Genomic DNA, 57671 nt, shown 5'->3' with positions numbered 1-57671 from the left:
TAAAAGCATGATAGAGGCGGATGATTTGCACGAAAATGCTATTCAATATGGAAAATCCATGGTTGAGGAATTGACGAAATGGCAGCAGGTCGCACCTCGGTATGAAACAAAGAGATACTTATTGTTCACTTATAAGATAAATCAAAGTGAGCTCACTGCTGATAGTAAAGAAGAATTGGAAGAAAAGACGGTAGATAAAGCCTTTTCGGAACTTTATAGAAGATTTAATACAGCAAAAAGCCAGCTCCGGAAGGCAAGAATGAATGTCCAACTTTTAACCAACGAAGGGATTTGCGAGGTTCTATATCATACTTTCAACAGAAGAAAAGCTATAAAGAACAGATTTAAAGACTTCGGAGTAAATGAAATGCTTTCTCTTTATGTAACAGCGGATCAAGATGATGCAAGAATAGAAGCCGTCAAGGAGGGATATGACAATGAAACTTCTAAAAAAGAAACAGACGATAAAGCAAGTTAAAGAACAAGACGATAATATTTCAAATCAAAATGAAGAACAGGCCAAGACTCAATTAGACACTAAACCATCTATGTGGGATGTGATGGCACCAGATGGTATAACGATAAATTCAGAAGATCACGGGATTATGAAACAATCACTTGGTACTAAGACTTACTTTCGACCTTTTTACATACCAAGAGATGGCTATCCAAGAAAAATGCAAACTAACTGGTTATACTCAATCACTTCAAGTGGTGAATCGGATGTGCTCGTAGATGTTCATAAAGTAGGGAAAACAGACGCTATCCGTACACTTCAAAGACAGTTAACAATGCTACAGTCTAACCTTTCGTTTCAGAGAAAGCGCGGTAATATCGATCAGATTAATGAATTAGAAACCAAAATATTCGACACTGAACAACTAATGAATGAAATCCAGTTTTCCGAAAATGATACGTATTCTGTTTCTACACAGGGATTACTCTTTGGTCAAAGCGAAAAGGAATTGAACGCTTATAGTGAAGCGGTTGAAGATGAAATGTCTGGACAATTCTTTAAGTTGGCTACCACATGGAGCCGTGTAAAGAAAGGGCTCAAAAGTGCAATTCCGATTGGTAAAAATGAAATATCAGATTCATTAAGAAACATGGATCGAAGAGCGCTCTCTACGTTTTCTCCTTTTATTAGTGGTAGTGGTAAATATATAGGTGGTGTACCGTTAGGAATCAACAAAATTACAGGACAATTAGAATTCATCAATAGTTTTGGAAATGAAGAAGTACGTCCTCAAAACTACAACATGGGTATAACGGGTATCCCTGGTTCTGGTAAATCCCTAGCCATGAAATTAAAAATAGCAAGAGAGAAAAGTGGAGCAAATGTATGGGCATCCATCATTGACCCCGAGGGGGAATTTGTTTCGCTTACTAAGCGTTTAGGCGGTATTAACTTAAACATTAGTGAAGAGGAAGCTATCTGTATAAATCCATGTGCAGTAAGTGCTACAGATCTACCCATTGAAAATGAGGATGAAGAGCTGGAATGGCTTGAAGAAAACGATGATAAAGAAGTAGTCACAAAAGATGGAAAAACTTATGTGCGATTTGTTCCGCTTCGTGAAAAGCAGAATGAGATTCTAAGTTTCTTTGACATTGTTATACGAGGAAAAAATAGTGAAGAGGAAGGCTTGACGGTCTTTGAACGTAATTACCTGGAAGAAGCCGTTAAATATGTATTTGAAGAACAGTTGGGGTTCACTTCGCACCCATCTTCTCTTTATGAAAATAAAGTAGCAGAAGTGGATGGCCAACTTATACAGTCTCAGGTTAGGAAACCTGAACCAACTATTAGTGATATCTACAGCTATATAACAGGTCAATTTAGTAAAGAAAAAAGAGCTGCTCGATTAATAGCAGCTATTCGCCCTTTCTTGAAAGATGGAAGTAAACCTATTTTTGATGGACAGACCTATCTGGGGAAAGGGATTACTCAATCATTAAATAGTGCAAGGTTAATCAACTTTAATATCAGTCAAATGGAAGAAGGTTTTCTAAGACCAATCGCTTATCACGTTATCTTGAATTACCTTTGGGAATATTTTGCTAAGAACAGTGACAATGCAACAAAGAAAAAATATATATACGCTGATGAATTATGGCAATTCATAGATAACGAGCAAACAGTGAGTTTCTTTGAGAAGGTGGCCAGACGTGCCAGAAAAAGAAACTGTGGGTTGTGCTGGGCAACACAGGACTTTGTTCGAATCCTTGAAAGTCCTAAAGCACGAGGTATTTTATCATCTACTTTCACTATTTTATTTATGCAGCAAAACAAGATTGATTTAAAGAAAGTACAGGAGAATTTTGATTTAAGCGATGGGGAAATTGATATCTTATTCGGTAACCCAGATAAGGGGGAAGGGATACTCCGTATTGGAAAGAGTTCAGTATGGCTTCAGACTAATCCTAGTGAAGATGAATTAACGTTCATCGAATCAAACCAAGCTGTACTTGAGCAAATGTTACAAAGGAAAAGACTTAATCAATAAGCAAGGAGGTGAATGACATTGTTCGGAAATATAGCTGATAAGTTATCAGAGATTTTCCAGGGGTTAATGGGTACCTTCTATGGATGGCTCGTTAAACCTTTTATGGAATTACGCACCTTTAAGGGACTTATCTTCGGTAAGGAAGAAGACAGTGAGCTTGCCTACGGAATTTTTACCCTGGATGAATTACAAAACATTTACCAACCTGGAATGAACATTTTTGTTGCCTTAGCAGTTACAGGGATGTTAGTTGGTATTGTAATGGCTGGTATGAAGATAAGCTCTACAGGGATTAATCCTTCTAATAGAACCTATGTATTTGAGTTCTTAAAGGATCTAGCAATAGTGGCTATAGTTTTCTTTAACTTATCCACTTTGTACACCTTAATATTCGGGTTAAATTACACCATTATAAATGCCTTCGGAGCTTCTTACGAAACAGATCTTATTGAATTAAAAGAAAGTGTTGATGGTGGAGACGATATTCTAGGAGATATCATTATAGGACTCTGTTTATTAGGATTATCTGTGTGGGCTAATTTCTATTACATGATGAGAAAACTCACATTAATCATCTTTATGATAATGGGTCCTTTGATGGTTGCTCTATATCTTATACCACAAACTAAAGGGCTCACAATGGGATGGCTAAAAGAGTTTATCGGAACAGTATTTATCCAATCCATTCATGCCGCGTTGTATTGGATTGTTGCACTTATGGCCACTTCTACAAGTGGTTTGGAATCTATCATTTTGTATGTAATCTTCATTCCAACATCAGAAGCATTACGCTCTCTTTTTGGACTAGGTGGTCAAACCCATAATGCACTTAGTAAATCAGGCGCTATGTTCGGTATGTCTGCCTTAGCGGGTATGTACGGAAGCATAAAAGGAGCAAAGGGAGACAAATCAGTTGCAGGTGCTTTAAGAGGTGCATATACAGGAACCAAGGACCGTTTAAGTGGAAAGAAAGGCGAAAATGCTGAAGGTGTGAAATCTACTGTAGGTGGTAATACAGGAACAGATTCTGGTACTACCACTAAAGCCGAAAAAATGCTAAAAGCAGGGCAAATCACAAGTAAAATGGGTAAAGCTACTTTCGGAATGGCGGGAGCTATTGCAGGTGCCCCAATGGGTCCAATGGGAAGTATGGCCGGATCTACAGCTGGTTTTGTTGCTGGTGGTGTTGCCGGGGGACTCGCCGGACGGGCGGGTGTTGCTGGAGGTGCTCTTGCATTAGGTGGTGCAAAACGATTAGGAAAAGGTATAAAGTCTGGGTATCAAAGCGGAAAAGACTCACTCAATGCCGATAAACTAGCAGATAAAAAGGTTGCCAGTCAAATGGCAGATAGTGAGACTTCCAAATGGGCAAGCGAAAATAAAGATAGCTTTATGAAAGATATGAAGAAGAAATTCCCTGACGCTCACGATAGTTCGCTTAATGGGATGTGGAACAAAGAAGTAGACAAAAAACGAAATGAAAACCTTGAAAAAGCACGTGAGTCCGTCGGACAAGTAAGAAATAATGACGGTAAATATGCAAATGCCCAAGCCCTTGCTAATAAAACAGCAGATACATTAACTAATAACTGGGCGAATGATAATAGAGAAAAATTTATGGAAGACTTTGATAAACGTAATCCTCTTAAAAGTGATATGACAGAAGGCGAGGTCCTTACTCGTAATCAGAAAAAAGGACAAGAATGGGATAATGCGGTTGCTGGTAAAAGAAAACAGTACACTCAAATATCAAATGACACTGCTTCAAAAATGAGCAATGGACTAGATACGGATAAATCGTATATCAATAAAGGCGATTTCGCTAATGCAGTGGGTGAAAAAACATTCAATGCAGAGAAGAACGATTTTAAATCAAATTACCTTGCTTCTAACCCAAATGCAACCGATGAAGAGATACAAGTAGAATTTGAAAAGCAAAACGGCGGTCAACGAGTATTCATGCAAAATGCCCGAAGAGCGGGTGAAAAGATTAAGTCCGGACAGCTTTATAGTGGTAATGATGTTAATACGGATTATCTTGCTTCCCAATTAGCTACTGTAAAAACCAATCAAGCTAAAGGGGCATTTTTAAAAGCACAAGAAAGTAAAGGTGTAGATCCACAGGTAGCATCACATCAATGGGATGCTAAGGAAACCAATGAATATAAATCTAACTTAAAGACAGTTGCTAATCAGATACCCAAGCAAATTCCACTTGATAAAGGCGTTTACTCCAACAAGGTAGCACAAGGAGCAGCTGCAATAGGCTCTGGTGTACTCAGTACCGTTTCTACGACAGTTGGTGCCAAGGAAATTGGTGCCTTTGGAAAAGATACCAAGGTAGGAAAAATTGCAACCGCGGGAGCTATCGGATATTCTACTGGCTTTAAAAAGTCGCTTGAAAATGGGCAAACTTTAAACCCTACAATCAGTAATGCAATCAACCCAGTTGCTAGTGGAATATCATGGGCAACAAAGGAAATGAAAACAGCTATTACAACACCGCATGTAGCTCAAAATGTAGAAGGTAAACAAGCTAACTTTAGGGATTCTATATCTTATGTTTCAGGAGTTGTAGGCGGTACAAGAGGTTATCAAGTTGGGAGCAGAATGGGCATGAAAATAAACCCATATAACAATGCTGTTAACCAAAAAGTAGCTGAAGTTTCTGACATAGAACATCTTGCACAGCAAGTAGATGATGGAAAAGGAAATAAGGAAATCGCACGAGGGGCAGTGCAACTCGTTACAACAGGAAATCAATCTTATGTACAAGTAAGAGACAAAACCGGTCAAACACAAGTTGTTTCACGATACGGTACAGGAGATAGTTCCCTTAAAAAAGGCGGAGTTGTATATCAAGACCTTAGCGTGAAAAATGGTTCTCTTATACAAGATTCCGCTCCTTACAAAATTGATAGTACAGGAGGAAAAATCGAGACGGGACAACCAATTAATGTTAATCCTAGTCAACTTCTTGCTAATCGTAATACTCCTAAAAATCCAAGGGTATTACAAGAGGTACAAGCTATGAACCAACAGGTTGATGGTGGGCAGTTCACTTCGGATCAAGTAATCAAAAGCACTAAAAACATACGCATGGTTATCACAAAGGATAGGAGTTACATGGTTGGACAAGACCAGACGGGGAAAGAATATCGCGTTTCTCCATATGGAACAGGAGATGCTCGATTGGAAGATAATCAAGTTAGACAGGTAAAGTATTCAGTTAGAAATAGAAAATTACATCAGGAAAATGTTTTAGACCAAAACCAACAACCGGTAGATTATCATACTTCCGTTGAACCAAAGGACTTAATTCCACCTCAAACAAATAAGCGGCTATCGAGAAGGGAAGAGTTTGAAGGGATGCGACATAAAAGCTTAGGAGGTACCTTATAAAATGGGTATTCCTCAACCTAATAACGAGAATCCAAACAAAAAGTCCGAAGTCAGGAAGATAGCCGAACACAAAATTAAACAACAAGCTCAGAAAAAAGGAAAAAAGCTGGCTAAAAAGGCACTCAAAAAGGGGGCCAAGCTAGCTTTAAAAGCGGCAGTCAAATTTGGCGCAATGCTTATAAAGCTATTGGTTGCTTTAGTGAGTGCAATTGGACTGCCTACTATTTTAATAGCTGCTGGTGTGGTTGTATTAGTTATTATCATATCTCTAGTCGTGTCCTTCATGTTTGGCTCTGGAGAAGGGTTAGAAGGGGACGATCAAGAATTATATAATTATATTGTTGAACAAGCAGATAGTACAGTAAATATGTCTGACCCCGTCCAAGTACGCTACAGAGTTCCGGAAGAATTGATTGCTTCAGTAATTCAGCTAGAAGCTATGACAAAAGAAGACGAAAAGAAAGTAATTGAAAATATGGCCGATTCCCTGGCTCCTGAGTTTACTTATAACGATTATAACGAATGGAAGGAAACCAAAACTCAAGTATGTACGGATGGGGAATGCAAACCTTGGAGTGATATTGAGAGGGAAGATAACTGGGTTAGTAAACTAAAAGATGTGAACTTCTGGAATGGATACACGGTATTTAATTATACACCTTATACTACTGAATGGGAGACAAACGTTACTATTCAAACAAAAGAAAAAGAATACGTAGAATACGAGAAAGTATCTCGAAAAGTAACCAGGGAGATCCCTTACACAGAATATGAATATGTACCTTATACAGAAAAAAAGACCATTACAAAGAAGTATGTAATACCAGTACCCCCGTATTTTGTATTTGTGGACACTGAGATAGAAGTAGAAAAGTGTTGCAAGAAAAGAGAGGTTACTAAATATAGAACAGAAACTGATATTATAGTTGACACTGTTCCTGTGGAAAAAACTAAAGAGATTGAAATTAAGACGATCACCAAAACTAGGTATCAGCGATTTAATACTGACAGTAATACGACAGAAGATTATTCTACATTTGATCAGATTTTAAATTCTTATGAGTTAGGTATGAATGATAAAAGGTTAATTGAAGCTAACTACATGTTTTCAAATGGAGAAATCGGGTATACAGACTGGCTAAAAGGTAATGGTGGTTTCGGTTATGTTGGTGGCGGGTTTAATGGCACAATCATTCCTGGAGCAGGTATTCCCGCTCAATTTATGCCATATTACCGTGCTGCTGAGAAAAAATATGGTGTTGATTGGTTTACTCTTGCTGCTGTCCACTTTGTAGAAACAGGTTTCAGCACACACCCAACTATGGTATCAAGTGTTGGAGCAATCGGACATCTTCAATTTATGCCGGCGACTTGGGCTGGATGGAAATATAACATTGGAGGAGGTCTTGTAAGTTCATCAACCGATATTACCAATTTAGATGTAATTAGAAGAGGCGGTGGTTATGGGGTAGATGGAGATGGGGATGGCAAGGCAGATCCTTGGAACGTAGTTGACAGTATATTTACTGCTGCTAATTATTTGGCTAAAAGCGGATATGCAACGGATCAAAGAAAAGCCATATACAATTATAATCGAGCTTCCTGGTATGTAGATAAAGTCATGGCCAATGCTCAAAAATATAGGACACAAGCAGTTTATCAACCGGCCGAAGGAGATATACCACCAATTACAAATGGTGCTTTTATGAGGCCAACGACTGGAAATATAACTTCTGGTTATGGTCCTAGATGGGGTTCCTTCCACCAAGGTGTTGATATTGGATCAGGCGGAAGGTCTAATGTACCTATTGTCGCGGCAGCTGATGGTGTAGTAGTTAAATCCTATAGATCAGGCTCCTATGGTGAAGCAGTAATTATAAGACACGTAATCGACGGGAAACAGTTTGAAACGTTATATGCCCATATGAAAAATCGAGCAGTTAGAACTGGACAACAAGTAACCAAGGGACAATTTTTAGGATATATGGGGGAAACAGGAAATGTTACTGGAGTACATTTACACTTTGAACTCCATTCTCCAGCTTGGAACTTCAGTAAGAGTGGAAGCTTAAACCCTATTGACTATGTACCGTTTTAAATTGTTAACTAGATTTAGTTCTTACAAAGTATAATAGGGCTTGATCCAATTCATAGAGGGAGGGAGGACAATACATGAAAGAAAAACAGAAAATAATCGTTTCAATAACCCTTTTATCCGCATTTGTTTATTTTTTAGTTTGGTTACAAATAAATAAAAATGACACCGAGATTTTGAACATAGATAATGCACAAAAAGATATTATAAATGACATCACGAAAGTACAAGCACTTGAACAAGAGGTGTATAAATGGGTAAATATGGAGGAAATGGATGCTGGTATATTAGAAGCACAGGATAATGAGTTACTTCAAAGATATCGAGAAAAACAAGGGGTTGTTGAATTTCTATTTGCTTCTATCTTAATGGATAATCCGGATCTCTTTATCCAATCTTTTGAACCAGAAGTAATTTCCAAAGACTTATTTAAAATAGACACCTTTAATAAATCGGAAGTCGCAGAAATGTTTATAAGTAAAATATCACGGAATGGAAAGTTAGAACAGGTAGGCTATGAAAACAGTAAAGGAATACTTGGAGCTAAATCCGATAAAGCTGAGGTAAGATTGAGGTATTCAGACGGTATAGAAGTTACCCTTTCACTTACTTTTGAAAAAAGCGGTTCAATTCACCAGGACGGAGGGGAAATTTATTCAATTTCCACTTCTGTATGGGAAATAATAGACAGTATAAATAAAGCATCTGGTAAGTAATTATTCTTACTGGATGCTTTTTAAAACTTCTACTTTAGCTTTCTTCCACTTACCAAACACCCTTAAATAAGCAGCTGTCGTTGGTAACGAATGCTCTTTTGCATATTCATTCCACGCATTCATACTGGCGGGAGCAAAAACCTCGTAATGTCTTTTAGCTACACTGATAAGTTTATCTCTTGAATACTTAAATGTTCTGTTTACATTAGAAAACCCCAAGATTTCTTCCCAAGAAAAGTGTTTTCGCAATGTCTTATAGGTCGGTAACCCTTTTTCTTTTGCGTATTCATCCCATTGGGCTCTATTTTGAAGGTTTTTCCCATGTTCCCTTAGTACAGATTCAATATCTTTCTTAGTATAATTAGGTAATCGTACAGGCTCTGTGTGTGCCAACCCTAATAGGTCTTTAACTTTATTCCAACTTCCAAACTCTTTTATGTAAGTGGCTTGTGAGGGTAAACCATTTTTTTTTGCATATTCATTCCAATTCCTTTTACTTGTGAAATGTTCGGTATGTTCTTTCGCTATGTCGAGAAGGTGCTCATGACTTATTTGATTACGAATGTTTTTCTTCACACCTAATTTATCTTTAAGATTATTCCAAGAGCCAAATTGATAAATAAGTGTTACGGAAGGGGGGAGAGCATGTTCTTTAGCATAGCTATCCCAACTCCTTACTGTAGTAATAAACCTCTTGTGAGGCTCTAATTCACTCAAGAGTCCATCTTTACTAACTTCTTTATTTTCACTCATTTAAATAAATCATCCCTTTAGATTGATTCTTTATAATTATTTCCTTCCCAAATATACCGAACGATATCTTCATTTGCTACATTATAGTCCTTTAGTTTACGAACCGCACCGTCAAATTCTTCTTTTGAAATATCCTCTTTTTTTAATTCATTCATTAATCTATCTTTACTATTAAAATAATGCGATTGAACCATATAAACATAAAGGGAATAAGGTTTAGCTGTAGCAAAACCCTTCAACGCAACAATAAGGTCCTCTGAATGTTTTGGATCAATAATAAACTCATAATCGGAAAGAGAGGTCGGCAGCACATCCATTTCTTTTGGATTCCAGTCAGTTCGTATGAATCTACACACAAGAGAAATTGGTTCTCTTTCCAACTGTCCAATCGGTTTATCCGTCAAATGATTATACTTTTTCACTCTAACTTTTTCTGCAAGTATATATCCGCTGTACATTGATGTTTTTATATCTAATGGACGAGGGAAAAGCATGTATATTTCTCGGTCGTAAGTAACTCCTATAAGAAAGAAGTGATCTCCTTCTGTTGGCAACCTATTAAGACGCTGATAAGCTTCTTTATGGTCTAAGATGTTACTTTTGCCTTCTTCGCAACCTTCATACTTCATAATTTCTATAACATCCCTGTTCTTTTCCAACCGTTTTACTTCGGCGTAGCCATGTGGATCTTCTTTTTTCCACTTCTTATCTTTCATATGCAGATACAATCTACCTAGCCCTATAACGATAAGTACAGGAGAAAAGATGAGATATAGAGAAATCTTTAAAATTTTATGAGCAGTCTTATTTTGTGAAATGGCAAAAATAGCAGCATAAACCGCTAATAAAACTGCTCCGACTATTATTAATATAAGATACAAAGCTAGGAATGCGATTAAAATACGGTATGCTGTCATAGCTGGGGCGTCTTCATAAATTAATCCCATCCTATCTAACAGCGAAACGATTCCCAACATTTCAAAGACAGGTTGGATTAAATCCCAAAACGCAACAACTAAAAATGCAATAACGATTCCCATAAGTCCCCATAATCCCGTCTGTTTACCACGATGATATTGTAGAGCAGAGTCAGCCAAGTGTAGCAATGTATTCATACGGTTCACCGCCAATCAGTTAAATTATAATAATATTATAACACAATATACCACTAATTACACTGATAATTATATAGAATTAAATTTACTCTTTTTGTCTCCTATTCAATCAAATAATGAATAATACGATAGCACTTATTAGCGAAAATTATCATTTCAAAAGATAAAACACTACACTTAAGTGTTATAATTCCCTTATGCTTTCTCGCCAACTTGTATAAAAGGAAAGTGGTGATTGATTTGCTTACTTATAAAGAAATAGAAAACATCAAAGACTTTGTGGAAAGACACGATTCCTTCAAGCTAACGGATATATGTGAATTTTTGATAAAAAATGGGTCAAGTAAAGATACATATTCATCTGGAAAATTAAAGTTATATCCGTTGGTTGGAGTTTATATAAAAGAACACGTTCCTGGATCATTATTGGAAATGGAACACATCGAGAATAACGTGCAATATTCTAAGCTGGAGGAAATATCTATAGATGACGAAGAGGGAAAAGAGGGAGGTTTAAAAGATAATAGAGAACTTAAACAATGCCGCGGTCAACTTAGTTTATTCTAAAGGCATAGTTGGCTGGCATTAATTATAGTAATTGGCAAATAGTTACGTATATTAATAGTTTAGTTCGGTGATATATTAAGAGGAAGAGGAGGGTGTGATATGAAACTTGAGGACATCGTAACAGTTAAAGTAGGAAGAAATCTTTCCAGGGGAAATGAGATACATAATCAATCTTTAAATGCTTATACATACGAGGATTTAACGAATGATCTGGATGGCTTATTCCTCGATTCAAAAGCCAGTATTTCTAATGGAAATACCAGTGACAAAGACATCCATTTGAGTAGAATCGGGGAAGTTGTTTTCAGCTTTGTTAGTTCCAAAGCTGCGATAGTGAATGGTGTAAACGAAGAAGAAAAAATTATAAATCAAAACTTTTCTAAACTTATTATAGAACACAAACAATTGGATCATAGCTATCTCTGTTATGCGTTGAATGAATCACACTCTATGAAGAAGCAAATGGCGATTTCGATGCAAGGAAGCACTGTACGAAAATTAACGCCAGCCATTCCTAAATCTTTGGAAATGAAGTATGGAGAAACAACAAACGATAGGAAAAGCTTATCTGAATTTAAAGAAACGCCAAGCTTTAACAAAGAAACAAGCAGAGCTTGAAGAGCAACTATATTTAGAAGTATTGAAGAAATTAGACCAATAATAGGAAAAGCGAGGAACACAACATGTCTGAATTAAATTCAAAGTTATTTAGTGCTGCAGATAGCTTACGCAGTAAAATGGATGCATCCGAATACAAAGATTACTTACTGGGATTAATTTTCTACAAGTACTTATCGGATAAGTTATTAGTGAAAGTTGTTGAAATTGCAGATGAATCACCAGAAAAATACAACACTCAAGAAAAACAAACCCAATTATATCGGGATTTATTAGCTGATGAAGAAGTAAAAGATGACTTGATTGAAACATTAGTCGATACGTTAGGACATCATATGGAACCGGATTATTTATTTAATGTATTGGCTGAGCAAGCAAAACAAAATACGTTTCAATTGAATGATTTAAATAAAGCTTTTATTGATTTGTCCACGAAATACGATCAATTTAGTGGATTATTTGATGATGTAGACTTGACTTCCAAAAAACTCGGTTCAGACGATCAACAACGAAACATTACCATTTCCGATGTCTTGAAGAAATTAAGTGAGGTTGATGTCATGGGACATGACGGTGATGTCATCGGGGATGCTTATGAATTCTTGATTGGTGAATTTGCTTCAGAGGCTGGAAAGAAAGCTGGAGAATTTTATACACCTTCTAAAGTATCGGACATGATGGCTCAGATTGTCGCAATAGGGCAAGAGGATAGAAAATTGTTTAGTGTCTATGATCCAACGATGGGATCAGGTTCTTTGATGCTAAATGTACGAAACTATATTAATCATCCAGAAAGTGTAAAGTATCACGGACAGGAACTAAATACAACAACGTATAATTTAGCGAAGATGAACTTAATTTTGCATGGCGTACGAAAGGAAGATATGCGCCTACGTAATGGGGATACATTGAACAAAGATTGGCCAACAGACGAGCCTTATACTTTTGATTCCGTCTTGATGAATCCACCCTACTCAGCAAAATGGTCATCAGATAAAACGTTTTTAGATGATTCTCGTTTCAATCGTTACGGGAAGTTAGCCCCAAAATCAAAAGCAGATTTTGCCTTTCTTTTACACGGTTACTATCATTTGAAAGATTCAGGAACAATGGCAATCGTCTTACCACATGGTGTATTGTTCCGCGGGGCTGCAGAAGGTGTAATTCGTAAGAAATTACTGGAAGATGGAAGTATTGATGCGATCATAGGGATGCCAGCTAACTTGTTCTTCGGGACATCCATTCCAACAACAGTTATCATTTTAAAGAAGAACCGCAACAACCGTGATGTATTATTTATTGATGCAAGTAAAGAATTTGAAAAAGGAAAAAACCAAAATAAACTTACGAAAGAAAATATCGATAAGATTGTCGAAACGTATAAAAAACGAGAAGGCGTGGAGAAATATGCTCACTTAGCTTCTTTTAAGGAAATCAAAGAGAATGATTACAATTTGAATATTCCTCGTTACGTTGATACGTTTGAAGAGGAAGAACCCGTGGATATGGCTGTGCTTGGTTCATCCATTCAAGACATTCGAAAAGAAAAAGCGGAACTAGAATCTAGCTTGTATGAAACAATTTCTTCGCTACAATTTGATAAAGAAAACGAAGAATGGATTAAGGGTGCATTAGAGGTGTTTAATCGTGGAAAATAAACAGGCACCAGAAATTCGCATTCCGGGATTTACCATAGAATGGGAACAGCGAAAGTTAGGAAATCACGCAGAAATATTGACAGGCGGAACACCAAAGACTCAAATAAAAGAATATTGGGAGCCCAAAGAAATTCCTTGGATGTCATCTGGTGAGATTAATAAAAAACGTCTTTCATCAACGGATAACATGATTTCCAAACTAGGATTCGAAAAGTCAAGTGCTCGTTGGGTAAGAGGAAAATCTGTATTAATTGCGTTAGCAGGGCAAGGTAAAACTCGGGGAACAGTAGCTGTTAATGAGATTCCATTAACAACAAATCAATCCATAGCAGCGATAGTTCCAGAAAGCGAACTATACTACGAGTTTATTTTTCAGAATCTAGAAAAACGGTATGAGGAGTTACGTTTGATTTCATCCGGTGATGGGACTCGTGGGGGGCTTAATAAACAACTAGTTTCTGATGTGGAAATAATGTCACCATCTGTTAAGGAACAAACCAAAATAGGAAACTTTTTCAAACAACTCGACGACATGATTGCTCTTCATCAGCAAGAACTAGACACTCTCAAACAAACAAAACAGGGATTCTTACAAAAAATGTTTCCAAAAGAAGGAGAGTCCGTACCTGAGATTCGTTTTCCAGGGTTTACTGGAGAGTGGGAAGGGCTAAAGTTGGATTCAATAGTGGATAGATTGAAGTCATATTCTTTATCTCGAGATGTAGAGACGAGTGAATATACAGGATACAAGTATATACATTATGGTGACATTCATACGAAAGTTGCGGATGTAATAGATGAATCAAGTAATCTGCCGAATATAAAAGCAGGAAATTATGAACTTCTTGAAAAGGGAGATTTAGTATTAGCTGATGCTTCGGAAGATTATCAAGGAATAGCAACCCCTGCTGTTATTACAATAGATATGCCATACAAGCTGGTTTCTGGACTCCATACAATAGCTTTGAGACCAAAACCAAAACAAGCAGATTCTTTGTTTCTTTACTATTTGTTTTATTCACCAATTTTTAGGAGGTTTGGTTATAGGACAGGTACGGGGATGAAGGTATTTGGAATTAGTGTTACGAACCTTCTAACATTTGAAGGTGCATTCCCTTCCTTAGAAGAGCAAACCAAAATTGGGAATTTATTTAAACAACTTGATGAGACTATCACTCTTCATCAACGTGAATTAGATACCCTGAAAGAAACGAAAAAAGCATTTCTACAAAAGATGTTTGTCTAGGAATAAGAAGAGAGGGAAGAAATATGACTAAGATACCACATAATGATGAAGATGAAGTGGAACGTCGCCTGATTGAAGTGTTAGGGGAAGGACACAATCAGTGGAATTATCGCCCTGATTTAAAATCTGAAGATGACCTATGGAATAACTTGCGTAAAAAAATCACACAAAATAACTTATCTGAAATCGGGGAGCATCCCATTACGGATAAAGAATTCGATACGATAAAAACAGAACTGTTATTAAAAACAAAAACCCCTTTTGATGCTGCAAGATGGCTCAAAGGGGAGAATGGAATTGCTCGTATTACGATTGAACGGGAAAATACTTCTTTAGGTCCGATATCATTAGTATTGTATTCCAATCAAGACATTGGTGGTGGAATCTCTACATATGAAGTCGTTCACCAAATTGCTAAACAAAAAATTAATGTGGATGACCGTGATCGTCGTTTTGATGTAACTCTCTTAATCAATGGTCTACCAATTGTTCAAATAGAATTAAAACAGGCTAGTGCCAAAGACGGTGTGTTCCAAGCGTTTAATCAGGTTAAGAAGTATGCAGGGGAAGGCATGTTTAGAGGGAATATCTTTTCCACGCTACAATTATTTGTTGTTTCCAATGAACAAACAACGCGTTATTTTGCAAATGCGATGCCAAAAGATATGCATAAGAAATTTCTATTTAGTTGGCGAACGACGGACAATCAAAGAGTAGAAAATCTCTATGAATTTGTGAAACAAGTTTTAAATATTCCAGATGCACATCGATTAATTGCTCATTACACGATTGTTAGTGAGGACCATGACAACAAGACTCTAATGGTTTTACACCCTTACCAAGTTCATGCAATAGAAGCTTTATTTAAATCTGCGATGAAACATAAATCAGGATTTGTTTGGCATGCGACTGGCTCAGGAAAAACATTAACAAGTTTTGTTTCTACAAAGTTATTAGCTCGTAAACCAGGTGTAGACCGTACCATTATGCTGATTGACCGTAAAGACTTGGATAACCAAACGACTTCTGAATTCACTAAATTCGCTTCTGAATTTAATACTGGCATTTCTTCTGGTAATACGAATTCTAACAGCTTAATTGTCGGAACTGGCAGCGCAAAAGAACTAAGTAGTACATTACTATCTGACGCTAATTCAAATACAATAATTATCACTACTCGTCAAAAGCTAGAATCAGCTTTACGTCATGCACAAAAGGTAGAAGAGAAAAAAGGTACGCAACGCTTTAAGAAACTACTAGGGCAACACATCGTCTTTATCGTGGATGAATGTCATCGCGCATTAAGTGCAGAAGGAATGGAAAGTATGAAAGAATTCTTTCCAAATTCCACCTGGTTCGGCTTAACAGGTACACCAATTTTTAATGTCAATAAAAAGCAGGCGAAAGGTCAATTAGCATGCACGACTCGTGATCAATATGGAGAAGTCCTACATACCTATACGATTAAAAACGCATTAGAAGATGGTGCTGTTTTAGGGTTTCAATTAGAACATGAAGATACGATTGAACCAACATCACTAAATAATTATATTTTTGACCAACTTCGTCAAAATGCAAAATATGCTGATTATACTAATGATGAAATAAATGATTTGATTGATCAAATGGATGGCATAGAAAAGGAAACATATATTGAACCCTCTTCTTTTGAAAGGGATGAACATATTCAAAAGGTCATTCATAAGATTTTCAGACCAGATAACGCTTATACGAAATTTGATTTCCAAAATGGGCGCCCGCAAAAATCCGCCATATTAACAACAAGTTCGATTGATATGGCGAAACGTTATTATCATGCAATCAAAAAAATGACTAAAAATCCAGAGTGGTTAACGAAAGAATTTCCTGAAAACCCAATACGAAAAGGACGTACGATTGAAGACTCGGACTTTCCTCGGATTGCCATTACCTATTCGTTACAAGAAAACGAAGAGAATACGACACAAAACCAAGATGAAATGAAAGAAATCATTCAGGACTATAATGATTATTACGATACAGCATGGTCCATAGAAGGTATGGAGCGATATAATGGCGATATTAATAATCGTTTGGCTCGTAAGAAAGCAGAATTTAAAGAGTTTGGAAAACAAATTGACCTTGTCATTGTTGTAGATCGTTTATTAACTGGTTTTGATGCACCAACCGTTCAAACGTTATTTGTCGATCGAAATTTAAGTTACGCCAATTTGATTCAAGCGTTTTCTCGAACCAATCGAACGTACCCAGAAAAAACAAAGGGATTAATAGTAACCTTTCGAAAACCGTATACGATGGAACAAAATGTACAAAAAGCGACGAAGTTATATTCTAAGGAACAAGAGGAGTCTACACTTGTTTATCCAACGTATGGTGAGTCAAAGAAACGCTTTAAAAAGGCTCATAAAACATTAAAATCTGTTGTCCAAAATCCAAACGATATTAATGAACACTCACCTATGGATACTCGGATTGAATTTGTAAAGGCATTTCAAGAGCTAAATAATTCCTACGAAGCGTTAGTAACGTATAATGACTATAACGATGATATGGAACAATCAAAAGCCCTTCAAAATCAAGTCATGACGATAGAAGAATATATAGGGGTATATAACACAATAAAAGGTTCGCTAGTCGAGGAACAGGACACCGATGGACCAGGAGCAGATTTCTCTGATATTGAATTCTACGGAGAAAATGCGACTAAGATTTATGATATTGACTCAACCTACATTGATAAGTTATTAGAAACATACTCAGCCAATAATAAGAATATCCGAGACGATATTGAAAAAGCTCTTCAAAAACTAGAGAAAGCAGAAATTGTTAAAAATGTATACCGTGCGATTTTAAATGCTATTGATGCCGAAGAAGTAGATACAGATGAAGATATTTTTATAGTAAAACGGGGATTTTTTACTGAAGCACGCAATAAATCGATTGAAGAATTTGCAAATACGTGGTTTGTGGAAGAAAATGAACTGCATTTATCTGCAATCCAATACTTAATAGGAATTGACCCTATTCCGAATATTGGCGGCATCATCAACAGTAAGCAATTTGACAAGTATAAATCCGTACATCCAGATGCAAAACCGTTGAAATATGGACCAGAAATGAAGCGTCAATGGAGAAAAACATTAGATGAAGTCATTGTGCCTTTGAATGACGAGTTGAGATAAACCGCTTTGGAATAAATAAACAAAATCTATATAGTTATAGGCCAAGTGCAATGCTGTAGTTGGCCTATACTGTATCCGAAAAAAGATAAGGCAGAAATTGAAACAACAAACGAAAACATCTTTTCGTATGTTGTTCAACATTCGTTCGATGCGATCATAAATAACTTTATCTTTTCCAGTTGCCCCGGCATGCTATCTTTTCTTTCCACCTATGAACTTTACTTGTTGTTTTACAATTTCTCAACCATCCATGAAAGTAGTGTTAACACTACTTGGAAACTAATTGCCCCACTCCCCCCAAGCTCTTTATATTTCCTTGTATCAAGGATTGGCATGTTTAAGACAGCAATATCAATCTCTTCTTTAATAAGCTCTTCCTATTCTTCTTTTATTTCCTTTTTGTTGGAAATATTGATGAGGAAAACACTATACATTCCCTGTTTGAGTTATCGAAGTTATTTATGGATCAACATGAAACTCTGCAAGAAATTGAAAAAGAGAAATTAGATAACATAGTGGTTAGAAGAAGAATTGATATCAAGTATAAAAGTAGATGTACCAAACACCGCCTATGGAAAAACAAGTCTTATTACGATTAGGAGTAATGCCCGGAACAGAAGATAGAGTATTGTGTAAAGAGACACGCTTCTTAAATGAAGGTGATGTAGAAAGTGGTTCCTCGCAAATATTTCTTATCAATCCAAAAGAGGTGTTACCATTATTAGAAATGAAAAAAAACATTTTATGTAATATGTTTAGAAAAGGTTTTAAATCTAGTTTATAATTGTTATAATTTTAGTAACAAATTAAATCCTAAGTTTTGTATGGAAGTGGAAAACTTAGGTGCATCATTAGAGGTTGAGAGATGGAGAAAAAGGGTGTTGTAAAAGGACCAGAAAGTCTAAACTCCTTGAAGATTGGACAGGAAAGTATAAACTGTTTTTGAAGCTTCTCAATTAAGATATGATTTTAATTTGATTTGATAATAGTCAGAGGAAAACAGTTTAGAGATTCTTGTATAAGTAGTTTAGAGTTTTATGGCCTTGTACAGGTATCTTAACAATGGGAGATACTCTTTTATATTAGCTTTATAAAATTCGCGTTAAATACGAGTTTAGCGAACACTCCGCAACGGGAACGCAGGTTTGTTATAATTACAACCATCACAAATATACTTTAAAGCATAAATCAAATTCCATAAGTAATAGATAAGAATACCATCTTCACAGGGAATATAAAATCGACTATTTTAGTAGATTAGAACCGGATTATAAATTTTGGTATTGGGATGCTTTTAACAATTCAGAGAAGCCGCCTCTTCCCTCTAAACGTATGAGTTAAAGTTAACGGATAGGCAACTCAAAAGTACATATACAAATAGGTAAAAAAAGAAAGGAGCTACTAAGGTATGCTTGATCAAACAACTATTACGCATATTAGTAACATGAATAGAGATGAATTGCTTGAATTAGCCGAAAGAACATTTGACGCCCTTCGAAATATTAATGAAAAAGGGTTTAGGAAAGGTCAAAAAGTTTTAATTAAAGGAAAGTATGCTAAACATCCGAATTTTGTTTGGCCTACTAAGGCTAACGGTTATGAGGATTTTGTTGGCAAAATAGCTTATGTAGATGATGTCACAATTATTAATGAAGTTGATTCAGTACCACATATGAGGCTGAGAAAATCCCCTACTCCAAAAGCCAGATACATAGATGTACATGTTGATGATATTGTGCCCATAGAATGATTTATTTATTACATAACAATAACAGATAGAAGAAAAACCGGAATAGGATGTAGCTAGCTTGTATGAAAATTATGCAAAAATAATAAGAATTGATAACTATGAGTTTTGAATCCAGATCCTAAAGGATTGGATTAATGAAAGGACGATTACTATGGAACTCTATTGGCAATTTGCAGGCAATGACCCAGTAGCTAAACAAGGGAATTATGTATTTCGGTTACATGAGCAATTTGTTAAAACAGGTAAACAGGAATATGAAGAACAAATCTTTATTTTACAAATACGGAAACACGGACAGACAACTTTCAAAGACTTGGGTTATTACTTCTACGCTGGAAACCCTGAGTTTCAGCATAGAAAAAGTGTGGATGGTCAACCATGGGATGATATTGACAAGATAATAACTAGAACGGAAGAAATACTTAAAGTATTAGATTTTATAGATTGACACACAACATTAGTTAAACGGAACCATATGTTCGTTAAAATTGCATTTCATGCGAATAATACAATTTTATTACAATTAGGAAGTGAGCTTGTATATGGCTTCTCAATCACTAGAAAAGCAAAAACACGAAAAAAGATTAAATGAACATCTTAAAATATTTCCAGGATACGTAAAGGAATATGTTCAATCACAAAAAAGAAAAAACCGTTCTCCCTCTACCCTTCTTGGTTATATACACGAGTATAAAAGGTTTTTCTTATATCTAAAAGAACAAGGTATTGCTACCCAATCAGAAATAAAGGATATTCCATATACCGTATTAGAAAAGCTACCAAAAGATGATATGGAGTTTTATATTGATTATTTACGTGAAGAGGATATCGAAGTTCGCAAAAACGTTTTTAAAAAGAGGTCCGTTGCAGCTGTAAATCGAAACATTTCTGCCCTTACCTCCCTCTTCAACTATTTAACCACTCAAACAGAGAATGAAGATGGTGAATGCTATTTCTATAGAAATGTTATGAGTAAAATAGCTTTAATTGATGGAAAAGAAACCGCCAGCAGACGTTCAGCTGCTATGAGTTCAAAGATACTTCACGATGATTCTATAACTGAGTTTTTAAACTTTGTCCGTTTTGAGTATGAAAAGAATATAGACGGCCCTCAAAAAGCACGTTTTAAAAAGAATAAAGAGCGTGATGTTGCAATTCTCTCTATATTTTTAGGTGCAGGATTACGAGTAAGCGAAATCGCTAGTTTGAGCCTTGATTCAATTAACTATAATGATTTCCAAATCGATGTTGTGCGAAAAGGAGATAAAGAAGATACAGTTGAAATTCTCCCGGAAGCGTTGGAAGATTTAAGAGCATACCTCCGTATTAGAAACCAGAAATATAAAGCTACGGAAAATGACTATTATATTTTTGTAACGAATTATCAAGGAACAGTTAAACCTATGTCAGTCAGAACCATTCAAAACTTAGTAGAACGTTATACAAAAGCTTTTAACCAGGGACAAAGAGCATTAAGTCCTCATAAACTTCGTCATTCCTTTGCCGGTGAACATTTAAAAAGAAGTGGAGGAAATATTGTATTATTACGAGATCAATTAGGACACAATTCTATCGAGACAACCTCTTTATATACAAACCTTGACCGAAAAGAACATAAGAAAGTAATGCAAAACATTAGCAAGTCTCGAAAAAGTACCGATTAATCTCAACAAAATGATTCCTACAGTAATTAGGTTTAACCATAAACAACATACAAGTCCCTGTAAAATAAAGGCACTCTGTCCTTTTTGAAGGGTATTTTATGTTTAATTTTCTATAACTTTAAACTTCCTCTAAATGATATTTTACGAAATAATATTTTTGTATTTTCCATTTCCATTCATTCTTTTTGTCTTTTATTTCTAAGTTATAGTGACAAGTTATTTACAAAACTGTTTATTTGTCTCCTTTTGTTATGAATTGATACAACAATAAGAAATGAGCTTTGTTTTGGATGCTGTTCAATGTGCATTCACCACAGGAAAGCCCGAGATATTCAACAGTGATTAGGGCAGTCATTTTACCAGACCTAAATATATTAATCTCTTAAGAGAATAGCCATCCATACAGGTTAACGTTGCCAGTAAAAGCCGTGCATTGTATAACTATGGCTCCCAAGAGAAACAAGCCAAAATATACGGACTACATGGGGTTCTTTATAACTGTGAGCGGCCTCATCAAACAACTAAATACTGCTTGCTGTTTTTATACATGAGCAAAACTTGTGTCAAACCTCAAAATCTTCTCCGTTAGAAAGTGTTATGCTTCTCTTGATAACATTTTCTTTGGGCAATTCCTTAAATTTGATTACTCTAATAACCTTTGTTCAAATTGTAAGACAATGCTTTGATCCATATTAATACCTGTTAAAGTATCTTTCAATTCAATAATCCCTTTGAAATCTGGGTTAAACTTATGTAAATTAGACATAATTAATTGGTAGAGACTTTCTTCTTTACTCAATTTTTTAGAAACCTCTGCCATATCATTGGAGTAGGGTAAAATTCCATAGTTTGCAGGTAAATTTTCTAAGCATTCTTCTATTAACTTATATGCAAAGGTTAAGTAGTCATGAGTTTTAAAGTATCTGACCAAATTCCAATAAGCCAAATCTTTTTTCACACTAATATGATTTTTACCTATACCTTCAGCTAATTTAGAAAGGTCATATATTTCTTCTAATAATTTATCTGGTTTGTATTGATCAAATTTTCCTTTTAGGAAATTAACCTTTACATCATATTCGGTTTCTTTCTTTTTTAATTCAATCTCTTTATCGAGCCGGCTTAACCTTTCTTCTTTTAGTTTAATAGTTCTTTCTTTTTCTAATAATGATTCTTCTCTATTTGATACTTCCTCCTCCCTTTTTAAAACCTTCTCAAATCGATCAAAAAGGTTCTCGGTTTGTCTTTTAGTCTCCTGTATAACGTCAGCTATTATATAATTAGTATTAATCACACTAGTTTGTTGTTTATATTTAAATTGTTTTTCATTGCTTAGCACTTTTTCACTTTGAGAATCGTCGTCTAGGTCGTCTACTATGTCCAAATAAAAGTTTTTTATAGCATAACCTTCGAATACTGAACTACCCTTCAAACGGGCCATTTTATTCCAACCAATTTCATCTGTTTTTAGTGTTACTGGTAAGTTCTCATAGTATCTTTTAGTTACAAAAATTTCACTGGGTTCAGCTAAGTCTGTATGCTTACTTGAAATATTAGCGATTTTACCAGCCCAAACTAAGTCTTTAGCTTCTTCGTTTTCGGCTTTAGTTCCTACTTGGGTAAGAAGAACACGTCCATAATCTATTCCTACACCACACTCGATTGTCTTTCCATTAACTTTTTTCTTACACTCTGGGTTAAAGTAATATTCAATCATTGTTAATATCGCCCTTGCTGCTTCTAAAGCCTTTTCTGTTGATTTTTTCTGTTTGTCATCAACAAACACACCCATAATCCTATCTCCAATAATTTGTCTCACGCTGCCTCCACTTTTGTGAATACATATTACCATGGTTCTTACAAAGGCCCTATATATTTTTGCCATGCTTTTAGCCCAAGAAGTATCAGACAGAGTAGTAGATTCCCTAATATCAACAAATAGTATAGAACAGTTGACTAATAAACCCTCATTCGAATCCTTTAACTGTTCAACTGCTGGGACTGTTTCACCTTCATATTCACGTACTTCCATAGGCGAATCAAGTATTTCAGTGACTTTGTCATTAATACTTTTTAACTCTTTGTTGCTCCATTTGTTCAATATTAATTCCCCCCTATTAGATTATCTAAGTGTTTCACAACTAGAGGTCCAAGTTAACGTATTTACAAAGAGTTGCATTTTGTAGCATCGTCCTGTTGTACATGCTTACTTACAATTATTTTCGTACCAATTATTCATTGCTGTATTGACTATATTTCCCTCATAACAGTCTAAAATATAGTTCTTAGCATATAAACTTTTTAAATGGTCGTCATCTATATTACTATATACTGTATTACCAATCAGAATAGGTTTGGTAGTATCTTTATTAGCTTCATTACATAGGTTTGAAGCTTTATTAACTACGTCTCCCATCCATACAACTTCATTTATTCCACTACCTGAATACCCTGCTTTTATCATTAAAGATCTGCCGTAGGCCACTCCAATACCGATTTTTATTTCTACAATTCCGTTTTTTCTAAAGTGGTAGTTAATTATTTTAATAAGTGTATTTATTTTGGATGCTGTACTTACCATTTCAGTTACTTGGTTTTTGTATTGGGCATTGAAAATACCAGATACTGCATCTCCCACGATATTAACCTCTTTACAATGCACATTACTATTCATTAGAGCAACTACTTCCGATATATAGCTACGATAAATTTTCGCTAACCTAGGTCTTTTGTGATTTCCGGTAAGTTCAGAAGACTTCCTTATGTCAACGAAAATAGACCCTGTTTTATTAATGTAAAAGCCATTAGTAAACGTTAAGTCTTCTCTAGAAGGAATTTCATCGACTTCTTCGAAGTTTTGGTTAGAAGCCTCTACAATATCTTTAATCCTACTTGAAGAGTTTGATACATTATAACTTCTGTAATTAGATTTCATTTTCAACTCCACTCCACTTGATTAACGTATCAATTATATGAACAAAAAACCAATATTAAGTAATACAAAAAGTATAATAGCAGCGGTTAGATAAATAATTCCTTTTTTATAGTTATTGAATTTGGTCTGGCAAATAACAGAATTTATGTGTATTTGAGAAAGGTAATCATTCCCTAATTCATCTTTTGTAATATTTTGCACCTCTTTTTTAAATTCAGTATATTTTAATGCTTGAATAGTACCGAAATATAATAAAGAATTTGTTTGCAGGTCATCTTGATCAAAGACTGTACTATCAACTGAACCCTTTAACCCCATGAAAAAATGCCATATAGAAAGTGTTAAGCAAATCACAAAGGCTACAAATATTAGCGTAGTTAACAAAACTACTATATTATACATATCTAGTTCACTAAATTGTTCGAAAAGTGCAACTAGTGAGTTTTGTATAGTATTACTTGTAAAAAAAACCCCTAGTAAGACACCAGAAAACGCAAGAGCAAAACTTATTTTAGTATCGCAATTACTAATCCAATAGTTTATTCTTTCAAGTGTTTTACCGATTTCTTCTTGGTTATATCCTTTTGTTTCTTTGTTCATTAAATCACCTTTTCTTAAGGATACTTATTACCGACCATGTATAGCTAAATAATATAAAGCAGCTTCATAAATTCCTTCGTTTAGATACCGTTTTCTTACTCAGTGTGAATACCCCTCGTGTGAGTATACCTATCAAAAGCGAACTTATAACGAACCGCATGCAATCGAGAGCTCGTGACTACCATCGCTTTCGCACGCCCCCCCATTTTAATTCAAAAATTTGTTTATATAGTTACCACCATTCGAAATTTGTTTGGAACAAAGAAGTGACCTGATTTGGGAACACAACTACAACCCCCTTTTATCTTGTACGGAAATGGCGGGGCTAAGGCACAAACTAAATGATTCGGTCACCAAATATGTGTGTAATAAAAAACTGCACCTACTTTATGAACAAGGAACAATAGGTGCATTTTTTAAGTCAATCTATTCAGATATGTGGTTATTCATATGGTCCTAAAAATCTAATACCATTGAAGTGGATTAAGTGTGATGGTGCATCGGCAATCCATACCTCCGTCTCCCAAGAAATATCACTTACATATCGAGCCATTATGGAACGGTTAGGAAATGCTGTTACATATACTATCCCAGCTGTTGAATCTTTGAATAGTTTTGCTAACTCTTCATGTCGCTTTCCATCAACTGGTCCATGACTGGTTACCGATTCCACTAGCAAGAGCCAGTCCTTCTTAGGAAAATAAATCACCACATCAGGCATCTTTCCATGAGAATCGATAATGACTCCAAGTTGCTTTAATAACTTTTCATTAAAAAAACCCATCTTCTCGCCGGTATCACCTGCATAAATCAATTGGCCACCTGGTACATAACGAGGTGCAAAATCTTCAATAATTGCTTTAATAAGCTCGCTATGCTCACCAGGTGTAATGAAAATTTCTTTTCCTTCAGTAATCTGGACAGGTATCTTTTGCTGCTCTCTTTCTTTAGCATACCGTTCTACTAAAGTTTGTCTATGTTTTAGATAATCCTCTAAAGCAGAATTCCACTCAGGATTATCGTACTTTTTAAGAAGGTTTAGAGTTTCAGGCTCAATCTGATAAACTGCCTTCGGACTATTTACTGGTCTATTCGGTTTGTCGGGGTTATACAATGCGATTCCTCCATCAACAAATTGGTGCATTGTAAATCGTCTAAATGTTTCCCGACTATTCGGAGCATACTCTTTCCCATAATTGTCTCGGCTAAACTCCATCATGGGTGTAATTCCAATCAGAGGGCTTTCGGCCTCAGACCAAGACTTGTCCCTGGTAAGGTTTAATAAGGCCAATAGGCAAAGCCCAGAACGTTCATTTTGTTGTGCTTTTGGCAACCCTAGGTATTTAAGAATATTTATAGCTTGTTCAATATTAGGATGAATTAAATCACTCATTTTAACAACTCCTCCAACTTACCATCAATTTCCTCTTGTTCTATATTATCCGAATTTGATATTACCCACTCTCCTAATTCCTCAAGTATTTCTAGACTAGGAAATTTCATGGTTCGAAGATCAGTTGCATTTACCTGGGTGTGCCCATTAAATATTCTAAAATACTTATCAACTTGTGTAGAGTTAAGGTAAACATAAAGTCCATAAGCTATCTCTGGTGATATCCCTTTCTTTTGAAAATGAAGAACATTTAGACCATTTTCAAAGCCAATCACTGGATAATCAACAGAGTCGGGGGTTAATACCCCTGCTACTATTCTCCGCTTTTCCTCTTTTGAAGAAAACCTTTTTACAACTACATAGTAACCATTCGGATATAACCATTTCTCTACCTTCTCATTCCGAACTATTGCATTAGGCTTCTTCATTTCCTTTGGATATTCCAATTGAGTACCTACAAAATGGTTAGGATAGAAAAGAGGAACAGTTCCTCCCTCTGGCATTTGCCTTAAGTTTTCTCTAACCCTAAAGTCTACAACTGGACCAGTGGATACCTCGATATCGAGCTCTTCCAAGGAATAACATACAGAAGGGAACCTTTCGATTAGAGTTTCCTCATTAGATGTATTGATATGGATAAATTTCTCAATATCGTTTGGTTGCACAATCTTTTCGAATGGGTAAACATACTCATTATAATCTGAAAAGCTATCATCCGTGGAAATTGAGATAGTAACATCCCCTTGCTTACCCCCACGTTCTAACTTCATTATTACATTTTCCTGTAAAACCTCATCATCCTTAAACGCCTTATCCCTTGATTCAAACAGGTGCATATGCTTTACGGCAGTCTTACCAAGCAGATGCTGTCGGAAATGGCGGAAATATGGTCCGTTACAAAAACTCCTTGGAATAATTGCAACTATTTCGCCATTGTCTTCCATTAACTCAATGGATAAAGCTACAAATGCAGAGTATAAGTTTACTGTTTCAATTCCTACACTTCGTAGTAACTTACGGTGGCGAGAGTCACTTTTGATTTTCTTATACGGTGGATTTAAAACTGCATGAGTAAATCCAGGTTTACCATTTTCCAACAAAGTACCCTCTTCTAACAAATTAAGTACTGCCCATTCAATAAAGTCCTCTATGACTATATTAGCACTTATATTAATTTCATCTTCAAACATACTTAAAATATCAGTTAACTGTTCCTCTAAATATTCGTCAATTTCAATTAGATTAACATTTGCGGAGCGGGACAAATTTTCTGAAATAAGCTGAACGAGAAAAGCACTAGTTAAAGAACCTATCCCCGCACCTGCATCAAGAACCCTTGGATTTTTCATTTTTTCCTTAGCAAAAAGAGATGCCATAAATTGAGCAATACTTGAAGGTGTGAAAAATTGCCCTAATTCTGACTTACGTTTTAGTAAGGGATTTACAGTTAATCTTACTTTATCTATACTTTCAAGAATTTGAGTCATAATTGCACTCCTTAATTAATTTATAACAGAACTACTTTAATCTAACCATTTTAACATTAAAAAGGCTTATTAGACATTATAACCTGTTAATGATTAAAGTTCCCTATATAGGTTATTTTTCCCCTGATGTATCCTCTATTTCTTGGATTTTTTCTTTAATTCTGCAATCTTACTTTCTTTTAAAGCAATAACAGATTCTTTCTTTTCACCGTCACTTCTTTCACGTTCTAAAGTAATTTTCAATTCATAGTTGGCATTCATTAATTTATCTTTTTCTTCCAGAGCCTTTTCGTACTTTTCTTGAGAACGATTCATTTTTTTGTTAACTGGTCCTGAATCACCTTAATTTCGTTAGCTTTTTTTCTTTATTTAATTCTTGTTCACGGGCAAATACACGCTTTTGACATTCAAATTCGAGATTTTCTTTTTGTTTTATTCAGCCCTTCCTTTATACATTCCCTCCACTTATTTAATGCCAAATTCTCTAAATGAGCGACTTGTAAACTTGTCGATGGTCTAACCTCACTGTTATCATGATAAATCTCTACCAACACAATCACTCTTAAAATAACTCTCTATGCTCCTACCATAAATAATTATACAGTTGTTATTTATAAATTAAATTTATATTGCTATTCATTGCTTTAAGGAATATATTCAAATTATAGTATTCAAATTTAATGACAAAGGGGGGGTTTTTGTAATGAAATGTGAAGTATGTGACGTTCCATTTCACCCAACTGATATCTTGGTGATGGATGATAACGATTTCCCTATTTGTGATAGTTGAGAGATTGACCTAGAAAGAACAGATGAACTAGAACAGCATTTGAAAAGGTTGAAACAGTTCAAAGATAAATACCCTAATTACCCGTCCATCCTGTAAATACTTCTTATTGAGCCACTACATCTATACGTCCATATAACTTCATTTGTTCTAAACATACAGAGGTAGAAATGAAGTGGCTTGCTTCTAAAACTATTGATATAAAATCCAAAAGGACTTATTTCTCCCTTCCTGATTCAAGTTTTTCCTTTAGTTCAGCATTTTCTTTCTCTTGAGCAGCGATAACAGCGTCTTTCTTTTCGTTATCACTTCGTTGGCGGTCAAAGGAAACCTGTAATTCATAATTAGCGCTCATTAGCTTATCCTTCTCCCCTAGTACCTTCTCATATTTTTCTTGCGATCGATTTACTTCCTTTGTTAAATGCTCTTGTATAGATTTAATTTCATTAGCCTTCTCTGCATTTAACTCTTGCTCCCGTGCAAACACCCGCTTTTGGCATTCAAATTCCAGGCTTTCCTTTTGTTTCTTTAACTCTTCATTCTTTGAAGAAATGTCATTCTTCAATGCTGCTATTTCATTATTTCGTGATGAAATCTCCTTCCTTAACGCATCATTTTGAGCAATATCTTCCTTCATTTCAGAAATAGCTTCTTCTTTTTGCGAAATTATTTCATTTTTAGTAGCAATCTTTTCTTCTCTTTCTTCAATAATCGATTTTTGCTCTCCAATTCGTTCCGTATAGCTATTCTGTAGTTCCTCTAATTCTTTTATTCTTTCTTGGTTAACATTGATTAAGTTGGTTAACTCACTAATTTTATTATCTTTATCGGTTAACCCCTCTTTCAACTCGTTATTCTTTATTTTTAGTTCCTGTATTTCTTCATTTAAACCCATCATTATGTTTTCGTGCTGAGTTCTTAAACCCTCTAAGTTGGTTTCATTCCGTTCTGCCAAGTTTACAAATATATCATTAATCCTTCTGGTGATTTGATTAAGTTCTTTCAAATCAGCTCCGTATTCCATTTTCTTCGACAATTCATCATGTTGGAATCTTTCTACAAATAAATCATAGATATCTCCATTGTATTCAATCATACCCGCTTCTTTTGCTTTTTCGGTTATCTCTGCTATGCGTTCTTTTGTTTCAGTTTTTACTTTAACACCCAACAACTCATTATTTTTACTCACGATACACCCTCCTAAACACAAATTTTCGCACTTCTTTTAATTCATTATAAACCATCAGCTATATTTATTACAATGGTTAACCATAATTAAATTAGTTAACCAACACAAATAAGGGCATTTATAGTTAACCTATTGTAGAAAATCATTTTAGCGGATTTAATCGAAGAATAATGCTGCACAGCTTATCGGAACACGAATAAAAAGGTTATATAGGGATTTTAAAGTGCTATAAAGTTGTGAATACTAATAAAATAAATAAAGGATGAAGAAAAGGAGTAAGGAATGGGAGACTTAATTAATTTCAATTCCAAGCCACGCGTTTTAGAGTTGGGTGGACGAAAAGAGCGTCGGGAAAAGCGAAGAAAAGAGTTCCAAAAGGAATATAATAAACTTAAACAGAAAAGAGAAGAAATAAAAAAACGATATTAAAAAAGCAATCCCCTATTTAAAAGGGATTGCTTTCTTTATACATTAGTTTTCGGACCCGAGCGGTAACTACTTCTGTTGCGAATATTAGCTACCCGCTTATTTAATTCTTCACGTTTCTTTTCAAATTTCTTTCGGCGGTCAGCGTTTATCTCTTGTTGCGTTTTAAATTCAAGGACCTCGAAAGACTGTTTTTGCTTCATCATTATTCTGCCGCCTCCTTTTTATTGGTAAAGTTCTCTTGTGATAATAAGCATAGAGCGTGGATTAACCTGTATATCTCTCTTGACTCTATTATATCATCATTTACCAATAAATGCTTGGCTTTTTTATCATCAGTATCGAAGTGAAAATTAAATATCCACACTTCATTATTGTTTATACCCATCCTCAGCCTATAAGAAACAACGGTACGGTTCTTATAAGGTGTATTAATCACTGGTTTGTCATCATTATTGGTTACAGCTTCTATCGCTCCCCATTTTCTATCACTTTTTAAAGGCAATTTATCTGGGGTAGATCCTGTTGTACCAACGTCCTCTAACTTGATTAGTTCTGCTCCCTTTAATTTATATAAGGTGAACCCGCTAACAAGGTTTAAATCTTTAGTGGAAAATAAACCGTTCTTCATACGAAAAAGGACTGTGTTGATATCTTTAATCAAATCGATTATAAATTCGACACCTTCTTCAAACTCCCGGATTTCCTCCGCTACACCGTCTATAAACGTTTCATATTCTCCTATAAGCGTATCATATTCTTTTTCCTGTCTTTTTAACTGGCTTTTGAGAACAGAGACTTTAGTTTCTAGTTGTCTCTTCTCTCTATCTAAGTATCGTTCCAGCCTTTCCTCTATCATGGTATAGAATTGCTGAAACTCTTTATTACCACTCTTCATAACCCCAACATAATCATATAGACCTTGGAAAAAGAAATCCCTTTTATCATCCAATAAAGCGGATTTAAATAAGTTATACTCCTGTCTACGGAATTTCCTGTAGGCTCCTAAATGAAAATGGCCACTTTTAAACGTTAAGAGCTTATGAAAGTAGAAAGGAAGCGTAATAAGATAACCCGCCGTAATACCAACTAACATAGATTGGAACGGAGATAACTCCTGATAAAACCCTATTAGATACGGACTTATCCCACCGCTTAAAAAAGGGAAAAGTGATAACAACTTTCCGGAATCAATAGATTGCTCAATTCCTTTTTTTACTTCCCCTAATCGCTTCAAGTCACGAAATGGACTCCCAATCAACCATAAAAACCAATTAGAATACTTTTCATCAATATAACTATCTTTCATTTCTTCAATTACATCATCAAAGACTCTGCTTAATCCTAATAAAAGACTATGGTAGTTCTTTTCCTCACTCATACGTTCTCCCCCTCACTATTGATAGTGTATCATCATAAACAATCCTTAGAAATAAAGAAAAGGTGACCAGAATACCAGTTCACCTTTTCAAATTGCACTCATTATTAGAAAAAACATGGTAGTTTTACCTGTACAAAACCACATTCTCACTTAACACTAGGGTGCAATACTTCTTTTTTTACGTGTTCCCTCTGACTCCTTAAAGATCGCTCTTCCGCTCGGTCAAGTAAACTATGTATTTCATCTTCATAGTACCTAACCTCTCTCGGGGACAGTGCATTTAACAGTTGCTCTTTTAATTGGTGGATCTTTGCTTTTTCCTCTTGTAATAAATTGTCAAATAAACTCATTTTCTTACCTCCTATTTTTCTTCATTTGTTGTTAGAACTCAGTGGGCATTCTCTTATGTATCCTTTCAAAAGAAAGGAAAGACTAGACCTACTTCAATTTATCGTTGGTTTGGTCTAGCGCTTTACTCTTGGCTTTTTCTACTTCAAGCTCACTCTTAAGTTCCCTTGCAAGAACACTGTCTAGAGCCTCACTCTTAGCACTCTGTGTATTCAGTTCTCTTTGTAAGAGTACGTGTTCAGCACTCATACCAGCTAAGATAGATACTCCTACGAGTGTTCTAACTTGGCCGGCTTCTGGAACCAAATACGTCACAGCAAAAATAGCGGCTGCAGCACCAATTAAGAAATCAGCAATGAAACCTAGCTGAATCCCTTTTGGACGCAACCTCTTTTTAGGGAAAACCAAAACCTTCTCGCTTCTAATTAGGTGAGCAATTACACCCGTAAAACCTCCGATAAGACCTGCAATTAATAGTGTATTTAACATAAATACCACCCCTTTCAAAAAATTGGTCAAACAAAAAAAAGCGACCTATTGGGGCGACTCATAGACATACTTTTAGTATGTATAATCATCGACCAAAAGATCGCTTTGTTTAATACTTAACCCGCTAGCCCTATAAAAGGGCTGCTAATAAAATAAAAAATAAATAGTTACATCTTTATTCTAATTGTTTTTCGCGGGAAAGCCAATATTGTGAATTATCATATTACACCAGCTCGATTTATCACATTATTCCGGCATTCATTTTTCCTTTTTTTATCCATATGTAGTGCATTTGTTATTCTATCCAAATATAATTCGTCAAATTATATTGGTGGTAACTTTAATTTGGAAAGGTCCTCATCTTAACTACCGCGCTTTCGCTTGCTCGCCTTGTGATGGTATTGACAAACTTCGTTTCTCAATACCATCACAAGGATAATTGGAAACACTAAAAGAAGTCCCTATATAGGGACTTCTTCGAACTAAACTTTCTATTTTAGAAACTTACCGTATATTGATCCTTTTCTCTCAAATCAAATCTCATTTCCCCCATGATGACATACCATTTATAACTTAGTTCCAATCGGCAGGGAATGGCATTCCTTCCAATATAAAAGTAGATTGTTTCCCCACAATGAAGTCCGTATTTTCGCCCCTGTATATCAACGTACCATTGCTCTTCCTCTGGGTCATAAAACATCCTTTTTCCCTTCATCAATATCCCCTCCATTTTAATAAGACTGATTTCCTATCTTCATAGACCAATTTCATCCGCGGCAAGACGCACAACTTCTTCATCAATCTGTTCTTTCCTTTGCTGATAACCTATTAATAGACTATGTGTTGCCAACGTATTAATTATCCTTGGCCATCCTTGCGATCGGAGCGACAGAGCTTCTAGAGCTGATTCTTGAAAAATGGGCATATGACTTCCTGCTAATTTCATATGATGATCAATATATTGCGGAACTTCTTCTCTTTCTAACGCATTGATCTGAAACCGCATGACAATTCGTTGGGTCAAGGGGCGGTTCTGATTTAATCCCAGTCTTTCTTTGAGATGGGGTAACCCTGCAATAACTAAAATAAAAGGATTTACGGAATCCATTTGAAAGTTATATAATAGACACAAGTCCTTAAGGAATGCATCTTTGGACAAGTGCATTTCGTCTAAGATGAAGACAGGGGTGATACGTCGTTCCTTATACAAACGCTCAATCCCCTGTTGAATCTGACGAAATAAGGCCGTTTTCCGAAATTTTGGTTCCTCGCCTAACCCATAGGCTAGACCTTGGTAAAAATCCATGACACTTCCCGTTGATAAAGGGAAATAAATCACTTTATACTGCGCTTGATGTAAGGTAGAAGTAAATCGTCTAAGACTAAATGTTTTTCCTGCACCAGGTTCACCAATTAATAAACCGATTCCTTTTGTTTGTTTTAAGTATTCAAATCGGGCTTCCACTTCACTTAAGGAAGAGGATATAAAAGCATCTTTCACATCTAATTCCTTCGAAAAGGGTGTCTTGGAAAGAGAATAAAAGGACTTATACATGATCTTTTTCCTCCTTTTCTTTCTTCATTTTTGAGAAAGACAAAGGGGAGGGCTCTCGTTTTACATGCGCATTCACGTTAAAAGAAACAGGCTGAATTTCTGACACTTCTTGGTTGTCTTCATAGATAAATACTTTCTGGTCATCAAATCGTAATTCAATACGTTGTCCAATAAATCGGGCTGGCACTTCATACAATTGCTTGTTTAAAGTAATCGTACCGTCATGTTTCACTTTCCGATATTCTCGTTTTAAAAATATCGGATCGAGTGATGATGGGTCAGATATCATCTGTATTTGATCAAGTTGTGATTGATAGATTTCAAGAGGTGTCTTACCATCAAGTGATGCATGAACTTTTCGATGATAATCCTCCTCTAGCCAACGCCAAAAGCGCTCATTTAAATCCTCCAAAGAATGTGCTGGTTCTGCATCAAGTAATGGATAAAACCTTGTCTGCACAGTTAAGAACATACGTTCTATTTTCCCTTTGCTTTGGGGATCATATGGTTGTGTATGAGCTAAGGTGACACCTAACTGTGCACAAGCTAACTGTAGTGTTTCAGATCGATAGATTTTCCCGTTGTCGGCATAAATAATTTTAGGTTTTCCTCTTCGAATCATCGCTTCTTTGGTAACTGTTCTTAATCCATCAAACTTCTCCGAATGGAAAAATTCCGCATGCGGTACAACCCTAGAGCAGTCATCAATGTAAGCAAATAGGAATGTTTTTTTCTGCTTTCCATTTAGGGGGACGTAAGGTCCGTGAGACATGTCCCCTTGCCAAAGCGTATTTACCTTTTCATGAGAGAATCGCTTTCTTTCCGGCTGGGCAGCTGTACCCTTTCCGGCTAATCCATGCTTTTTAAGAAGTCGATTAATCGTGGAATAAGACACCTCATTCGGTTGTATTTCTCCATCCTTGATTAATTTGTCATAAAACAAACGAACGGACATGGTTGTTACATCTTTTCTTACTGCCAATATATGATCTTGTTGATCTGGCGATAGTCGTCTTGAATTCCCTCGGTCAGATCTCCCCCTAGGCATCAACCCATCTAACCCCTCGCGACGGTATTTCAAAAACCACTCCTGAATTGTTTTCGCTGCAACCTTTCGTTCTCCGTAGTGGGGAATATCATGGACTTTTTCTCCCATTTTCTCAAGATAATCCTTTCGGTTCTCATAGCTGTGCAGTAATGGGGAAATTAACGAATAGCGAAACAATGCAACCTCTCTTTTTTCCTTTTCATTCATGTCGGTAACCTCCTTCATTTGTTTGAAGGATGGCCGGCCACCCGATAATTCTAGTGTACATAAACCGTTCGACAATCTCCATGAAAACTCTATGTGGAATGGACTTCATCATTCTGATATAATGAAGGAGCCATGAAATAATTTGAAAATGTGTCCGTTGACTTTCGTAAGAAAGTGGATTCGCCAAAATCTTGGATCATCTTCAATAATTTCTTGGCTTTTTTTATGCTTTCCTCCGGTATTGAATCAAGATTACCGGATTTACGAAAGAATTGTAATATCCAGTTTTGATGCTTTTCACAAGCATACCTCTTGAAATAGTAGGTAGCACGCTGGCGAATTCCCTCTGTTAACGGTACACCTTCTATTTTCTTATCTATTAGTTCAACGATAGAAGGTAAAGGAAATTGAAAGTAGGGAATGATGAAGTCAGGTAATACCGAATAAGTCTGTCTACATTTTGGATTTTGGCAGATGTAACGACAAACCACAATATTCACAAATTTCTTTTCAGACAGGACAAACACATAGCGTTCATAAAAACCATGCCGGTAAAGCTTTTTCTGAATCCCACATTCCTCACAACACGAATAACTAGGAAAATCATTCCCTTTCTTTTTTGAGACATATTCTTTTATCCCCTCTTTAAAATGATGAATCTTTAGCAAATTAAACACCCTCCCGAGATACTTTGCCAAAACTTTAGCACATTATCACAGAAGGGTGAATATGAAATTCTGGATTATTTTGAAAATAATTGTTGTTTTTAGGGGGAATAAAGTGCCAGTTTACACCAATATTAATGATCAACTTTTTTCATTTTCTCGCATTCTGTAATCAAATCATGAATTTGTTTTTCGTAATACCTAACCTCTTGTGGACTATCTGCATCCATCATATATTCTTTCAATTCCACAAAACGCTTCAAATCTTGTTCAGTACATCCATTCGTTCTATTTTCCATAGCACCTACTTCAGTACCCCTTATATTATCTATTTCATCCAACACACGATGAATCCTATCTTTGTAATATCGAACTTCTCTTGGAGATATAGCCTCTAGTAGTTGTTCTTTTAGCTTTATCACTTCTTCTAGTAATTGCTTTTTACTTCTGACCATGAACCCACCTCCAAATTTTCTTTATTAATAAGGGTATTGGATTATATGCTGGGTAATACCCAATGAACAAATTCTTCGCAACTGTTCATTACCTGGTTTGGACTAATTTACCATTTACTAATTCAAAGTTAGCTAATAGTTCAGGTTTATTTTTTTCAAGTAAGTGACTACTATCATGAATTTCTATAAGATGACCGAATGCTTCAAAGGCTCTTTCTTTAGTATTTTTTGCATTTACTTTAGTTTGGTCAAATATTAGATGAAGTTCAATTTCATCTAAATGAAAAGCGCATTTATTATAAACAATAAACTCATTTTCTCTAGAATCATGTATTTGTGAAAAATCAATATTTTCGAATTTTCGTTTATAAATATACTCTGTTATCTCCTTGTTTTCAAGGAACCATTTTGAGTTGCCGTAAGGAACTTCTATTGAGTTAGCTATGCCATTAGGGAGCTTGAACACAACAGGTCCGAAGTTGCAGGGATATAATTTATCTGCTGAGAAAGAGACATAACTGTGTACATGATGTTCGAAAGCTTTTTTACCTCTAAATAAGCCTTCTTCTAAAATTTGTTTCGCTTTTTTAATATCTGTACCATGGTATAGAGTTGTTAAATTGCTTGTCATAAAATTCTCCTTTTGGCCCATTTTGTTTAAACCATTAACCATTTATTTCATTCTAAACACTCCATAGCTTCATGGCACGGACAAGGGATATAAAACTTTATTAATTCATATATGCTTTTTACTACCTATTAATATTTTACCATATAAGTGGTAAATATAACTCTCCAGGAAAAACGAAACTCATAATTTATTAATAATGGTGCTCACAACATTTCTTGTGTTCCCTTTAGAGTATTCTATGAGGAAGTCTAAAAGGATCAATTCCAGTAAGGATTCCAATTGAAACATATGATTTGGATAAATATTAGTTAAATCGCTTAGTAATACCTCTCCTCTTAGCGCTGCACTTCTTTCAATGCTAATCTTCACTTCCTGGCATATCCCCTCTTGCTCGATTTCATATTCACAGTCATTATGCCTTATGGTAGGTTTCTTCTTACTTCTAACCTTTAAACGATTATATAGCGCGTCAAAATTTTCATTTTTCCTTACCTCATCCAAAAAGTCCTTGAATAAAATATCAGTCAGTTCGGATAAAGTAAACTTTTCCTCAAACTCGCCTACAATCGTAACGTCTTCACACAATATATTGACTCTGAAAAGTGACCTGGAAGGAATGTTGATTTTTAAAACAACCTTTTTGGTCTTGGTAAGAACATAAAATAAGCGATCTACAAAACGAGTGCTTTCGATACGTTCAATCTCACTATTTAATAGTTCCAGTTGGCTATATGTACGCCCCATTAGACCGCACCCCCCCTTTCTTGTCTTAATACATTAACCAAAATACGATGTGTAGCTTGGCGAATACTACAATCCCATTCAGCAGATAAACGTACTACTTCCCTATGCTTTTCTTTGGACAATTTTACATGGACATAATATTTTTCTTCTGGATATTCTTCTGCCATCAAAAATTCAATATACGGACGGGATATCGAATCTTCTACAAGTACACTGGCAAACTGAGTACTACTTAATTTCTGTGAATAACCTAATAGCTTCAGTTGCTTTTTTTCCCCTAAAGACACCGGCACTTTAATATCCTTCTTTTTATCACTTCGCTCCTTTCTCTTTGACCTGGGTTGATTCAAATACTCATGTGGAATGTTGTAAGTCTTTTTTTTCCTCATTTTAGAGAACATAGGATTTAAATTAGTCAAAAGCTTTTCCTCCACTCTACAGAAAAATTTTAAAAGCCCCGTTTGTATCACTACGATAGATTGGTGATTTCCGACTATACCTTTCCTTTAAGATTAGCCACTTTATAAAGCCTGAAAAGTTGCCTTGCGATATAGCATAGTTATACGCTTCAAGATCATCAGCATTTTCTAAATTGAATTTGATACTCTTTACCTTGTCCATAAAATTCCCCTCTTCAAAAGGTTTACGTTACTACCATATGCTAAAATAAAATATAAATTACTAAATCTATAATCAATTTTGTTTGTAAATACTGAACAGGAAGTCCATAATAAAAAACAAACTATCTTTTTATCAGTTTGTTTTAGGGCTTATTTATTTATTTAGTTTTAATTAAAGGAGATTAAATAAAATGGGTGGATGAGACATCATTATTTTAGTGATTTTTTCGTTATCTTTTTTATATCTTGTGTTCACTATGGCTATATTGCTCTGTAATTACTGGAATGCTAACGGAAGACCGATGGGGAAAAAATATTTTACTTCGTGGTTTATGGTAATTTCAAGTGCATCTTTAATGGCTTGGAAATTCAATACAGATTATATCTTGCCGCTAATCTTTATTATGTTTTTTTTAATATATACTTATTTACCATCAATGCTCACATCTTTTAGTACCAAGTTCTTAAATAGAAATAAACTATAACTTTTTTCCTTTATCAATAGAAGAGTCCAATTTTTGCTCTTTGGATTTCTTTTTGGCTATCATAATTTACACCTTCCTCAAATGTTATGTATCAGCATTTTGTCCATTTCAAAGGAGGTATATACATGGATAAAGTACAGTTTACTGTTGAAGTAACAAAAGAAACTGCAGCATCCATTCAAGAAATTGTAAATCATCAAAATATGAGATTAAAATTCGGGTCTCGAAAAGGGGATAAAATAACAGAGGAAGATGTTATTAAAGCGGCTCTTTCGGACTATCTGGATTTATTTAATTCATCTAAAAACGTTAAATCTCTCTTAAGCATCATCCTAGAACAAGAAGGATTTTCATCCTATCATATAAAAAACCGCTTCAAAGAAATAATGAAGCGGAAAGGACTACAACAAGTAGATATAGTGAACATGACCGGTATTAGCAAAACTAATATCTCACAAATTTTTAACAACAAATACCCTCCTGGTTTGGACCTGTTCTTTAGAATATGGGTAGCCTTAGACTGTCCTCCATTAAATGAGGTTATTTATCTTGACTATATTCCCGAATCAGCAACCCCCAAAGAAGATGATTAAGAGTCTTGGCTCTTAATTTTCCTTCTGATATATATTAATAAGCTTGTCTAGTCTTTTACTCTCTTGTATTGTCTTGTGGTGTGTCAAACCATACTTCATTCCCTTGCGGATCATCAACTTTCTGCTTCGTTCTATTTCACTCTTTAATACCCTGGGGGAAGAATAAGTATCATAAATAACCACTATAACAACCCTTTCTTAATTAAAATGCAATATCATATAGACCAGAGATATCTTGGTTTTCGATAAGCTCCCAAATCTGAATAATGTCGTTTAGGTTCAATTCCTCTAGACTTATCTCCCCATTCTTTTCTACCACGCTCATATCGAACCCGTTGTTAGTGACATAGCCTGGTATAGAGTGAATATTTAACTCATCGACTCTTGCTTTTTCTTCAGCTGCTGTATACTGCTTGATAAACGAATAGTCGTCAAAAAGATAGGCTGTTCTAGCCAATCCTGTTTCTAATAGAGATAATTGAACGCTCTTTCCATCGGATGTGAATACATGTGCAAGAAGACGCTCATATTTATCCTGGAATGCCTTTGAATCCATCATCAACAACACTTTCTTATCCTTTAGCAATTGCTCTACAAGCGCTTTACCCTCTTTACCATATAATTGATTTTTACCTTTAGTAATTTCAGGTGCATCTACGGCAATAAATCTGACAGTAACGTCAGAGGGCAATCCAGACAATCGTTGTTTAAGCTCCGGATCGTTAACGTATTCTAGATTAAGGTTTCTTATATCAATGGTATCGCCGTCTGTTATTTGCTTAACATCTGCTATTATCCAATTACCCTCTTTAAGAGCTACATTCAACTCTTTAACTCCCTCTTCCGGACTTTTCTTAAGGTCAACACTCTCATTCGAGTCATAAGAAGGTTTTGGGATGGAAGTACAAGCAGATAAAAGAAGTGCCAGAATGAATATTATTATAGTTCTAGTTATTTTCATTAGATATCACTTTCCATCACCTATATTTAGTTCAATTTCTTGATTGCTTATTTTCGCAATATACTCTAAGCACTTTATCACTGGGTATTGTACAAGCGTATCCTTCTGCCCAAATACAACTCCTTTGGACTTTAATATTTGCAGGAGTTTTTCTACTGTTAAATCCTTTTGCTGCACCCTATTAAAATAGTTTAGGACTATCTTTTTCCATTCCCACCCCGGAGAAAGAATAAAAGCTTCCCCCTCTACAGAATGATTTAATACCATTTCAATTTTTTCATTTTTCTTCCTGGCCTCTAATTGTTGAGAGGTTCTATTCAATGTTATTTCTCCTTTCTGAACAGAAAAAAGCCCAAAATGAGGTTTCGGCACTACATACCGAAATCACTTTGGGCTTTTGCCTGAAATATTCGTTTTTCTTATATTCGATATTACCATATATTTGATAATTGTCCACTAACAAACGAAAATTCTACTTGAAAAAAGACTATTTTCATTTACTCTTCCCCTATTTTATATTGATACATCTTTTCTTGTAAAAGACCTAATACATATTTCTCTAATGTGATACCTTGCTTATCAGCTGCATCTTTTAGATCTTCTTTTAGCTTTGTAGGAATAGGAACAACTAAAGGCTCTATTTCACTATCTATTAAGACCCCATTATGGCGGACAGATACAGTTCCTCTTTTAATGTGATCTTTTAAAATTTTGATTTCATGTGGGTTAGTTGATTCTACAATACTTGATAACAAAACTGGCTTCACTTCTAAATCCATAATCCCATCGTTTACAGTCAACCTTATATTTTTGAAGCCAATCTCTCTATAAAACATCTCTATTATGTCGAAAATTGGAGAAGAAATATGATTTGGTAAATGGAATTGAAAATAAGCATATCCCCGCTTTGTTATATACTTTTTCTCCTTGAAAGTTTCTACCCTGGTAAAACCTTCGTTCTCCAAATTAGATAAAGGAATTGTTCTCCCTTCCTCTGTCACTACCTTTCCTTTATCACCATCTAAATCCATAATCCTACCTAAAATAGACTCTTCTTTATTCTGCATTCGTTGGAACAAAAAATATTTTTTATCCTTAGTAAAAAACTGCTTCTTTTCGCGATTCTTTTGAAAAGTGTTATGTTCTTTAAAAGACTCGAGTTCTGCTTCGCTAATAAAGTATAATTCTCTTCCCATGTAAAGTTGCTTAGTTGCACTTAATATTCCCTGGTTAATATAAGAAGCTACCGTCGTAGGATGAACCCCCAATTCTTTAGCAACCTCGCCTGTTGTGAGACCCGGCTTAGTAAGACTTTCCTTTACTTGTTCAACATCTTCCGGCCTAAATAGAAGTGTTTCATCAATCTGCCATTTGTCTTCGTACACTGGCCTTAACTTTTTTTCTTTCACGTATTTATAGATGGTTGGGACAGATACGTTTAATTCTTCTGCTACTTGCTTTGTTGTAAGATACTTCCCGTTAATTGACATATAAAATAGACCCCTTCTCTCCGATATGGCCACTATCTACTTCAAACGATCTTATAAACCTTATCCAAACTGTCAATTGTAGTTCCCCTATCTTATTTTGATTTATATTTCATAATATCCTTTGATATATATATATAGTTAACACACTAATTATATAGTAGAAATCCGTATTATAAAAAGATATTATCCACCCCTTTCAAGAACACATGAAAAGGATGGATAATAGAATGGAATTTTAATTATTTATACAGCATATATTGTTTCATTGCCGTTGGAAAGGTATGTTCCCGCTTCAAGACACATTTGTTTAACTTCATCCTTCAATTTTTGAATATCAGGGTTCTCTAAAATAGATTTTTTGATCGTTTGTTTTTTAATCACCACATCATCGCCGATAACCAATTTAACTTCCACGTTATTTGAAAGACTTAAAGCGCATTCTTGAATCCGCAAACCCATTGGATAGTGAGTTAAAAAGTGAGTCCTGATATTTACACTGTTGCCTTCACCAAACCTAACCTTGTTCACTACCGTTTTTTTAATTGATACGTTCATCTTCGTCATCTCCTTTTATAACCAATGTTTGTTGAGATTTTTGTAATGCTCATATAGGTTGTTCTTTTTTAAAATATGGATCTTCTGAACAATAGATTTAGGTGGTCTACCTAATGCTAATGACATAAGCTCCACGCCATCTATTTCATAATACTTACACAGATATTCACAATCGGAATCGCTATATTTTTTCATATGGTTAGGGTGAAAATAAGGATGATACATCATCCAACCATTATCGTAATACTGAATTGGTATATGTTCTGTTAGTAGTTCTTGGAGCGGCTCATTCATAGCAAACCCTCCATCCTTTATTCCTTATCGCAATAAATACAGGTGCTTTCCGCCTATGGTTCTATTGATATTTTTGATTCAATCGAATCTGGTAACTGTCCATTTTCAAATAGTTGGTATATCTTAATCGCAACCCCTTTAAATAGATTCAAAGTTAAATCTTCTAAAGTTGCCTTTTGATATCCATCTACTAAATGGATGATCTCAATTGGGTAAGACACTGTGTTTATTTTCTTTTCATTGTTTATTTCAATGAATGACACCTGAATAATGTCTTGTTTTCGTCTTATTTCCGTAAAATTTTTATATGGAGAATCGGAAGAGAAATACGTTACTCCCTCTTCCATTTCTCCAAAGTGTAATTCCTTCATATAATCCTCCTATCCGGTTTACTATCCCGATTAGGTTCTTCTTTTAAAAGCCTATACAATCCATTCTTGTCATAGTCTGCTAGGATGCTCTGAAAAGCTTTTCTACTATTAATTTGGCCACCCTTTTTTTTCGAGCAAGAGAAGGTACCCTCCACCCTTTAAAACATACCTTAACCTTTCATCTGAAACATTCTTTCTTAAAGTTTTTTAACTTGTGCCAAGTAATTGATAGCAGTATTCGTTATACCAACCGTAAGACTTTAATACTGACCATATAATCTCATCAAGGTCCATGTATTTGTCGTGGTTATGAGTCCACTTCCCCCCTTTTCTGATAACATATCCTAATACCCGTAAATCTTTATCGGAATAAAATGGGTCTCCCAAAGCTATATTCGTCCCCTGAATCTCCTGGGAAGGATTTTGCTTTGAAATGTAAATATTACCTTTGTAATGCTGATAAGTTACGTCATACGGACCTTTTATTTCCTTTGAGGATTCTAAATGCTTCTTCTCACAAGATATACAAAGGTCTAAATCATAATCAATAATGTTTACATCTCCTTCATCAAAGTTCCTACCACAAACTGAACAAGTAATAATTGTTTCATCAACATGTTCCATTATGTACTAGCCTCCCTTCTAAAATGCTCTATTGTAAAAGGAAAGGAAAAATATACCTTTCACATATATACTATAACAGTATATATGTATATTGTCTATTAATTAATTATATATTCATATATTTATTTATATATTACCAAATATATAACAGTATAAAGATAATAGACAAATAATCTATTTTTCTAGTATAATGATATATATATAGGTTAATAATGTATAATTACACTGTCGTATAATATTTATAATTAACAACATATTTATCTATTTAGTTTATTGCTCTAAGCTTTAAATAAGATATTACTATATGGAATTGGAGGATATATATATGGATATGATAACAATTAAAAACAATGAAATGGCTCAGTTTAAAGAAGTATATAACGTCATAAATATTCATGAAAAAGAAAGTATTAAAAACCTTGTACAGGTAATGTCCAATAAAGACTATTTGGAAAAAATGTTAGATGTAATTGATTATGAGGATGAGGATGAAGAAGATTATTCCCAATTTAATGATTTAGAAATGATTTATTTATTTGTTCACCAGGAGAAAGATCAGGACGAAAATAAAAACCGAGTCGAAGATACAAAAAGAGAATACTTACGCGAATTATTGTGGATATACCACCTTTTCGCTGCTAACGGATCTCTATTTGATTTTGACTCCGATAAATTGGACGTTTTTACCCTTCTAAACAGCATTAAGAGAAGGAATATCCGCAATTTCCAATCCTGGTTAAAAAAAGCACCTTTAGGAAAAGGGAAAAAGCCATATTCCGTAGCAACGATTTCAAGAAAAACAGGTCTGTTCAAATCTTTTTTACAATTCCTTTACTCCAAAGGATATATTCTGCATCCTATCCATGACGCTTTCAAGAGCGTAAACATTCATAAGCGGGATAGACCCAATAGGGATATTAATTCGGGAGAGGTACTTCAATTAATAAACTACTATAAGGATCACCCCATCATTTATAGTTTGTTATCCGTATTTGTCACTACTGGCCTTCGCGTCAGAGAATTGTGCACGGCAAGAATTTGTGACCTTACTTATGAGGAACAAGCGTACTGGTTAGAGGTAACAGGAAAAGGGAATGAAAAAAGAGAGGTTTTAATTCATCCGAATGTTTTTGATACAATCGTTAAGTGCAGAAAAAGAAGAGGGTTAGATACTGTTTTAAGTAAAGAAGATACTTTCCCTATTTTTGTCACGTCAAAACACAATCCCTACTCCTATAAGTATCTGTCCAACTATCTAACACAAGCTATCCAAAAAACAGGATTTGACTTCATAAAGCATAGAGAAAGCATAATATCACCACATACACTAAGACACGGATTCGCTATTATTAGCGCGGAAGAAGGAGCAGATGTTTTCCGGATCATGCAAGCCCTTGGCCATCAAAAGATTGAAACTACCATGATATACTTAGAAAAGCATTTAGCTAGGAAGAATAATGCTGCTCACAACTGGAAAAACTCATCTATTATAAAATCTATATAATTTTTAAAGTCCGTTAAGTGTTTTTACTGGTACACCATGATATAAAGGAGCAAGAAAGTATGGGAATATTAGAAGTTGCTAGAGAAAATAAATTAAACCTGGAAGAGGCTAAGCAAGATGAATTAGTAAGAGAGCATTTGCATAACTTAATCCAAAAAGGTTTAGTGGAACAGAGATGGCATAAGTACAGATTAATAAAAAACTACCTTCTCTAAATAAACTGGACCCTATAAAATAGACACGGATAAAAAACTACCTATCCGTTCTGTTTTATAGGGTTCTTTGTCGTATACTTATTTTATAATAATTATAAGCGGGAGTTGATCACATGGGCGTGCATTATTTTTCGGATAAACAGATAGAAAAACTAAGAAGGAATCCTTATGTGGATAAGGTTTCCAACAAAGATATTACGTATTCTGAAGCCTATAAGCAACATTTCATGCATGAATTAGATCAAGGGAAGTTTCCTACACAAATCTTTAGAGAAGCAGGGTTTGATACACAAGTAGTAGGGAAACAAAGAATTAAAAGTTTTTCTAACAGGATACGAAAAATGGCGGATAGAATAGAAGGTTTTACAGATCTACGTACGCAACTTTCTGGACGCCGTCAAACGAAAGAGCGTGCTCCTGATGAAGAAATCGCCTATCTCCAACATCAAGTCGCTTTACAAAAACAACAAATTGATGCTTTAAAAAAAATGAATTTTATCAATCGCAAAGCAACCAAAGCTTTTCCCAAGAAAAATATCAACTCATCCTAACATTAACGGAAAGAGATCAAAACCTCTTGAATATCAAGTGGTTATGTGACATTGCTCAGGTTTCTCGTTCAGGCTATTATTCATGGCTGGGACAGGAAGAGAAGCGTAAGGAGCGAGAGAAACAAGATCGCACTGATTTTGAATTGATTCTAGAAGCCTATCAATATCGTGGATATGCCAAGGGATCAAGAGGCATCTATATGCGTTTGCTTCAAACAGGAATCGTCATGAACCGCAAGAAGATTCAACGACTGATGAATAAATATAACCTCGTATGTCCGATTAGAAAACCTTATCCTTATCCGACTAGGGCGTACACTATACCAGTATGCAATTTCAATCGCTACTGAATGATAAAGAATTACGGCAATCCATGTCACGTCGAGGGAATTGTTGGGACAATGCACCGCAGGAATCTTTCTTTGGCCACATGAAAGACGATTTAGGGAATCTAAGCAACGTACTTACTTTTGCGGTACTTTCTATCAAATCGATGACTATATGGATTACTACAATAACGAACGCTACCAATGGGATCTCGCAAAGTTATCTCCTAATCAATATGCAGCTTTTATTAAAACGGGAGTGTGTCCTCTGGCTCCTCTGGTGAAGACGCCAGATCTGCCTGTTGTTGTTCCTCTTCAAGATTAATTTCTTGTTGGAGTCGTGCTGCATATTTTTCCTGTAATTTGTCCCATTTCCCTGGTCGAAATACGTCGTTCCATAGAAATCGGGATCGAATAGTGCCTTTACACATAAATCATACTCTAATTCGATGGATGGATGCTTTAATATCCATTTTAATTGATCAACAAGATATGATTCGGATACCATTTGATCGGCAACTTTTCGATAGGCGAGAAAGTAATCCCATTGTTCCTTTTCTGTTAAAGATTCAAAATTTCTTACCATCCAATTGGGGTAGATTCGTAACGCATGTTCATCTTGAAAAACAGAAAACTCTAATGCTTCCATACTTGATAAATAATGTTTCTTCATATTTCTAATGGATGACAAAAGCACACGCTCTAAGTTTTGAACGTGTGCTTTTGTCACCGCTCCTATGAAGCAAGCATAAGAGGTATAAGCGAAAAAAGTTAGTGGTTTTTTTCAAAGTGTCCTTGACATGGGGTCCACTTTAATGATTACTTTGAATGGTACCTTTTTATATTAAGAGTTTTCAGTTTTGACAGCCTGAACAGTGTTAGTGGTTGTTTCCGTTCTATGATTTGTCTTAGTTTCTATAAATAGTGTAACAAGATTTAGAACCAACCCTATAATACTTAAATAGAACGGTGAAGGAATCAATAGCAAGATAGCTCCAACTAATAAAATGCATTTTGTTGGAAAGCGTAAATTAACTAAGAACCATCCCATGAAGGCCATTGCTAAACTAATACATCCTAATAGAGCAGTGGATACAGCAAGAATAGTTGGCCAAAGTTCACCATTTAGTAATAGCACATCATTATAGGTGAACATAAAAGGAATAATGAACCCTGCGGAGGCTAGTTTGACAGCTTCTACCCCTGTCTTCCATACATTTGACTCAGCTAAACCTGCTGCCGCAAATACAGATAGGGCAACTGGTGGAGTAATAGTTGATAATGCTCCGTAATATAAAATAAATAAGTGTGCTGCCATTGTAGAAACGCCCATATTAACGAGTGCCGGTGCAACTAGAACAGCAAGGATCAAATATGCTGCAGATGTTGGTAGCCCCATGCCAAGTAATAGACTAGTTAACATCGTTAATATTAATGCAATTAATAGACTTCCATCCGCAAGCATTTCCAGTATTCCGCTTATTTTTATGCCTAAACCGGTCAATTGGATGATACCCATTATAGAACCGGCTACTAAACAGGCAGAAGCTATTGGCATAATACCTTTCGCCGCATTATATAAAGCGTCTAAAATGTTCTTGAACGTCATTTTAGCACGATCCTTAATAAGGCCAACTAGAAATGTTACAACTATAGAGTAAAAAGCAGCTTTTTGTGGACTGTACCCCGCTACTAATATAACAACTAGTAAAATCAAGGGAACTAAATACAACCATCCTTCTTTAAATGTCTTCCAAAATGAAGGTAATTCACTTGATGGCAATCCTTTAAAGTTATTTTTCTTAGCATTAAAATATACACTACTGGACAATGTGATAAAGTATAATAACGCAGGAATTAAAGCTGCTACTAGAATACTTGTGTACGATATCCCCGTTATCTCGGCCATTAAAAATGCAACAGCACCCATAACAGGTGGCATAATCTGTCCACCGTTCGATGCAACCGCTTCTACCGCACCCGCATAAGCTGGTTTGAAACCAACACGCTTCATTAGCGGGATGGTGAACGATCCAGTAGTAACAACATTTGCCGCACCACTTCCATTAATTGTACCCATCAACATACTAGAGAGAACCGCAGCTTGTGCCGGACCACCGGAAACCTTTCCGGCAATGGAATAAGCTAGGTTAACGAAAAAGGTACCAGCGCCCGTTATGTTCAAAATAGCACCAAACAGGACGAATAAAAAGATAAACTGTGCTGATACCAAAAGTACTTGTCCAAATAGTCCATCATTTCCCGTATACAAATATGGTGAAATTCGATCTAATGAGAAACTTGCTGTTTGAAGCATTCCAGGAAATAGATTTCCAAACATGGCGTAAAAAATAAATAGAATACTTAAAACTGGTAATATATATCCTAGTGTTCTTCGGGCAGCTTCCAAACCAATCAATAATGCAAGAATACCTAATAGTACCTCTTGAGTCGTGTAGGCACCTGCTCTAGTAACTAATTCATCTTGTACAGTTATTAGATAGAATACGAGGTACCAATTAATTAAAATCAACGCATAATCTACTATACGAAGGCTTTTTATCTTTAAGGGTTTTAACAAAAATATGATGGTTGCTATAGCCCCCCAGTGGAAGGAAGATTGGAAATAGCTAGGTAATATACCAAAGGATGCAGTATATAAGTGAAATCCAGCTAGTAGTAGGGACACAAACAAGATAATATTCTTTGTGTTTATAATAGGATTACTCAAGTCGATACCTCCATTCCATCCAGAACTTTAATGACTTCCATTAAGTCATCAGGGGGTCGATAGTCAAAATAGGCTGCTAGATGTTGCTCTGATATTTGTTTTAATTTTTCCTTCGTTGCATTTGATAGTGTACTATCTACTTGGAAACGTTCCAAAGTAGATAGTACCTCTTCCATTTCTGCTACTCTTCTTTCCGAATGGATGGCAGTTCTTGTAATTAGGTTATTGGCAAGCTTTTTAAATTCAGTCGCGTCTATTGTATGTCCGATTGACTCCATTATTTCATCAACAATATCATATTTGATTCCAGCCTGTAGCGTTTCAATCGCTAGCATTGTAAACCCTTTCATAAATATGCTACGTACCATTTTGATAGCTGACGAACCACCAGGTTGGTCACTAATGACTTTAAAATCCATATTAAGGGCCTTACCAAAGGTGAAAAATTCCGATGCACCACTTCCACTTAATAGCATGGGAACCTTGTGTCCATATGCGGGTACAGAACCCATAACAGCTACATCTACGAATGAAACATTTTTTTCCGACAAGATCTTCTCAATTTCTTCTTTGACCATTGGTGATGCCGCATTCATATCTACATACGTATGATCAGGCTGTATATAAGGTAAACAATCTTGAGCTATTTTCAGCGCAATTTTCGCACTAGTTGCAGAAAGTATGATGGTGCATGATTGTGCGAGTTCCTCTAATGAAGGAAGTAATTTTACATTTGCTTGCTCAGCTCGCTCACCAATAATAGGACCTAAGTCTTTATGAGTTGCATTTATATCAAATGCATATACGTCAATATTACTTGAAAGACCTCTAGCAATATGAAAAGATGCTTCTCCAAATCCTATAAATCCCAGATTATTCATTTTTTGATCTCCTTTTCCTTTCATTTGCCAGTTATTCAGATAATACACCCTGTTCTTTGTAGTACTTTTCCGCTCCTGGATGGAAAGGAATTGGTGCCTTTGCAGCAGTTTCCAATGATATATCTTTTCCTACATTATGAACCTGTTGAAATTGCTCTACATTTTCCATTAGTGTCTTCACAATGTTATATGCTTTTTCTTCAGGCATATCTGCATGTACCATTAAAGATGTCCATAATTGAAGCGTTGAAACGTCATAGTCGATTCCGTTATACGTTCCAGCAGGGATTGTTAGTTTGTCGTAATATGGATACTCCTCCACAATTTTATCCGCAATTTCTCCATCTAGTGAGAGTAATCGAATATCACTTGTAGATGTTAAATCGATTAAACCAGCAGTCGGGATACCGGATACATAAAAAGTTGCATCCAAATCGTTATCCTGTAATTTTGTACCACCTTCATTAAAGCTTAAGTAGTAAGGCTCAATATCTTTTTCAGGATCAATTCCGTACGTTTTCAAAATGATTTTAGACATTTCTGTAATCGTAGATCCTGGAGGTCCTAGATTAACCTTTTTACCTTTTAAATCTTCATAACTTTCAATACCAGAATCAGCTTTAACAGCCATTTGTCCACCACTTAAATAAAGTGTCATTAAGGCTTTAACATCTTGCTTTTTTCCATCAAAAGGACCTGTTCCATTGTAACCAAAATATAATGCGTCCCAGTTCCCCATACCAATGTCAACACTCTTTGAATGAACTAGGCGTACGTTTTCAATTGCACCTTTTGTACCTTGAGAAACAGCGTTAACATCCGATTTGTCATTTAATAGTTTAGCCATCCCAGCTCCAACTGCGTAGTAAGTACCAGAAGAGCCACCTGTTCCAATAACAATTGAATCTCCGCCTCCATCTGATCCTCCATTAGCCTCACTAGATGAACAAGCAGACAGTAGAAACATACCAACCATAGTAATCAGTACAACAACAATCCCTCTACACTTTTTCATGTTTTGCCTCCTTTAATTCTTGAATATCCTTGTAATAAACCACATCATTATCCTTTAAAACATTACGCAAATTGTAGAAATCCAAACTGAGTTCACCACGTGCAATTCTTTCTTTTGTATTTGCTTCTTTAATCATTCGTTGCTTCGACTTTTCAATTGCAAAGTCTATATCTTCTTGCCTTATATTCACGACACCATCGTCGTCAGCAAAAATGATGTCACCTGGGTGAATGGTCGTTCCTCCGCATACAGTAGGGGCGTTAACCCAGCCTGCTCTGACCTTTGTTGTACCCTCTGAAAAAATTGCTTTTGACCATACTGGAAATCCCAATTCTCTAATTCTAGCAACGTCACGAATTCCAGCATCTATAATGACTCCCTGTACACCTCTCTTTCGCAAGGCTTCTACTATCAATTCACCAATCATTCCAGACTTACTTTCACCAACTGTTGTAATAACGAGAATATCACCTGGTTTACATGTCTCAATAGCTGCATGAATCATTAAATTGTCTCCTGCATAGCAAACTGCAGTTACAGCTGGACCACAAATAGATTGATTACTTGCAATCGGTTTCAATTCATCACTTACTAAGCCCGTTTTCCCTTGTGCCTCATACACAGTTGCCACATCAAACTGGGCAAGTATGTCAACTTTGCTTTGATCAGGTCTAGGAAAATCTTTCACTACGTATTTATTCATTTAAACCAACTCACCTCCTACATAAGGGAAAAAGCGCATAAATGATTCCGCATATTTATAGTCCTTATTTCCTGATATTCTTCTCGCATGGTTCCCCCTCATTTTTGCTCGTTCACCATAGTATTCAATTAAATGATTCTGAGCCTTGAAACACTGCATTGCCTTCTTTTTTATTTCAAAGGTATCTGTAATATCAATAATAGTATCCGGTGTAAAATTACTTATTTCCGTTTGGTGCGGTTCAAAGCCGAATATTCTTGTTTGTGTTATATTTGGAAGGCCTTCCATTCTCACACCTGCAGACACAGCCATTACACTTGCTTGGTGAACAAACTTAGCAACTGCAGGATGGTCAGGGTTAAAGGCGTCGCCAAATGCATGGGTGATAATATGATACGGCTTTACTTCTCTAATTTTCTTGGCCATTTGATCCAATCGTTCTTCATTCAAATCCATTGGGTAATCTTTATAGTCCCAAATTTCCATATCTGTTACACCGATAATTTCTGCTGCTTGTTTTATTTCTCCATATCTGATATTTTTAACGTTTTCTAATGTTTGTCCTTCTTGCTTCCAAAGATCATTCGATTCACCTCTAGCACCATAGCTTAAAATTACTAGAGATACATTCGCACCATTTTTGATATACTTTGCAATCGTACCACCAGCTCTCCATACGAAATCCGCTGCATGAGCGCTTACAATCAGAATATTTTGACTTTTCATTGTGTAATCGTCCCTTCTGAATAGATAGTGTTAAACTGTAGCTGTTTTGCCGCCTTCTACTAATTGTGCTGGGTTATCCTGTGCCATCTGCTTTACTTCATCAAATGTGAATCCATTGGCAAGCAAATTGGTGTAAAATTCTCTTAATCCTTCATCTGGATACAAGGCACTTGGTTGTCCTAGGTCCGTTGAGATAATACAATGTTCAGGACCAACATATCTAATTTGCTCATACACTTCTTCCCAAGAAATCTTTCCTGTTTTAGGTGTAGTAAAGCAATGCTCCATAAAGGCCCCTAAATCAGCTAACTCTTTTTGCTCTTCCTTTGTATAGTAAGTAGATGGAAAGTTTGGATGTGTAATAATAATATTGTTAACATGAAGTTCCTTCGCTGCCTTCACGATAGCAAAGGTTTCTTTCTTACCTAAGTGACCAGTTGCTAAAATCATGTTGTGATTAGCAATAATATCTAGTACATCCGTTACCTCTTTCTTAAAGGTGATCCCGTCTCCCTCAAACACTTTAATACTCTCCGTTGTTTTCCCTTGTTCCATTAATTCCGTTTGAAGCTTTGCCCAGAATGGTAGTTTCTTATGTTTGCCTGCTCTAAAAAAAGCCTGTTCATTTTCAGAGTCAAAGGTTGGCATCCATACAATTTTTGCTCCATCGCGGCCTGCCATTTCAACTGCTAATGGGTTAAATCCACCTACGGCATTATTCAGAACAATTGCCCCAACTGGTTTGACAGAAGGATATACCTTATGAACTAGACGGGCGCGTTCTGCAGTGCAGAAATAATGAGATTTGATTCCAAATCCCTTTATTCCTACCTTTGCAGCTCTTTCTGCTAAATCCAAATCATCAAGCTTTCTTTCTACAACGTCTGGAGCGGTATGTACATGTAAGTCATACGCTCCATCTAGTAATTTATCAACTGACATAAAATCCCTCCTATTTTAAATTAAAAATTGATAATAATTGTTAATTGTTTCTTTAACATGTGATATGTGTTCCTTTAACGCTTTTTCTGCTCTATCTTGATCTCGTTCTTTTAATGCAGTAAGGATTTCGGTATGTTCTTTCAACGAACTATCACTTCTTCCAGGGACTAAAATTGTTCGAAGGTGAAAGCGCAGTAATTGTGTTTTAATGACTAGAACCATTTGTACAGCTTGCTGATTTTTTGCTGATTCGTAAATAACCCTATGAAACTTTTTATTTAACTTGGAGTAGTCATCATATTTTTTCTTTGAAATAAGATCTTCCATCTCCTGCAGTATTTGTTCCAACTGTTCAATAGAATCATCTGATATATTTGCAGCAACTGACCTTCCAATAACTCCCTCTAATGCAAGTCGAATTTCTAGGTAGTTATTGATTTCCTCTAATGTAAATGCCTTAATCTTGGCACCTTTGTTTTTTTCCATTTCAATTAAATTTTCTTTTTGAAGAATAACTAATGCATTTCGAATAGTATTCCTACTTACTCCAATATCGGTGGCCAATTGGCTCTCTACTAATTTCTCTGAAGGTTTATAATCCCCATTCATGATCTTCTTTTTTATATACGTATAGGCCTTATCTGTTGTGTTGAGCATATTAGAAGTGGTACTCAAAATCGTTCACCTCCCTTGAGCAAAATTGTTGAACAATATTTACTACAATCTCACTCTACCATTTGCTTTCGAACACGTCAATAATTTTCTGCATATTTTATTTAAAATTAAATATGTGAATTGTAAGATGTATTAATATAAACAATTTCGAAAAAAGTAACCATCCGCAGAAGCGGAAAAACCTATAATTATTATAAAATCGTTACTTCCTATCGCGATAAAGATGGCAAACCAAAGCACCGCGTGGTCCAAAATCTTGGGGCGCTTTCCGAAGAAGACGCTGATCGAATGCGGTTGATCATTAAGTCGCAACAGCACTCAGAATTGGTTTATGTCGTAGTGACAAACCATTGGCTCTATCTTCCAGTTATGGTTCTGCACGCTTTATGGAAAAAACTCGAATTGCATCACTTCTTCTCCCATTCCATACTTGCTGAAGCACTTGTATTGAACCGCTGTATCAAGCCGTTGAGTAAAATTAATGTAGTCGATTGGATGCGTTCAACGGTGTTGCCAGGCCTCTATGACGATGCCATTATTCCTGATAATTATTCCATTTACCGGGAGCTTGACCACCTGAACTTTCGTGAACCGGAGCTTCAGACACACATCTATAATCAGTTGGCAAACCTTGATCATTCCATGGAAGAAGCGATGTTCTATGATATCACCTCTACCTACATGGAGGGCAGTAAGTGTGTTATTTCTAAATTTGGATATTCCCGCGATCACCGGCCGGATCGGGAACAAGTTGTCATTGCTTTATTAGTGACTCCCCAAGGCTCACCTTTTTATTGGAAAGTGCTTGATGGAAATACACAGGATGTCACGACCCTTCCCTGGTTGATTAACGAATTAAAAGAGCGTTTTTCCCTAAAGACCTGCCACTTGGTGTTTGACCGCGGGATGGTCTCTCAAGATCATCTGAATCTATTGGAAGGCGAAGAAATGACCTACTTATCCGCGATGGATAAAAATGAAATGGCGGCTCATCCGTTATTTGAACAAGTAATGCCGAAAGCTGTTACATCAGAAAACTATAACCAACTACTTATGTCACAGAACTTTGAACCAATTGATGAAAAGGAACGATTCTTTATCCGGGAAGAAAAGGTAGGGAAGCGCCGTTACCTATTTTCATTTGAGGTTTCACGTTTTTATGAGGATATCGAATCCCGTACAAATCGAATAAAACAGGCATTCACATGGATAGAAGCTGAAAATGCTAACCTATCCGCAGCTAAAAAGTCTCGGAAGAAGGAAACTACTGTAAGAAAGGTCCATCAGATGCTTTCCAAGAGAAAGCTAAAATCCATCATGAATATATCGGTTACTCCTATAGAACTTGAAATACCTAAAAAAGACGGACAGCCTCGTATCGTACATAGCTTTCAGATTAACGCTGAAGTAGACGCGGAAAAAGAAATGGAAATGCAAAAACGTGATGGGCTCACCTGTTTTATTACTAATGACACGTCCTTGTCAAAAAAATGAAGTGGTTTACAAATACCGTGCGAAAAACAAAATAGAAGAAGCTTTTAGGGAAATGAAGTCTCAACTAGCTCTACGCCCTGTTTATCTCACAAGACCTGAAAGAGTGAAGGCACATATCAGTGTATGTGTGCTAGCCTATTTATTAAGAAATACAATTGAATTACTAATACAGAAGTCGAATCAAGCTATGACGGCTAACGATGTACTTCAAAAGCTAGAAAGCTGCCAACTGAACGAAGTCGGATTTAAAAATCAACAAGCAAGTCGATAACTGCCACAGAAATGACAAAAGAACAACGTCAAATGATAGAATGGCTAGATGCTACTAAAGAAGCCTCCCCGCTATTTAGTATTGGAGCAGATGCTAGAACAGGAGGTTTTACGTGGAGTGGCGGGCATGATAGCATTTCTGTGCGTGAGCCAATATCCCTTCATATTGGCGGCTTGGCTCGTGAATCATGCCCGCCGAGGCTCCATGTCAAACCGACTATGATTCTATCTTTTTTCTTTACACCCCACACCAATTAGCGAGGAGCCCTAAAGAATTGAAACAAACAAGTGTCAAAAAGATAGTAGAAAGGCTTGAAAAAAGCATGTAGTGACAACAAGATTTCTTCTGCATGCTTCTAACCCTTGGTGCGACTGCAATTGGAATAAATTAACGCCAAACTCGGGCTACATCTAAAAAGTTGAATTCACGAAAAACACCCTTTAATTTTGTTTGCCAAGATGGATGACCGATGGATGACCACCAACTACAACGCATTTTTTAGTTGTAAACCTATCGACCATTCGTTTAAAATCGTCATCTTTTACCGTAACCTTTTCTACCTCTCTCATTTGGCTTTTAAATAAGTGTTCTCTTAGCCCTTTCAACTCTTTTTGATCCCTTTTTAGTTCTTTTATTTTCCCCTTCTTTTACCATTAAACTTTTCTTGTGTTTATTTAATTCTTCTTGAAGAACTTTCAAATTTTTAGTTAGTTCTTTATTTGTTGTAAGGAACTCCTGTTTTTGCTTTTTCAACTCTTCCCTCTTCGCTTTGAGGGACTCTTTTTCTTTAACTAAATCCTTCTTCATTTTATCAATCTCGTAATAAAATGAATCCTTCAATTGTTCAAAATACCTTTCCCTTGTATTTTTATATTCATTAATAAGGGCTGCCAGAAGAAAGCTTGATGAAGTGAGAAGTGCTTTTTCATCTTCCGATATTACTCCCTCTTCTAACGAGCTATAAAGATTTGCATAAATAGAATTTACATCTGATTTAGTTAGTTTGGTTGATTCGAGTAAATTACGACCATCCAGACCAAAATATCTAAGTAGGTTATTGTGGGCAACTAAATACCTTGATTCTCCATTTCTTTTTGTTAATCTACTAAATAATTGTTCCTTATATTCTTGCATATAATTTTGATCTAATACTTTAAGCTCTGTCTCGGTTCTAGTTTCATCTTCGAAGTTATTGTGTTCATTCCATATTTGTCTATCAAAATATTCGGAAGCTCTAAGTATCCCACTGTTGTGAATACCTAATACCTGTTTGTCCTTCTCAATCTTGACTTTATATTTCCTATAATCATCAGATATACCGATAAAACTTTCTTCAAACGAATTTTCAATCATTTTCAAGTACATCATTAGATGTTGAGCAAATGGAGAGAATGTATCAAACACCTTTTTAAAATGCACGCATAGATATACGAACACTGCGAAATGATACCTCATTCGAAAAGTATCGCCTGGTTTATTAAACCTATCATATAGAAATTCCGCATATTGACCTATGTCTATTTCTCCTTTTTGCTTCACATAATTGTAGGTGAATCTATGTGTTTTTTTAATCAAACTTAAAGTAATAATATCTTGTTCTCGTTCCTTTTCCCATAGAATAATACCGATAGATTTCTTCATTACTTCAGAATTTTCTGTTGTAAACGAAAGGAAAAGCGGATCATTATAATACTCTGATTCCTTGTAAAGTCGATAATACTCATCTTCTCTCTTTTTATATACTGAATCAATATCTATATAAGTTGTATCAGCACTGCCAAGAGAGACTATTAAAAGCTTAAAAGGGTCTATTGTACTGTTCTCAAGCATTCAGTTTCTCCCTCCCGTAGGTTAATAATTACATTACAAGTGGACTTCAAAGGAGTCAAGTGGTGACATAACACTGGTATGTCAACACTAAACTGAACAATTTTTTAAAGGAACATAAACTTGTTTATAGCTCTCTAAGTTTTAGCACTTTGTTTGAAGCTAGCGCGTGCAACTTGTCACTTGACTTTGAGCCTCTGCGGG

Annotated in this window: 58 protein-coding genes and 3 pseudogenes (1 of these 61 running past the window's edge); 22 read left to right on the top strand and 39 right to left on the bottom strand. The window is 35.6% G+C overall.

Annotation, left to right across the window (positions count from 1 at the left end; genetic code table 11):
- The 5 genes from NC797_RS07090 to NC797_RS07070 form a co-directional block, all read left to right on the top strand.
- Positions 1-478 carry the 3' portion of a TraC family protein gene (locus NC797_RS07090; protein WP_272436076.1) on the top strand. The gene continues 416 nt to the left of window position 1, outside the view, so the window shows 478 of its 894 coding nt (coding positions 417-894); its start codon lies off the left edge, out of view; its stop codon occupies positions 476-478.
- Entirely contained in the window at positions 438-2507 is a 2070-nt protein-coding gene (locus tag NC797_RS07085; protein ID WP_272436075.1) for a VirB4 family type IV secretion system protein, read from the top strand. The genes NC797_RS07090 and NC797_RS07085 overlap by 41 nt, the downstream gene beginning before the upstream one ends.
- Positions 2508-2525: 18 nt before the next feature.
- Positions 2526-5909, top strand: a complete 3384-nt coding sequence (locus NC797_RS07080) for a hypothetical protein (protein ID WP_272436074.1) — start codon at positions 2526-2528, stop codon at positions 5907-5909.
- Position 5910: 1 nt separating this feature from the next.
- Positions 5911-8007, top strand: a complete 2097-nt coding sequence (locus NC797_RS07075; RefSeq protein ID WP_272436073.1) for a peptidoglycan DD-metalloendopeptidase family protein — start codon at positions 5911-5913, stop codon at positions 8005-8007.
- Positions 8008-8081: 74 nt separating this feature from the next.
- Positions 8082-8720: a hypothetical protein gene (locus NC797_RS07070; protein ID WP_272436072.1), complete on the top strand. Its 639-nt coding sequence runs from the start codon at positions 8082-8084 to the stop codon at positions 8718-8720.
- Between the two features lie 6 nt (positions 8721-8726).
- Here NC797_RS07070 and NC797_RS07065 read toward each other — a convergent pair whose 3' ends face one another.
- On the bottom strand, positions 8727-9473 hold the full coding sequence (locus tag NC797_RS07065; protein WP_272436071.1) for a hypothetical protein: 747 nt from the start codon (positions 9471-9473) through the stop codon (positions 8727-8729).
- Between the two features lie 17 nt (positions 9474-9490).
- Positions 9491-10588: a type II secretion system F family protein gene (locus NC797_RS07060; protein WP_272436070.1), complete on the bottom strand. Its 1098-nt coding sequence runs from the start codon at positions 10586-10588 to the stop codon at positions 9491-9493.
- A 231-nt stretch (positions 10589-10819) separates the two neighbouring features.
- Between NC797_RS07060 and NC797_RS07055 the strand changes: the two genes are divergently transcribed.
- The 8 genes and pseudogenes from NC797_RS07055 to xerS all read left to right on the top strand — a co-directional run bounded on the left by NC797_RS07055 (position 10820) and on the right by xerS (position 21273).
- Complete coding sequence (locus NC797_RS07055; protein WP_272436069.1) at positions 10820-11155, top strand: hypothetical protein; 336 nt, start codon at positions 10820-10822, stop codon at positions 11153-11155.
- 99 nt (positions 11156-11254) lie between these two features.
- Positions 11255-11816: pseudogene (locus tag NC797_RS07050) on the top strand (restriction endonuclease subunit S domain-containing protein).
- A gap of 22 nt (positions 11817-11838) precedes the next feature.
- Positions 11839-13431 (top strand): type I restriction-modification system subunit M, encoded by a 1593-nt coding sequence (locus tag NC797_RS07045; RefSeq protein ID WP_272436068.1) that lies wholly within the window; start codon positions 11839-11841, stop codon positions 13429-13431.
- Positions 13421-14677: a restriction endonuclease subunit S gene (locus NC797_RS07040; protein WP_272436067.1), complete on the top strand. Its 1257-nt coding sequence runs from the start codon at positions 13421-13423 to the stop codon at positions 14675-14677. Before NC797_RS07045 ends, NC797_RS07040 begins: the two co-directional genes overlap by 11 nt.
- A 23-nt stretch (positions 14678-14700) precedes the next feature.
- Positions 14701-17859 carry a type I restriction endonuclease subunit R gene (locus NC797_RS07035; RefSeq protein ID WP_272436066.1) on the top strand — a complete coding sequence of 1053 codons (3159 nt, stop codon included), beginning with the start codon at positions 14701-14703 and terminating at the stop codon, positions 17857-17859.
- 1408 nt (positions 17860-19267) lie between these two features.
- Positions 19268-19609 carry a hypothetical protein gene (locus tag NC797_RS07030; protein ID WP_272436065.1) on the top strand — a complete coding sequence of 114 codons (342 nt, stop codon included), beginning with the start codon at positions 19268-19270 and terminating at the stop codon, positions 19607-19609.
- Between the two features lie 151 nt (positions 19610-19760).
- The gene (locus NC797_RS07025; RefSeq protein WP_272436064.1) at positions 19761-20057 is read left to right on the top strand and encodes a hypothetical protein; all 297 of its coding nucleotides are present in this window, start codon (positions 19761-19763) and stop codon (positions 20055-20057) included.
- Between the two features lie 94 nt (positions 20058-20151).
- A complete protein-coding gene (gene xerS / locus NC797_RS07020; RefSeq protein WP_272436063.1) occupies positions 20152-21273 on the top strand; it encodes a tyrosine recombinase XerS in 1122 nt (373 codons plus the stop codon).
- A 643-nt stretch (positions 21274-21916) separates the two neighbouring features.
- Here the strand turns inward: xerS and NC797_RS07015 are convergent.
- From NC797_RS07015 to NC797_RS06985, 7 genes are all read right to left on the bottom strand, one after another.
- Positions 21917-23374 carry an adenylate/guanylate cyclase domain-containing protein gene (locus NC797_RS07015; protein ID WP_272436062.1) on the bottom strand — a complete coding sequence of 486 codons (1458 nt, stop codon included), beginning with the start codon at positions 23372-23374 and terminating at the stop codon, positions 21917-21919.
- Positions 23375-23479: 105 nt separating this feature from the next.
- Positions 23480-24208, bottom strand: coding sequence for an adenylate/guanylate cyclase domain-containing protein (locus tag NC797_RS07010; RefSeq protein ID WP_272436060.1), 729 nt, complete (start codon positions 24206-24208; stop codon positions 23480-23482).
- A gap of 33 nt (positions 24209-24241) precedes the next feature.
- Positions 24242-24808: a Pycsar system effector family protein gene (locus NC797_RS07005; RefSeq protein ID WP_272436059.1), complete on the bottom strand. Its 567-nt coding sequence runs from the start codon at positions 24806-24808 to the stop codon at positions 24242-24244.
- A 442-nt stretch (positions 24809-25250) separates the two neighbouring features.
- Complete coding sequence (locus NC797_RS07000; protein ID WP_272436058.1) at positions 25251-26201, bottom strand: BsuBI/PstI family type II restriction endonuclease; 951 nt, start codon at positions 26199-26201, stop codon at positions 25251-25253.
- Positions 26198-27688, bottom strand: a complete 1491-nt coding sequence (locus NC797_RS06995; protein ID WP_272436057.1) for an Eco57I restriction-modification methylase domain-containing protein — start codon at positions 27686-27688, stop codon at positions 26198-26200. Before NC797_RS06995 ends, NC797_RS07000 begins: the two co-directional genes overlap by 4 nt.
- Before the next feature lie 135 nt (positions 27689-27823).
- Positions 27824-28003 carry a hypothetical protein gene (locus tag NC797_RS06990; RefSeq protein WP_272436056.1) on the bottom strand — a complete coding sequence of 60 codons (180 nt, stop codon included), beginning with the start codon at positions 28001-28003 and terminating at the stop codon, positions 27824-27826.
- A gap of 689 nt (positions 28004-28692) precedes the next feature.
- The gene (locus tag NC797_RS06985; RefSeq protein ID WP_272436055.1) at positions 28693-29664 is read right to left on the bottom strand and encodes a coiled-coil domain-containing protein; all 972 of its coding nucleotides are present in this window, start codon (positions 29662-29664) and stop codon (positions 28693-28695) included.
- A 282-nt stretch (positions 29665-29946) separates the two neighbouring features.
- Here NC797_RS06985 and NC797_RS06980 point away from each other — a divergent pair, with 282 nt between their 5' ends.
- Positions 29947-30093 (top strand): hypothetical protein, encoded by a 147-nt coding sequence (locus NC797_RS06980; RefSeq protein ID WP_272436054.1) that lies wholly within the window; start codon positions 29947-29949, stop codon positions 30091-30093.
- A gap of 35 nt (positions 30094-30128) precedes the next feature.
- Here the strand turns inward: NC797_RS06980 and NC797_RS06975 are convergent, their stop codons facing one another.
- The 13 genes from NC797_RS06975 to NC797_RS06915 all read right to left on the bottom strand — a co-directional run bounded on the left by NC797_RS06975 (position 30129) and on the right by NC797_RS06915 (position 38234).
- The gene (locus tag NC797_RS06975) at positions 30129-30296 is read right to left on the bottom strand and encodes a hypothetical protein (RefSeq protein WP_272436053.1); all 168 of its coding nucleotides are present in this window, start codon (positions 30294-30296) and stop codon (positions 30129-30131) included.
- Positions 30296-31471, bottom strand: coding sequence for a hypothetical protein (locus NC797_RS06970; protein WP_272436052.1), 1176 nt, complete (start codon positions 31469-31471; stop codon positions 30296-30298). The genes NC797_RS06975 and NC797_RS06970 overlap by 1 nt, the downstream gene beginning before the upstream one ends.
- A gap of 146 nt (positions 31472-31617) precedes the next feature.
- A complete protein-coding gene (locus tag NC797_RS06965) occupies positions 31618-31821 on the bottom strand; it encodes a hypothetical protein (RefSeq protein WP_272436051.1) in 204 nt (67 codons plus the stop codon).
- An 88-nt stretch (positions 31822-31909) separates the two neighbouring features.
- Positions 31910-32308 carry a DUF4257 domain-containing protein gene (locus NC797_RS06960; RefSeq protein ID WP_272436050.1) on the bottom strand — a complete coding sequence of 133 codons (399 nt, stop codon included), beginning with the start codon at positions 32306-32308 and terminating at the stop codon, positions 31910-31912.
- A 496-nt stretch (positions 32309-32804) separates the two neighbouring features.
- Positions 32805-33023 (bottom strand): DUF5348 domain-containing protein, encoded by a 219-nt coding sequence (locus NC797_RS06955; protein ID WP_272436049.1) that lies wholly within the window; start codon positions 33021-33023, stop codon positions 32805-32807.
- A 39-nt stretch (positions 33024-33062) separates the two neighbouring features.
- Positions 33063-33863: an ExeA family protein gene (locus tag NC797_RS06950; RefSeq protein WP_272436048.1), complete on the bottom strand. Its 801-nt coding sequence runs from the start codon at positions 33861-33863 to the stop codon at positions 33063-33065.
- The gene (locus tag NC797_RS06945) at positions 33856-35118 is read right to left on the bottom strand and encodes a DDE-type integrase/transposase/recombinase (protein WP_272436047.1); all 1263 of its coding nucleotides are present in this window, start codon (positions 35116-35118) and stop codon (positions 33856-33858) included. Before NC797_RS06945 ends, NC797_RS06950 begins: the two co-directional genes overlap by 8 nt.
- Before the next feature lie 89 nt (positions 35119-35207).
- Positions 35208-35786, bottom strand: a complete 579-nt coding sequence (locus NC797_RS06940) for a DUF6431 domain-containing protein (protein WP_272436046.1) — start codon at positions 35784-35786, stop codon at positions 35208-35210.
- Positions 35787-35917: 131 nt separating this feature from the next.
- A complete protein-coding gene (locus NC797_RS06935; protein ID WP_272436045.1) occupies positions 35918-36238 on the bottom strand; it encodes a hypothetical protein in 321 nt (106 codons plus the stop codon).
- A gap of 88 nt (positions 36239-36326) precedes the next feature.
- Positions 36327-36869 carry a hypothetical protein gene (locus NC797_RS06930; RefSeq protein ID WP_272436044.1) on the bottom strand — a complete coding sequence of 181 codons (543 nt, stop codon included), beginning with the start codon at positions 36867-36869 and terminating at the stop codon, positions 36327-36329.
- A gap of 180 nt (positions 36870-37049) precedes the next feature.
- Positions 37050-37613: a hypothetical protein gene (locus tag NC797_RS06925; protein ID WP_272436043.1), complete on the bottom strand. Its 564-nt coding sequence runs from the start codon at positions 37611-37613 to the stop codon at positions 37050-37052.
- Entirely contained in the window at positions 37613-38032 is a 420-nt protein-coding gene (locus tag NC797_RS06920) for a hypothetical protein (RefSeq protein ID WP_272436042.1), read from the bottom strand. The genes NC797_RS06925 and NC797_RS06920 overlap by 1 nt, the downstream gene beginning before the upstream one ends.
- A gap of 16 nt (positions 38033-38048) precedes the next feature.
- Positions 38049-38234 carry a hypothetical protein gene (locus tag NC797_RS06915; RefSeq protein ID WP_272436041.1) on the bottom strand — a complete coding sequence of 62 codons (186 nt, stop codon included), beginning with the start codon at positions 38232-38234 and terminating at the stop codon, positions 38049-38051.
- A gap of 609 nt (positions 38235-38843) precedes the next feature.
- Between NC797_RS06915 and NC797_RS06910 the strand changes: the two genes are divergently transcribed.
- Positions 38844-39311, top strand: a complete 468-nt coding sequence (locus NC797_RS06910; protein WP_272436040.1) for a helix-turn-helix domain-containing protein — start codon at positions 38844-38846, stop codon at positions 39309-39311.
- 12 nt (positions 39312-39323) lie between these two features.
- Here NC797_RS06910 and NC797_RS06905 read toward each other — a convergent pair whose 3' ends face one another.
- The 8 genes from NC797_RS06905 to NC797_RS06870 form a co-directional block, all read right to left on the bottom strand.
- Positions 39324-39494, bottom strand: coding sequence for an aspartyl-phosphate phosphatase Spo0E family protein (locus NC797_RS06905; protein ID WP_272436039.1), 171 nt, complete (start codon positions 39492-39494; stop codon positions 39324-39326).
- A gap of 19 nt (positions 39495-39513) precedes the next feature.
- The gene (locus NC797_RS06900) at positions 39514-40137 is read right to left on the bottom strand and encodes a thermonuclease family protein (RefSeq protein ID WP_272436038.1); all 624 of its coding nucleotides are present in this window, start codon (positions 40135-40137) and stop codon (positions 39514-39516) included.
- A 141-nt stretch (positions 40138-40278) separates the two neighbouring features.
- Positions 40279-40593: a hypothetical protein gene (locus tag NC797_RS06895; RefSeq protein ID WP_272436037.1), complete on the bottom strand. Its 315-nt coding sequence runs from the start codon at positions 40591-40593 to the stop codon at positions 40279-40281.
- 176 nt (positions 40594-40769) lie between these two features.
- A complete protein-coding gene (locus NC797_RS06890; protein ID WP_272436036.1) occupies positions 40770-41762 on the bottom strand; it encodes a helix-turn-helix domain-containing protein in 993 nt (330 codons plus the stop codon).
- A 243-nt stretch (positions 41763-42005) separates the two neighbouring features.
- On the bottom strand, positions 42006-42317 hold the full coding sequence (locus NC797_RS06885; RefSeq protein ID WP_272436035.1) for a hypothetical protein: 312 nt from the start codon (positions 42315-42317) through the stop codon (positions 42006-42008).
- Between the two features lie 15 nt (positions 42318-42332).
- Positions 42333-42611 (bottom strand): DNA-entry nuclease, encoded by a 279-nt coding sequence (locus tag NC797_RS06880; RefSeq protein WP_272436034.1) that lies wholly within the window; start codon positions 42609-42611, stop codon positions 42333-42335.
- Positions 42612-42664: 53 nt separating this feature from the next.
- The gene (locus NC797_RS06875) at positions 42665-42982 is read right to left on the bottom strand and encodes a hypothetical protein (protein ID WP_272436033.1); all 318 of its coding nucleotides are present in this window, start codon (positions 42980-42982) and stop codon (positions 42665-42667) included.
- Between the two features lie 207 nt (positions 42983-43189).
- On the bottom strand, positions 43190-43606 hold the full coding sequence (locus NC797_RS06870; protein ID WP_272436032.1) for a hypothetical protein: 417 nt from the start codon (positions 43604-43606) through the stop codon (positions 43190-43192).
- A gap of 325 nt (positions 43607-43931) precedes the next feature.
- Here NC797_RS06870 and NC797_RS06865 point away from each other — a divergent pair, with 325 nt between their 5' ends.
- The 6 genes and pseudogenes from NC797_RS06865 to NC797_RS18430 all read left to right on the top strand — a co-directional run bounded on the left by NC797_RS06865 (position 43932) and on the right by NC797_RS18430 (position 46527).
- Complete coding sequence (locus NC797_RS06865; protein ID WP_272436031.1) at positions 43932-45110, top strand: tyrosine-type recombinase/integrase; 1179 nt, start codon at positions 43932-43934, stop codon at positions 45108-45110.
- 59 nt (positions 45111-45169) lie between these two features.
- Positions 45170-45325: a hypothetical protein gene (locus tag NC797_RS06860; RefSeq protein WP_272436030.1), complete on the top strand. Its 156-nt coding sequence runs from the start codon at positions 45170-45172 to the stop codon at positions 45323-45325.
- A gap of 113 nt (positions 45326-45438) precedes the next feature.
- Entirely contained in the window at positions 45439-45876 is a 438-nt protein-coding gene (locus NC797_RS06855; protein ID WP_334313221.1) for an HTH domain-containing protein, read from the top strand.
- A 26-nt stretch (positions 45877-45902) separates the two neighbouring features.
- Positions 45903-46226 (top strand): IS3 family transposase, encoded by a 324-nt coding sequence (locus tag NC797_RS18440; RefSeq protein WP_417168693.1) that lies wholly within the window; start codon positions 45903-45905, stop codon positions 46224-46226.
- Positions 46187-46318 (top strand): annotated as a pseudogene (locus tag NC797_RS18435) (IS3 family transposase); the annotation flags it as partial. The gene NC797_RS18440 and the pseudogene NC797_RS18435, both read left to right, overlap by 40 nt.
- The gene (locus NC797_RS18430) at positions 46267-46527 is read left to right on the top strand and encodes an IS3 family transposase (protein WP_417168692.1); all 261 of its coding nucleotides are present in this window, start codon (positions 46267-46269) and stop codon (positions 46525-46527) included. The pseudogene NC797_RS18435 and the gene NC797_RS18430, both read left to right, overlap by 52 nt.
- On the opposite strand, the gene NC797_RS06850 is transcribed toward NC797_RS18430, so the two are convergent.
- The 8 genes from NC797_RS06850 to NC797_RS06815 all read right to left on the bottom strand — a co-directional run bounded on the left by NC797_RS06850 (position 46451) and on the right by NC797_RS06815 (position 53875).
- On the bottom strand, positions 46451-46633 hold the full coding sequence (locus tag NC797_RS06850) for a hypothetical protein (protein ID WP_272436028.1): 183 nt from the start codon (positions 46631-46633) through the stop codon (positions 46451-46453). The two genes, NC797_RS18430 and NC797_RS06850, sit on opposite strands and share 77 nt — an antisense overlap.
- A 413-nt stretch (positions 46634-47046) precedes the next feature.
- Positions 47047-48933, bottom strand: coding sequence for a TRAP transporter permease (locus NC797_RS06845; RefSeq protein WP_272436027.1), 1887 nt, complete (start codon positions 48931-48933; stop codon positions 47047-47049).
- Positions 48930-49814: a DUF1932 domain-containing protein gene (locus NC797_RS06840; protein ID WP_272436026.1), complete on the bottom strand. Its 885-nt coding sequence runs from the start codon at positions 49812-49814 to the stop codon at positions 48930-48932. Before NC797_RS06840 ends, NC797_RS06845 begins: the two co-directional genes overlap by 4 nt.
- Positions 49815-49845: 31 nt before the next feature.
- Complete coding sequence (locus NC797_RS06835) at positions 49846-50829, bottom strand: TAXI family TRAP transporter solute-binding subunit (protein ID WP_272436025.1); 984 nt, start codon at positions 50827-50829, stop codon at positions 49846-49848.
- The gene (locus NC797_RS06830) at positions 50816-51532 is read right to left on the bottom strand and encodes a 4-carboxy-4-hydroxy-2-oxoadipate aldolase/oxaloacetate decarboxylase (RefSeq protein ID WP_272436024.1); all 717 of its coding nucleotides are present in this window, start codon (positions 51530-51532) and stop codon (positions 50816-50818) included. The genes NC797_RS06835 and NC797_RS06830 overlap by 14 nt, the downstream gene beginning before the upstream one ends.
- Positions 51533-52258, bottom strand: coding sequence for a PIG-L deacetylase family protein (locus NC797_RS06825; RefSeq protein ID WP_272436023.1), 726 nt, complete (start codon positions 52256-52258; stop codon positions 51533-51535). It lies immediately after the preceding gene.
- Between the two features lie 30 nt (positions 52259-52288).
- Positions 52289-53200 carry a DUF6282 family protein gene (locus NC797_RS06820; RefSeq protein WP_272436022.1) on the bottom strand — a complete coding sequence of 304 codons (912 nt, stop codon included), beginning with the start codon at positions 53198-53200 and terminating at the stop codon, positions 52289-52291.
- Positions 53201-53215: 15 nt separating this feature from the next.
- Positions 53216-53875, bottom strand: a complete 660-nt coding sequence (locus NC797_RS06815; RefSeq protein WP_272436021.1) for a GntR family transcriptional regulator — start codon at positions 53873-53875, stop codon at positions 53216-53218.
- A 144-nt stretch (positions 53876-54019) separates the two neighbouring features.
- On the opposite strand from NC797_RS06815, the pseudogene NC797_RS06810 reads away from it, so the two are divergent.
- A pseudogene (locus tag NC797_RS06810) lies at positions 54020-55702 on the top strand (IS1634 family transposase); the annotation flags it as partial.
- A 514-nt stretch (positions 55703-56216) separates the two neighbouring features.
- Here NC797_RS06810 and NC797_RS06795 read toward each other — a convergent pair.
- Complete coding sequence (locus NC797_RS06795) at positions 56217-57470, bottom strand: coiled-coil domain-containing protein (RefSeq protein ID WP_272436017.1); 1254 nt, start codon at positions 57468-57470, stop codon at positions 56217-56219.
- Positions 57471-57671: the final 201 nt, after the last annotated feature.

Origin of the sequence: Terrihalobacillus insolitus, from assembly GCF_028416575.1 — a bacterium.
GTDB classification, from domain to species: Bacteria; Bacillota; Bacilli; order Bacillales; family Amphibacillaceae; genus Terrihalobacillus; species Terrihalobacillus insolitus.
Note: the sequence above shows the minus strand (reverse complement) of the source record. Positions and strands in the feature narration are given on the sequence as shown.

Coding starts and splice junctions, on each gene's coding strand:
- NC797_RS06820 (WP_272436022.1), bottom strand. CDS start 53,200: ATGTCAGTTGATAAATTACTAGATGGAGCGTATGACTTACATGTACAT.
- NC797_RS07035 (WP_272436066.1), top strand. CDS start 14,701: ATGACTAAGATACCACATAATGATGAAGATGAAGTGGAACGTCGCCTG.
- NC797_RS06950 (WP_272436048.1), bottom strand. CDS start 33,863: ATGTATAAGTCCTTTTATTCTCTTTCCAAGACACCCTTTTCGAAGGAA.
- NC797_RS06865 (WP_272436031.1), top strand. CDS start 43,932: ATGGATATGATAACAATTAAAAACAATGAAATGGCTCAGTTTAAAGAA.
- NC797_RS07065 (WP_272436071.1), bottom strand. CDS start 9,473: ATGAGTGAAAATAAAGAAGTTAGTAAAGATGGACTCTTGAGTGAATTA.
- NC797_RS06925 (WP_272436043.1), bottom strand. CDS start 37,613: ATGGGGCGTACATATAGCCAACTGGAACTATTAAATAGTGAGATTGAA.
- NC797_RS06870 (WP_272436032.1), bottom strand. CDS start 43,606: ATGGAACATGTTGATGAAACAATTATTACTTGTTCAGTTTGTGGTAGG.
- NC797_RS07070 (WP_272436072.1), top strand. CDS start 8,082: ATGAAAGAAAAACAGAAAATAATCGTTTCAATAACCCTTTTATCCGCA.
- NC797_RS06860 (WP_272436030.1), top strand. CDS start 45,170: ATGGGAATATTAGAAGTTGCTAGAGAAAATAAATTAAACCTGGAAGAG.
- NC797_RS06915 (WP_272436041.1), bottom strand. CDS start 38,234: ATGGACAAGGTAAAGAGTATCAAATTCAATTTAGAAAATGCTGATGAT.
- xerS (WP_272436063.1), top strand. CDS start 20,152: ATGGCTTCTCAATCACTAGAAAAGCAAAAACACGAAAAAAGATTAAAT.
- NC797_RS07030 (WP_272436065.1), top strand. CDS start 19,268: ATGCTTGATCAAACAACTATTACGCATATTAGTAACATGAATAGAGAT.
- NC797_RS06930 (WP_272436044.1), bottom strand. CDS start 36,869: ATGACAAGCAATTTAACAACTCTATACCATGGTACAGATATTAAAAAA.
- NC797_RS06835 (WP_272436025.1), bottom strand. CDS start 50,829: ATGAAAAAGTGTAGAGGGATTGTTGTTGTACTGATTACTATGGTTGGT.
- NC797_RS07005 (WP_272436059.1), bottom strand. CDS start 24,808: ATGAACAAAGAAACAAAAGGATATAACCAAGAAGAAATCGGTAAAACA.
- NC797_RS06825 (WP_272436023.1), bottom strand. CDS start 52,258: ATGAAAAGTCAAAATATTCTGATTGTAAGCGCTCATGCAGCGGATTTC.
- NC797_RS06965 (WP_272436051.1), bottom strand. CDS start 31,821: ATGAGTTTATTTGACAATTTATTACAAGAGGAAAAAGCAAAGATCCAC.
- NC797_RS06990 (WP_272436056.1), bottom strand. CDS start 28,003: ATGAATCGTTCTCAAGAAAAGTACGAAAAGGCTCTGGAAGAAAAAGAT.
- NC797_RS06980 (WP_272436054.1), top strand. CDS start 29,947: ATGGGAGACTTAATTAATTTCAATTCCAAGCCACGCGTTTTAGAGTTG.
- NC797_RS07045 (WP_272436068.1), top strand. CDS start 11,839: ATGTCTGAATTAAATTCAAAGTTATTTAGTGCTGCAGATAGCTTACGC.
- NC797_RS06975 (WP_272436053.1), bottom strand. CDS start 30,296: ATGATGAAGCAAAAACAGTCTTTCGAGGTCCTTGAATTTAAAACGCAA.
- NC797_RS06885 (WP_272436035.1), bottom strand. CDS start 42,317: ATGAACGTATCAATTAAAAAAACGGTAGTGAACAAGGTTAGGTTTGGT.
- NC797_RS06960 (WP_272436050.1), bottom strand. CDS start 32,308: ATGTTAAATACACTATTAATTGCAGGTCTTATCGGAGGTTTTACGGGT.
- NC797_RS07010 (WP_272436060.1), bottom strand. CDS start 24,208: ATGAAATCTAATTACAGAAGTTATAATGTATCAAACTCTTCAAGTAGG.
- NC797_RS07025 (WP_272436064.1), top strand. CDS start 19,761: ATGGAACTCTATTGGCAATTTGCAGGCAATGACCCAGTAGCTAAACAA.
- NC797_RS06850 (WP_272436028.1), bottom strand. CDS start 46,633: ATGTGTAAAGGCACTATTCGATCCCGATTTCTATGGAACGACGTATTT.
- NC797_RS07060 (WP_272436070.1), bottom strand. CDS start 10,588: ATGAATACATTGCTACACTTGGCTGACTCTGCTCTACAATATCATCGT.
- NC797_RS06945 (WP_272436047.1), bottom strand. CDS start 35,118: ATGAATGAAAAGGAAAAAAGAGAGGTTGCATTGTTTCGCTATTCGTTA.
- NC797_RS06880 (WP_272436034.1), bottom strand. CDS start 42,611: ATGAATGAGCCGCTCCAAGAACTACTAACAGAACATATACCAATTCAG.
- NC797_RS06890 (WP_272436036.1), bottom strand. CDS start 41,762: ATGTCAATTAACGGGAAGTATCTTACAACAAAGCAAGTAGCAGAAGAA.
- NC797_RS07085 (WP_272436075.1), top strand. CDS start 438: ATGAAACTTCTAAAAAAGAAACAGACGATAAAGCAAGTTAAAGAACAA.
- NC797_RS06995 (WP_272436057.1), bottom strand. CDS start 27,688: ATGACTCAAATTCTTGAAAGTATAGATAAAGTAAGATTAACTGTAAAT.
- NC797_RS06855 (WP_334313221.1), top strand. CDS start 45,439: ATGGGCGTGCATTATTTTTCGGATAAACAGATAGAAAAACTAAGAAGG.
- NC797_RS06955 (WP_272436049.1), bottom strand. CDS start 33,023: ATGAAGGGAAAAAGGATGTTTTATGACCCAGAGGAAGAGCAATGGTAC.
- NC797_RS06795 (WP_272436017.1), bottom strand. CDS start 57,470: ATGCTTGAGAACAGTACAATAGACCCTTTTAAGCTTTTAATAGTCTCT.
- NC797_RS06840 (WP_272436026.1), bottom strand. CDS start 49,814: ATGAATAATCTGGGATTTATAGGATTTGGAGAAGCATCTTTTCATATT.
- NC797_RS06875 (WP_272436033.1), bottom strand. CDS start 42,982: ATGAAGGAATTACACTTTGGAGAAATGGAAGAGGGAGTAACGTATTTC.
- NC797_RS07000 (WP_272436058.1), bottom strand. CDS start 26,201: ATGAGTGATTTAATTCATCCTAATATTGAACAAGCTATAAATATTCTT.
- NC797_RS06970 (WP_272436052.1), bottom strand. CDS start 31,471: ATGAGTGAGGAAAAGAACTACCATAGTCTTTTATTAGGATTAAGCAGA.
- NC797_RS06830 (WP_272436024.1), bottom strand. CDS start 51,532: ATGAATAAATACGTAGTGAAAGATTTTCCTAGACCTGATCAAAGCAAA.
- NC797_RS07075 (WP_272436073.1), top strand. CDS start 5,911: ATGGGTATTCCTCAACCTAATAACGAGAATCCAAACAAAAAGTCCGAA.
- NC797_RS06910 (WP_272436040.1), top strand. CDS start 38,844: ATGGATAAAGTACAGTTTACTGTTGAAGTAACAAAAGAAACTGCAGCA.
- NC797_RS06935 (WP_272436045.1), bottom strand. CDS start 36,238: ATGGTCAGAAGTAAAAAGCAATTACTAGAAGAAGTGATAAAGCTAAAA.